We start from the raw sequence: 57671 nt of genomic DNA, 5'->3' as shown, positions 1-57671 counted from the left end.
AAGGTGAATTTCCATGTTAATAAACCGGTCTGTTTATCATAATTTGCACCATCATATTTGGCATCATCAAGTGTAACCGCTTTATTTAAAATGACCGGTAGTTGATCGTTTACGACAATATTAATTGGTAATGTTTTAGTATTTTTGACATTAATAGTATAAGCATATTTTTCTGAAACATCATTATCAATTAATAATCGAGTCGAGGTTTCTTTAATATTACGATTTCTCGAAATTAGGATACTCTTATCACGACCTAATGAAAAATCTAATGTCCCTAATATTTTTTCGGTTGAAATGTTGCTTTCGCCAATAAAGTTGCCACTGAAAAATATGTGGGCTTTTCCTGATAATAAATTGAGTTTGTCCCAGTCATTTATTTGTGCTTGTAAGTATACACTACTATCTAATTTAGGCATTGAGACATATTGATAATTTGCTTTTACTTCTTTGGTTTGTAAAGTGAGTATGTTATTTTTACTAGCATGTTTGATGGTATAAGGTAATTTTACCGCAAAACGGGTATTGATGCCTAATGTGTTAACATTGCCAATTTTATCTGGATTATTCAGCTGCGATTTTGATTCATACTCTTCCCAAGAATCTTTTTCAGATTTAGAAAAAAATAAACCATTTCGTTCACTATAGACGTCAATATGCCAAGGAGTTAAAGCTGGCGGATTGATGTCTTTACTTGGATTAGATGTCGCTAATATGAAATCAACATTTTGCCAATCTAAACCACTATTTTGGTGGATCTCTGCTTTATATGTTAATTCTAATGGTGAACTGATATCTGCCACTCTGACGTCATAAATAGGTTCCCAGCCAGCATTGGTGGTGACATATGAGAGCGTAATAGGTAATGTCATATCCTTTTCAGAAATGACTTTTACTATAACCGCATTATGTAATTTTTCATTATTGGTTTGCTTTTCTTCTAATTGTGTTTGGTATTGGCTAATTTGTGCATCTAGCTGATCGACTTCTTTTTGTAATCGATTTTGTTCATTTAATGTCGTAGTTAAATTAGTTTTCACAAAATCTAATACATTTTTCATTGCTGTTAAGTTATCAGATCCATTTTTAGCTAAAGTATCTAAACGATTTCCGTGTAAAAGTGAAATTTGTTCATTAACAGCTTTCAATTGGATTTCTACCGTATCACGCTTTTCTTGTAATTGATTCTGTTTTTCAATGATCGATTGAATGTCGTCATCTTTACTGAGATTTTCTAAGTAGTTTTCATTTAATGATATCGATAATACTTGAACATTACTATTTTCACCAAAACCTACGTTGATAGAATTAGGATTAATATCATTAGCAATACCTGTTAATACTATTTCACTTTCACCTTTAGTTAATGAAACAGTTGATTGTCCTTGTAATTCAGCCCCCTGAATAAACAAAGTCACTTTATTTAAAGTAACACTGTTATTTGCCCAAGCACTTCCTGACATCAGAGCGATTACCAATGCAATTTTTTTTATTTTCACTTTATTATTTCCTTATATTGTTTAGTTTTTAATTATTCAACCATTAATTTTGGCGTTATTTAAAATAACAAGATTATCTTTCTTTTCAAGATAATAAATACTCTCCATTTTAAATTTAATCTCTATTAAATTTAAATTAATTAAGTAAAATTATTTTTGTTTAATATATTGAACATTTATTAAAAATAATGTAAATTTAGTTCAAGATAAAAAACACAAAGTAAGGAGACGGTATGAATGGTTTTAATTATTTGAAAATAGCCATAAAACGCAAAAATTTATCGTTACAGACAGTTGCTGATGCTTGCCAAATGACCAAAGGTTATCTAAGTCAACTAATTAATGATAAAATTAAAAATCCAAGCGCACAAAAGTTACAATCGCTCCACCATTATTTGCAAATTAGTCCGAACACTGAAAACAAAAAAGTGGGGGTAATTTTTGGTAAGTTTTATCCTCTGCATACAGGCCATATTTATCTAATTCAACGTGCAATAAGCCAGGTTGATGAACTGTATGTTATTCTGTGCTCGGATACCATGCGTGATATGGAATTATTTAAAGATAGCGCCATGTCTCGCCAACCCACCATCAACGATAGAATTCGTTGGTTATTACAAACCTTTAAGTATCAAAAAAATATCCATATCGAGCTTTTAGAAGAGGATGGTATTCCTGCTTACCCAAATGGTTGGCAAGAATGGAGTGATCGGGTTAAGAAATTATTCAATGAAAAGGGAATTAACCCAAGCTGTGTTTATTCCAGCGAACCACAAGATGTGGCGATGTATAAAGATTTATTTGATTTAGATACAGTATTGATTGACCCTACTCGGCAATTTATGCAAGTTAGCGGCACGCAAATTCGCCAAGCCCCCTTAAAAAACTGGCAATATATCCCAACTGAAGTGAGACCATTCTTTGTCAGAACTATCGCTATTCTTGGTGGTGAATCTAGTGGTAAATCAACTTTAGTTAATAAGTTAGCCAATACGTTTAATACGACAAGTGCTTGGGAATATGGCCGTGATTATGTATTTTCACAACTTGGCGGTGATGAACGGGCATTGCAATACGCCGACTACGATAAAATTGCTTTAGGCCATGCACAATATATTGATTTTGCTATCAAACATGCCAATAAAGTGTCATTTATTGATACTGACTTTATTACCACGCAAGCATTTTGCAAAAAATATGAAGGTAAAGAACACCCATTTTTACAAGCCATGATCAATAACTATCGATTTGATTTAGTTATTTTATTAGGTAATAACACCCCATGGGTAGCTGATGGGTTGCGTAGTTTAGGAAGTCCAAAACAGCGAAAAGACTTTCAGCAACTACTTATCTCCTTATTAGAAAAAAATAATATCAGTTATGTTCAAATCGACTCACCTGATTATGAAGAACGTTATCTACGCAGTATTGAATTAGTCAATCAACTTATTAATGATGAAGAGTATTAATTATGAATAATTTAAGAGATGTTGTTATCACTATTGGTCGAAATAAATTTTATCCACTGTTATGTATTATCTGTGTCACTATAGCATTTTTGTATACTGACCCATTTAATAATTTTGACTTACGTTATGCAGTATCATACGTAGGAGCATTTTGTGGATTGTTATGTGTAATCTTATTAGCTAAACGAAAAAATTTAGGTAATGTGCTCGGTATGCTAGCGGTAATCGCTGAATGTTGCGCTAATTTTCTTGGTGGCAATATTGGAGCTGGTTTACCAACTTTTTACTATTTTGGTTCCCATATTTATGGCTTGTTTACTTGGCAAAAAAATCTAGATAATAATAAGAGTGTTAAAGTTCGCTCTTTAAATGAAAATGCATTTTTATATGCCTTAATATTCCTAATTGCAGCAGCATTTTTTAATATCTATTTAACTAACGAAATGGGTGTGACGAATACTTCCTATCAACTCATTACTAACTGCTTTATATTTGGTTTAGGTATCGTTGCACAACTATTACTAATGATGAGATATGCATTCAACTGGTATTTATGGGTATTACTTAATGTGCTAGTTATCGGTTTAAATCTCTATACTGACAATATTGTGATCGCAACTCAATATTTAATTTATCTCTTTAATGCAATATATGGAATTTGCGAATGGAAGCTTTCAGAAGAAAAATCTAAATTGAATTAAAAATCTAAATAATCATAATAATCAAAGAAAATCTAATTTTTCTTTGATTATTATATGTATCTAGCAATACTTAAAAAGTTTTGACGATTTTTTAATTATATTTATTACCAATAGCTTTAATTAACATTGCTAACTTGCCAACGATTTTTTAAAAACAAAAAATTAATTTATAAATTTTATATCTACATAATATAATATATTAAACAGATACATTTTTAAAAATTCAGATATAAATTCTAACTTGAATATCAAGAAAATTAATAAGTAGTATATTATGAAAAATAGTACAGCAATGAAGCTACTCGACTCTGCCGAGAAGCTTTTTGCAAAAGCCAGTTATAGTGAAGTTTCAATTAGAGACATCACCAAAGATGCCGGTGTAAAATTAGCATTAGTACATTACCACTTTGGTTCTAAAGAAGAACTATTTAAAGCTGTTATTGATCGAAGAATTGGCATATTAAGTTCAGATCGAATACATTTACTTAATTATTACAAGAATATTAATGGCGATCAGCCATTACCGCTTGAAAAAATTGTTGAATCTTTTATAGCGCCTTATCTTTATAATACACTTTATGGCGGTGAAGGTTGGCATTACTATGCCATCAATGTTGCTCGCTTACTTTCATCTGGCTCTGCTTTAGGGCTTTCTATATTACGTGATCAATTTGATCCATTTGCTGAGTTTTTCATTACCGAACTTAAACGTTCTTATCCAACGTCGACTGAACAACAAATTCATTGGGGCTTTGACTTCTTAGTGGGAGTTATGTGCAATACTTTTGCCGAAGTTGATAGAATAAAATTTTTATCCAAAGAAATATGTTCTGTTAGTAATCCAGAAATAGCCTGTAAATATCTTTATAATTATGCTATTGAAGGTTTACATGCCGTTTTAACCAAACCTGAGTATGATTATCAGTCTGCATTCAACATTATTTCTAAATTCCGATTAGCATAATTGTATTTAACTAAAATCCAATTAATCGGTATTTTTAATCTTTCACCTCATTAAATAATTGAACGTTCATTTAAAATAGTGATCTAGATCAAACTATACAACAAAAAATTTGAATGATCGTTCAATCAATATTATATTGCCCATAATTTTCAATTGATTATTAGAAATACAAAAGGAGCAATAAATGAAAATTATAGATTTAAGTGTTGATATAGAAGATCGTACTCCCAATGATCCGCCATCTATGCCAACCGAAATCGACTATTGGGATCATGTAAAAGGATCGGAACATATTAAAACATTTTTCCCAACCGCAACCAATGATGATTTACCCAAAGGGTTAGGCTGGGCTATAGAATATATAAAACTAACTACACATAGTGGAACCCACCTTGATGCTCCTTGGCATTATCACCCAACCATGAATAATGGACAACGAGCAAGAACCATTGATGAAATGCCATTAGAGTGGTGTATCTCAGATGGTGTCATGTTGAATTTTTCACATTTTCCTGATGGTTATGTCGTAACCGCTCAAGACATAAAAGATGAATTAGATCGTATTGATTATAAATTAAAACCTTTAGATATTGTTCTCGTGCAATCTGGTGCACAAAAATACTTTGGTTCCAAAGAATATTTAGTTAAAGGCTGCGGAATGGGAAAAGAAGCCACTTTATACTTACTTAATCAAGGTATTAAAGTTGTCGGTACTGATGCCTGGAGTTGGGATAGCCCTCTGCCATTGGTCGCTGAAAAATTTAAAGAGACACATGATAAATCACTTATTTGGGAAGGACATTTTGCCGGAATTGAAAAAGAGTACTATCACCTTGAAAAACTTACTAATTTAGATAAATTACCTCCATTTGGCTTTAAAGTTTCATGTTTGCCGATAAAAATTAAAGGAGCAAGCGCTGGATGGACTCGAACTATAGCAATAATGTCTTAAATTACAGGAAATAAAACAATATGAAAACCAAGTTACTAAATAAATGGCATGTACTTGTAGGTGGTTTTTTTGGTTACATGTTCGACGCTATGGATATTACATTATTAGCTGTTTCATTACCCGCTATAATGAAGGACATGGATATGTCGATGTCAGAAGGTGGATTACTCGGTACTGCAACCTTATTAGGCGTAGGATTAAGTAGTGTTATTGTCGGTTGGTTTTCTGACAATTACGGTCGACGAAAATCACTCATTTGGAGTTTAATCCTTTTTGGGATACTAACAGCATTAATATCATTAAGTCCAAATTGGATAGTTTTATTGCTATTACGTTTTACTGCTGGTTTAGCCTTAGGTGGAGTTTGGGGTATCATTGCTGCCTATATTGCTGAATCATGGCCGACAAAACAACGAGGAAGAGCTGCCGCATTTGTATTAAGTTCATTCCCGGTTGGAGCTGGTATAGCCGCATTTCTTTCATCAGTCATTATTCCAGAATTCGGTTGGAGAGCACTATTTTTAGCCGGTGCAGGTTCAATATTTGCCGCTATTTATATTTATCTTTTTGTACCTGAATCTGAAGTATGGAAAAACCAAAAAGACGATAGAATCGCTAAAGGTGATATTAGTAATATTTCGATTAAAGAAATCTTCTCACCGGAACTATTATCACGAACAATTTTGGCAACACTTGTTTCGAGTTTTGCTTTTGTTGCTTACTGGGGCTCTACCACTTGGATCCCAACATTTTTAGTTCAAGTTCGTGGGCTTGATATAAAAACGATGTCATTATTTTTCTTAATACTAAATGTGGGTATGTTTATCGGTTATAACTTATTTGGTTGGTTATCCGATATTATAGGTCGTAAAAAAGCAATTATCTTATCGTTTATTGGTACTACTATTACTTTACCTATATACGTCATGGTAGAAGATCCTATGATGATATTATTAATGGGACCTTTTTATGCCTTCTTTATTTCATTTGTAGGATTATTTGGTTCCTATTTTGGCGAGTTATTTCCAACTCGAGTCAGAACATTAGGCGCAGGCTTCTGTTTTAATGCAGGGCGTGGAATATCAGCATTTTCACCATTCGTTCTTGGTTTTATTGCTGCAAAATATGGACTTACCGTTGGTATCGGTATCTGTGCAGTATTTTTCTTATTCTCTGCCATTACCATGTTCTTCTTACCAAATACTAAAATTAATTAAAAGGATTTAAATTATGAATGACAAAGTTATTATAACTGTTGCAACTACAGGTGCATTTCCCACTAAGGAACATAATCAAGCAATACCTATGACACCAAAAGAAATTGCTGATGATGTCTACAAATGTTGGAAAGCTGGTGCGGCAGTTGCTCATCTTCATATGCGAGATGAAAATGGTCAAGGCACAATGAGTGCTGAAAAATTTGAAGAGACAGTTTCATTAATTCGCCAAACTGGTTGCGATATTATTATTAATTGCACAACTTCTGGAGATCTTAATGCTACTGATGAGACAAGAATGATCCATTTATCCAAAGTAAAACCTGAAATGGCATCGTACGATTGTGGAACGATGAATTGGATGAACTCAACTGTTTTCTATAACACGCCACCATTTTTAGAAAAGCTTGGGCATTATATGCAAGAGCAGAATGTCAAACCAGAAATTGAAGTATTTGATGCAAGCTTTATTTATAATGCACTGTATTATCTAAAAAAAGGGGTATTGAAAGCACCATTACATTTCCAACTTTGCATGGGAGCGCCTGGAGGTATAGCGGCAACAATTGAAAATCTTGTCTTTTTGAAAAACTTATTACCAAGTGACTGTACATGGTCAGCATTTGGTATCGGTGCTAACCATTTACCTATTCTTTTAGCTACTATCGCAATGGGTGGTAATATTCGTATAGGTATGGAAGATAATATCTATTATGCGAAAGGAGAACTAGCTAAATCGAATAGTCAATTTGTCGAAAGAGCAGTTCGCATAATTAAAGAGGCTGGAAAACAACCCGCTACGCCAAACGAAGCGAGAAAAATACTTAGCCTAAATTAAGGATAAATGATAAGTGATAGAAGCCACCAATATATTTGGTGGCTATTTATTCAATATCTCCATCAATAAGAGGAACAAATTTTACTTCACCCATATTTTTAGTAATAAAATTATCACCATTGCGTTCGATTAGCTGTAATGTTTGTTTATTTTTACCCACAGGTATTACTAATCGTCCTTTATCGGCCAATTGTGTTAGAAGATTTTGTGGTACTTCAGCTGGTGCTGCGGTGACAATTATACCATCAAAGGGCCCGCGTTCTGGCCAACCTTGCCAACCATTACCATGACGAGTTGAAATATTATGAATATCGAGTTGCTTTAACCGTCGCTTAGTATTCCATTGTAAACTTTTTATTCTTTCCACTGAGCAAACATGGTCAACTAACTTAGCTAACACAGCAGTTTGGTATCCTGAGCCGGTACCAATTTCAAGCACTTTGGCACTCGGTGTTAACCTTAATAATTCAGTCATTTTTGCAACGATATAAGGTTGAGAGATAGTTTGACCGCTACCTATTGGTAAAGAACGGTTATCATAAGCTTGATGAGAAAGCGCTTCATCAACAAAATTTTCACGCGGTATCGAAGCTATAGCATCTAAAACACGATCATCTTTTATTCCTTGCTGGCGCAATAACTTAATCAAAGTCTGCATTTTTGAACTTTGCATTACTCTTTTCCAATTATCAATTCGCGTAAAACACTTGTAGCATAACAACCAGAAGGCAAATAGAAACTGATCTCAATATCATTTCCGCTAATCCATTGCCAATCAAGCTGTTCGGGGCGCAATAATATTGAACGCCTTATTGTTGCCATTCGTTCTTTTTTAAATAATTCTTCAAAACAAGACCAACGTTTTAAACAATTTGTTTCAAATTCTAAAGCAACTGATGTGGTGCCCAATGGTGAATCGCCAACCATTGGCGCAGTAATATTAATTTCGCCATTTTGCAAACGTTGTTGTAACAGTGGTAATTCTTCTGTGCTAGACACAAACCAACTATTACTTTTAGATAACTGTAATATATCACCATCAAGCACGGTTTGCTGAATATTTTGTTCAATTCTTTGGCTTACTATTTGATTAAAAATAGCACTGCGCGCGGCAGAAAGATAAAAACTTCTCTTTTTACGGTCTTTAACTGAAATTTCACCACTTGCCCATTTTATCGCTTGAGTGATGTTATTTTGTTCTCGTCCAAATCGTTGTTCACCAAAATAATTAGGAACACCATATTGTTTGATTAAGTTTAATTTTGGTTCGATCGCTTGTTTATTACTCAAGTTTCTTAAAATAATTTTAAAGCGATTACCTTTTAAAGCCCCTATTTTCAATTTTTTATTATGGCGATTAATTTGCAAAATTCTACAACCAGTTAAATCAAACTGTGAAAAATCGGGGGTTTCTTTACCTGGCATATGTAGACTAAACCATTGCTGAGTGACTGCTTGGCGATCTTTAAGGCCTGCATAACTTACATTTTTAGCGGAAATACCAACATATTTAGCTAACTGTTCAGCGACATAAACCGTGTTGCAATCTTTTTTTTCTAAATAAACTAAAATATGCTCACCTTCACCGGTAAGATCAAAACCGAGCTCTTCAATAACTAAGAAATCTTCATATTGCTGTTTATATAAACCATGAACTGTAGGTTTACCATAAAAATAATTAAGTTCTGCTAACACTTATATTGCCTATCGTTAATTTTGTATTTACTTTTTTGCTAATAATACTACCGCTTCACAAGCTATCCCTTCTTTACGACCAGTGAAGCCCAGTTGTTCTGTGGTGGTTGCTTTAACGCTAATTTGGTCAAAATGCACTTTTAAATCTTCGGCAATATTAACTCGCATCTGATCTACATGAGGCCTCATTTTGGGTTCTTGCGCAATAATGGTCGTATCTAAATTTACTAATTGATAATCTTTAGATTGAATAATTTGGTAAACTTCTTGTAATAGTAAACGACTGTTTATACCTCGGTATTTTGGATCGCTATCAGGAAATAGTTTACCAATATCGCCTAAAGCCAATGCGCCGATTAAAGCATCGGTAATGGCGTGTAATACCACATCACCATCAGAATGCGCAATAAGTCCATATTGATAAGGAATAGTTACGCCACCTAAGATAATTGGTCCTTCACCACCAAATTTGTGTACATCAAATCCATGACCTATTCGCATAATCTACCTATATTAAATTTGATTAGTTAAATAATATGTAGCCAAGTTTAAATCTTCTGGGCAAGTAATTTTTATGTTATCTCGACGGCACTCAACTAATAATGGATGCCCTCCACAATACTCAATCGCCGAAGCTTCATCAGTAATTGCTATATGATTATTTAATGCTCTATTTAAACATGCTTTAAGTTCACCAGCTTTAAATAACTGTGGTGTTGCCGCACCCCATAAATAAGTGCGATCGATAGAGTGATTAATAATATCTGGATTATTAGTATCAGCTTGCTTAATAGTATCACTAAGGGGCATTGCTAATATTCCGCCTTTATCTTCTTGTAAAACTCTGTTAATCAATTTAGTGATGTCTTGGTGAGTAACACAAGGTCTTGCGGCATCATGGACTAATGCCCACTTATTTTCAGAAACTAAATTTAAACCCGCTAAAACAGAATCGGCACGCGTTTTACCACCGTAAGTTACCTTAACTTTTGATGCGACATCAAGTGTGCTAAAAAGCTTATCTTCTTTGTTTATAACCACTACTACCTCACTGATTTTTGAGTGAGTTAATAATTTTTGTAAAGTGTGTTCCAAAATGGTCATTGCACCAATCTTTAAATATTGTTTAGGTAACTGACTTTCCATGCGGCAACCTATTCCTGCGGCAGGAACGATTGCGACAATATCACTTTTATTTGTCACGTAATGCCTTATTTTTGTGTTTTGGAATCAATAATTATTCGATAAAAATACTCATTAGGTTTAACCATACCCAAATGACTTCGAGCCCGTTCTTCTATTGCTTCATAACCTTTTTGCAAATCGTCAACTTCGGCAATCATCTGTTGATTGCGAGCCTTGAGTTTATCATTTTCTTGATGCAGACTTTTAAGCATTTGCAGATTATCTTGGTAATCATAAATATTGTTTTTACCATACCATAATGAGTACTGCAAATACCCTAGCACCAGAAGCAATATAAAGGGGATCTTCCACCTAATCATGAGTTTAATTGTTCTCTTAATTTAAATACATTTAACTGGTTTAGGTAAGCCCGCAAGTTTTGTTGCTTGTTTAGCAGGACCATCAGGAAATAATTTATATAAATACCGACTATTACCTTTTTCTGGGCCAAATTTTTTCTCCATTGCTTTAACCAACGCACGAATTGCAGGCGAAGTTTTATATTCTAAATAAAAATCACGAACAAATAAAATCACTTCCCAATGAGCATCAGTTAATTCAATCGACTCTTTGCTAGCTAATTCTGGCACTAAATTAACAGACCAATCCTGCCAATTTTTTAGATAGCCTTTTTCATCGGTTTCTATTTGATTTAACATTTTGCAAAACTTTGTTTGATATTTGCTGCGTATTATACTCGATTAATAAGATTGCAACACTAGTTTTGGCGAGTAAACAATCTAGTTTTGCTGAATTTCATCTAAATTTGGTGAAAATTAAAGCAGTCGATAAAAAATATTAAATTAACTATTTACAATTAAGTCCGACTCCTTTAATATGCACAGCCATTGCGGAAGTGTGGCTGAGCGGTTGAAAGCACCGGTCTTGAAAACCGGCGAGGGGCGACCCTCCCAGAGTTCGAATCTCTGCGCTTCCGCCATTTATTTTTATGGCAGAATCCACTGCAATATTATAGAATCCACTAAAATCTTGGTAATCATGAGGTTATGTGGATTTTTTTATTTCCATTTTTTCATTAATCTTATGCTTATCCAGAGTAATTCATTTCAATCCACACTTAGAACTTGTACCAAAACGTCCACCTAAAAATACTCGAACTATTTTGTATTTTTTATTAAATGCGCCTATCTCGTTCTACATAATTCAACACATTAAAAAAATGTTGCGGGATTATTCATGGCAAGGCTAATTGAACGTTATGCCGAATTAGTTAAAAAATTTCCTGCTTCAGAGAGTCATCATGCGTATTTGGAGGGAATGCTTGAACATGAACTAGAAATCATGGCATATGCATTAAAGTTTCGCCAATCTTATTTACTCCCGATTGGTGTTTCATCTGAAGAACGAAGTGCCTCAGAGGATATTTGGACAGTGGGTATTGCTTATGCTGCTTTAATTCATGATATTGGCAAGCTCGCGGTTGATATTCATGTTGAATACCAAGATGGTTTAATATGGCATCCTTGGCATGGTCCTTTAAAAGCTGCATATCGTTTCAAATATCGCAAAAATCGTGAATATCGTTTACACAGCGCTAGCACGGGACTTTTATATCGGCAAATAATTGACTCAAAATTGCTAGATTGGTTATCAAATTGTGCTGAATTATGGTCACTATTTACCTATTTCGTCACGGGACAAATGGAGCTTTCAGGCGTTGTTGGCAAACTCGTCACTAAAGCGGATCAAGCATCTGTATCACATTTGTTAGGTGGTAATTTTGATGCAGCTAAAAGCGCACCTAAACATTCACTGCAACGAAAACTGCTTTAAAGCTTCAATCAACAAACCACTGTCATTTGCTAAATAGCAGACACCTTGATAACTGCTTTGTTTTTTAGCGATATGGTGCGCCACTTTTGCTAAAGTTCAAGTTGAAGCAATACCAATACTGGCGGGTATCCCTGTATCATGCTTCACCACCGCCCTGATGTGTTGACAATGCGTCGTTACATCCGAAAAACCGTCTAACGCAATAAACGCTTCATCAATAGAATAAAGTTCTACATCTGAAGTATGTGCTCGCACAGTATCAAAAACACGCTTACTCATATCACCATACAATTCATAATTAGAGCTTAACAACGTTACTTGCTTACGAATAGCGGGGAGAATTTTAAAAGCCGGCATTCCCATCGGAACGAGTGGTTGTTTGACTAAATGCTCAGTTAAATCCAGTTTGCCTCTAAATAATCATCAGCAGGCGAAGGAAAACCCGCTCTAACTGGCGTATCGACCAACGGCAAATGATTAATGACAGCAGTATCAACAAGACCAAGCACAATACAACGAGATTCGTGCAAGAAAAAGTCTCCTAACAAACTGATTTAAAGAAAATCACCACTGTTTTTCTAATTATCGTGGTAAAAAAATAATATGCATAAATATACAGTATATAGTGCGAGCATCAATAGATTTTAGTGTAAAAAAATAGAAATAACATACAAAACGGGCTTCATGTTGGATAAGAGCTAAATAAATCTATGATGATTCAAGTGATTAAAAGTGAATACTTAATCTTTATCATAACGAGAAGGACAGATAGTTTGCAGGGGAATATCTAAAACTTTTGCTATACAAGATTCTAAATCTGTAAAATTTTTAATATTAATATGATTATCTCGTATCAATTGGTCAAGTCTGATCCCTTTTTGACTGAGTTCTGAGACTACTTTTCGTGGTGTCCAGTCGTTGCTTCACATGATACCCCCCCATCAATGAGCCTCACAATACAACAGACAACTTAAACAGCGGAACTAAGCTTAGCCAAAGAAAATAGACTCTCAAGTAAACCAATGGGTTGACATAACGGGAATTGAAACAGTGCTTTTATTGTTAAACAACACTCAATAGCTTGATCAGAATAAGTAGCAGATCTCCCCTACTTTTTAAATTCATCTAAACAATTATCAATAGTATTTCGATAAGTATCAAGCATTTTAGCCGGCGATGAAAAAAGTAAAATCTATTTTTGAAGCAATAATCATCAATTCTCAGTTTACATTGTTGGGCGGAAAAGGCAAAGTTGTCGCCAAGTTCAAGCAGAAAATTTGTAAGATGTTCGATCAATACTTTTTCAAGATCGGACTCTGAAGATTGATCTTTTATATTGACAAAAATTTACTATAAAACAGATAACTGATATAGTAAAAATAATAAATCAATGTATTCGTTCTTTGTAACAAAAGTTATTTATAGCTTTCTTATCTTAAAAATTAAATAAATATGGAGCATATCAAATATTATTTGTTGATTAAACTTAAATCCATTAACAATTAATGATTTAGAAAATTAATTCTATTTTATATATAGATTTGTTTTGTTAAATATTTTTCTGATAATGATGGAGCGGAGAATGGTAAATAAACTACAATCATATCATTGCTGTTTCCATGATGATTATTTCAAAAACATCATAACTAAATATTTTCAATTTAATTATATAAATATAGTAATTAATGCTGCAAATAGAAATTACAAGGTTGATCTATTTTACAATGAAATTGATAAAATATACCAAATTGGTGTCATAGGTTATGGCGGTATATTTCCAGCACCACAGAGTTGTTTTGTTCTTGAAGTAATAATTTTTAATCTAAAAATTATCCATGATATAGACATAAAAAAAATAATAATCCCTCCACTTTTTTCTTGCGAACTTTCTGTAGAAAACCTAAATAAGTATCTGAAAACAGAAATGACTACTCAAATAATTGTAATGCAAGAGTTTAGAGAGTTGGGTTATCGCTTATTTAAAGGTAGTGTGAGAACAGGTATTAGATGCGCAGAAAAAAATCAAATAACAGTTCATTGTTATAATAAAAATAATCGTAGTGAATTAATGTTTTTTTATGATTTATATATAAAAACCATGAAAAAAGTTAATGCTAATTATTGTATCAGTTTGCTTTTAATCGAAGATTTGCTTAATGATGAAAGAAATGCAGAACTATTTTTAGCTTACTATAATGGCAAAATTGTATCAGGTAGTATTATATTAAAATCAAAAAATAATATCTTTTATTGGATAAACGCTAGTGATAGTGTTTCATTGAAATTTAAACCAAATCATAAAGTACTCTCCATATTATTACTAAGTATTCAGATATTGATTATATCAACTTGGGGGTTTCACATAGTGATACATTAAGACAATTTAAAAAAACATGGGGAGCTAAGGATTTTAAATATTATGTGTTTGAAAAATCATTTTAAATATTATCGTTGGTTAAAAAATTAATTATTAGTTCAATTAACTAAGGAGTAACTATGAAATCAGTATTTTTTATACCAACAAATAAAAGTATTAAAGATAGTGTTAGTAGTTATATTAAGGAGATTTTATACGCAAATGATGTCTTGCAAGTTAATATTCCTTTAATTGTAGTTGAAACCAATGAATTTTCATCTATAGAAAATAATGAAATTATTAAATCATTAAAAAATCAATATCCAAAATTGAATATTCTACATCTATCTGTTGATGTACAGAAAAAATACTTTAAGTCACTTTTTAAAGGTATGGATGATGATTTCTATAAGATTTTTACTTATACAGGTACCGATTATGCTACTGCTATGAATAAATTAGGTTTATTTGCGTGTTCAATGGAGGCTAACGCCTATCATAGAAGAGATTCTGATACTTGTTTGTTATTTGATAGAAGGAGTGAAGCTAGGGAAGTCTATCCAATTGAGTATGAGTTAAAGTATTTAGGTAAACCAATAATGGAAATAGTTAATGACTTGGATATCAAAAATCTTAAACAAGATATAAACAATAAAAGACGAGTACTTGTGGTTGGTGGGAATTACTTAGGTGAGTGGAATCTTGATGTCAAAGATTTTGCAAAAGTGTCGTATGACTATGTTTATAAAATATATGAACTACTTGGTTTTAAATCTGAGCATATTATTGATATTTGCGATGATATATTCAAATTAGAGCAACCCGTTCCTCAAAATGATGTTATTTCCTTAGTTACTTCTGTTGACGATGGGTGTAATCCTGACTGTGGTAATGTTAGTGTCTATCGGCTATTTGAGTTTCTACCAAACTTACCTGGTAAAAATACATTAGCAGCGGATTATTTCGCTTTTGATACCTCGACTGCATTAGGCTACCCATCTGTACATCATACTAGACCCGTGTTTCATGAATATCATGATGAAAGATTTGAGTATGATAAAAAACTAAAATATTGGTATGGGATGTTAAAATTTGCAGATTATTTTTCATTATATGGAAGTATCTATAATGATAAGCTTATTGATAACTTTTGTGATTATGATGATTGCTTCGTTTCTCAACAAATGTGTGAGTCTCTTTCTGAAAAAATAGCATCATTTGCTTCTAATGATACTAAAAGAGAAGAGCATATAATCAGAATTATTGATGAAGTATTATTAAAGTTCGATGAAAATTATTCAAAGATAGGACAAGAATTAAGGAAAGTCACTGCAAAATGTATTGCCGAATGTAATGAAGAATATTTCTTACACGTTAAACTCTTAAAAAACTGGAGTAAAATCATAGTACAGGCCAAGAACATTAGTTTAATGGATTTTATTGTTGATCATTAAGTAAAATTAATATGCTGAGGTGCTGTTATGAACAATACAAATAATAGAGAATTTGAAATTGCAATAATAGGAATGGGGGTATGTCGGTTTACCTCTTTTCCTTGAATTTTCTAAAATTTATAAAACAATAGGTTTTGATATTGATAGCAAAAAAATCGAGAGATTAAAAAAACATATAATACTTCAAATATGACCTACAGTAGCGATGATTTACTTAATTCTAATTTTTATATAATTGTTGTTCCGACTCCTATTGATACTAAAAATAAACCTGATTTAAGTTGTTTATTTTCAGCAACGGAAACCATTGCGCGAAAATTAAAGAAAGGGGAATACCCTTTTGATCACCAGCCATAATTAAACCTGGTAGCTGATTCATTGCTCTTGGTGTAAACAACCGCATACTATCTGGTCGTCTACGCCAGACGTCTCCTATACGTTCATCTCTTTCTAATATAAGAACAGTGATATTTTTTTAGTCAGAAATAATGATGCTAAACACAGTCCAGCTTGTCCAGCACCAATGATTACACAGTCGTAAGTCATGAATTTTATCTTCTAATTGATATATGTTGGGTGAGCATATATCTATTCAAAGGTTATTTAATTGAATAAACTAGCTATATTAGATCTCTCATTCTTTTTTTTAAATGAAAATAATTGTCAAAGAATAAATAACTATATGAAATATAGAGAGTTAAATAAATTAATGATTTTTTTATAAAATGAAGTCAGCTTATTTGTTCAAGACAATATTACTCACCCATTTATACAATGCTGTTAACTTTTCACAATCTAATAACCAAACAAGAGATGGAGTAACATAATGGAAAATAATAAGGAAGTGGTTATGTCTGTGAATTTTTTACTCGGTTATGGGGGTAATTATATTACGGGTCAAACTCTAGTTATTGATGGTGGAATGTCTGCTTAATGAAATAGCATATTGTGATGCTGTTCATAGGAGCAATGATTAAAATGAAAGATGTAAATGGAGTGTACGATGGAAAACAACACCGATGGCCGACAATTCAATGGTTTAACACGATATAAAAAATTGATTATTTTATCTGTTATTTTCCTAGTTTCAGGGATAGGATACTTCATTTTTTGGTACATGTTTTCTCGGTTTACACAATCTACAGATAATGCGTATGTTATGGGAAATCAAATTCCAATTCATACTCAAATAAGCGGAGGAATCTCCTCCATTTACGTTGATGATAATGACTTTGTGAGAAAAAAAGATGTTATCGCTCAATTAGAATCAATTGATGCTGAAAATAATTTTAGTTATGCAAAAAATGAATTAGCCAAGGTAATAAGAGAAACTCAACAGATCAAACTAACAACTGAAAAATTGTTAGCAAGTATTCAATTAAAACAAGCGACATTAGATAAATTAGAAAAAGATTTAGCTCGGAGAGAAGGCCTTTGGTCTCGTAATGCTATTTCACAAGAAGAAATAGAGCATGCTAGGCAAGATGTATTAATTGCGTCAAATGACTTAAATATTTCCAAGCAAGAGTTAGAAATTAATAATGCCCTATTAATGCAGAATTCATTATTAGAACAGCCACGTATTCAGCAAGCTATTTCGAAACTAAAGGAAGCTTGGCTTAACTTAAAACGAGTAACAATTGTTTCCCCTGTCACTGGTTATGTTTCGAGGCGCCAAGTCCAAGTTGGAACACAGGTTAATAGGGGAGAACGATTATTAGTTATTGTTCCTTTGGATCAAGTTTGGGTAGAAGCTAACTTTAAAGAAGTTCAACTAAAACACATTCGATTAGGACAAAAAGTTAAGTTAACTAGTGATTATTATGGAGATGATATTAAATTCGACGGGGTGATTACAGGAATTGCTATGGGAACAGGAAGTGCATTTTCGTTATTACCAGCACAAAATGCAACAGGAAACTGGATTAAAGTAGTTCAGCGTTTACCTGTTCGTATTGAATTGAATAAAGAGCAAATTAAGGAATATCCATTACGGGTAGGGTTATCTATGTATGTAACAGTGGATACCAGTGATGTAAGTGGAAAATTACTTACTGATATTTCACCTCAAGAAATTAAATATCAAACAGATGTACTTGCTTACGACTTAGATGAATTCGAGCAACTAGTACGAGAAATTATGCAAAATAACTTAATTTTAGAGAGTAATATTCAGTGAATCATAAAATGTCACCATTATATCTATCAGGTGCAAAATTAATTGGGCTTATTGTTGCATTGGCAACAGTGGCCTTCTTACAAATTTTAGATTTAACAATTGCCAATGTAGCTCTCTCTACTATTGCTGGAAACCTAGGAACATCAAGTAGCCAAGCAACATGGGTAATTACATCATTTGCCGTATCCAATGCCATTTCAATTCCTTTATCTGGATGGCTAGCTAAGTACTTTGGGGAAGTTAAGTTATTTTTGTTTTCAATTTTGTTGTTTGTTTTAGCCTCTTGGTTATGTGGTGTCTCCAACAGCCTTGAAATGTTAATTATTTCACGAGTACTACAAGGTGCGGTTTCTGGGCCAATTATTCCTCTTTCTCAAAGCTTATTATTAGCTAACTCACCAGATTCCAAAAAAAATATGTCTTTAGCAATATGGTCGATGACTATTATTATTGCTCCCGTCTGTGGACCTATTTTGGGTGGATGGATAAGTGATAATTTATTTTGGGGCTGGATTTTTTTACTAAATGTGCCAATTGGTCTAATAGCTTGGATAAGTACTAAAATATTATTAAAAGGACGAGAAACAGAAATAAGTAAATCTCGAATAGATACTATCGGGCTTGCTTTATTAATATTTGGAGTTGGTAGTTTACAACTTATTTTAGATAGAGGGAAAGAACTGGATTGGTTTAGTTCATCTGAAATTATTATTTTATCTGTGATAGCGTTAGTAACACTTTCTTTTTTTGTTCTTTGGGAAATGACATCGAATCATCCTATTGTTGATCTATCTTTATTTAGATCAAGAAATTTTACAGTAGGGACGATTTGCATAAGTTTGGCATTTTTGCTACATATAGGGACATTAGTTATGCAACCACAGCTATTACAACGAGTTTTTGGTTATACTGCAACGTGGGCAGGATTAGCATTGTCTCCCATCGGTTTAGTTCCTATCGTTCTTGCTCCAATAGTCGGTCGTTTTGTTCCTTATTTAGATATGAGGAAGCTTGTGACTTTTGGTTTCATTGTTTTTGCTTTGTGCTTTTTTTGGAGAGCTTACTCGTTTGAGCCTAATATGGATTTTTCGAGTTCTGCATGGCCCCAATTCTTTCAAGGATTTGCGATAGCATGCTTTGTTATGCCTCTGAATATAATAATTTTAACTGATATACCTTCTCACAAGTTAGCGGCAGCAGGAAGTTTATTTAATTTTTTTAGAACATTATCTACTTCCATTGGTACTTCTTTAACAAATTCATTATGGGAACATCGTGAAGCAATTCATCACAACCAACTAACTGATCTAATGAATCAAAATATACAAACGCTAGAATACACATATCAGCAGTTTCAGTTGCAAGGTTTTTCTGAAACTCAAGCTTCGGCAAAACTAGCACAAAATATTACTAATCAGGGGCTGGTAATCGCAACAAACGAAATTTTTTGGCTATATGGAATTATTTTTCTACTATTAATCATAGTTGTTTGGTTTGCAAAATCAACCATTACATCAAAGAATGAAATAGAAAAATAGTTGGTTAGATAAGTACTTAAGTCATAACAAGATTATAATATTTCGAAAAATAAAAATGAACTTCAAAAACTTTATTGATCGGATTACCTACATGTAATGTACATGTTTTTTTCTTTGTTTATACCTATGCAAAAGATATCTTCATATGAAAGTGTAATACCAGTTGAGCTAAACGCTTTATATAAACTCTCTTGGGCTGAAAATACTAAAGTAATGTAATGTGTTATGTCCATTATCATGTCACTGGGAGTCGGGCATTTTAGGATCGTTTGACTTAAATCAATTGCTTTTTGAGTGGACATTATTTTTTCTATATCAACTCCTATACTTTGAACCTCATTTGAGTGTTTTATTGTAACCGCAGTTACAAAATTATTAGAGTGAGATATTGAACCAGCTATGTTTTTAGGCCATAAAACGGCTCCGTTGGAACTTTTTAGTCTCCAGTAATATTCTCCATCACGCAATAAGTTTTCTAATGCCGTAGCAGAACACACTCTACCAGCTAAAAACTCTATTTTTCTTCTTACTGGAAAGTATTAAATATCTTTTTTTAATTTTAATGGTAAATCATCAAAATTATTAATATTAAAATTATCTACTGAAAAATGGCAAAAAAATTGCGAGATATTTTGAGATCCTATAATAAAGTTTTTGGTGATAGGTTTAAAATAGCCAAAAATACGTTTGTATTGTTCTTGATTAACTTTATACATGATATGTGTTATCCTTTAGTTAGTTTAAGTTAATCGAATTACGTATATATGTATAGTCTTTACATATTGTTTATATTACTGTTTTTAATGACAAAGATGTTTATTTAGCAAGGATAAAATATCATGTTAGACAATGATTTGTTAGTTAAAGTGCACCGACAAAATTTATCTACATTGCTTTTTATAAACAATATCACGACGGATTGGCATCGTCACCCTTCTCTTCAATTGACAATATCATTGCACAATATGTCTTTTGAGCTAGAAACACCAGATGAAAAAAAAGATGTGTTTGGTTTTATTATTCAATCAAATGTTCCCCATAAACTGAGCGCACCAGATGTCTGTTGTATTAATTTACTTATTGGCCCAGAAGATCCCTATTATCACTTATTATCGCATTTTACTGAAAATAATCCTGTTTATTTTCTTACTAACAAAGAAGCATTAAAAATTGCCAGTTATTTTATAAAATCTGTTACTATTAGCCAACCATTTGAGCTTTATCACGTCTATAAGTTATTATGTGAGTCAGATCCTAATTGTTCATGTGATCAAGATAACCGCATTAATAAAGCAGTCTCTATTATTTCATCATTACCCATAAAGCAAATTTCATCGAGGGAAATCGCCGAAAAAATACACCTTTCTGAAAGTCGCTTTCTTCATCTTTTTCGTTCTGAGTTGGGTATTAATTTCAGGAGTTATCTATTGTGGAAAAGATTACAGGATGTAATTGATATACTCGACTCCCCTACAACACTGACAAAATTAGCCAATGATATGGGATTTTCTGATTCGGCTCATTTTAGCAGAACATGTTTATCTAGTTTGGGGCTGAGACCATCACAACTGAAACGAGCTTTAATAATTGATAATAATGATATTATGTGTGGAAAACATTACTGTTTGTACAGCGTATTTCAGGCATTACATACCTAAAATACGCTGTATTATCGTTTATATACTACTAACTGAATATAAAATTCTTCGTTTCAAAAATATTGACCAAAGATTGCATTTGATTAATCGCAATACCATTGAGTTGTATCAATCGTTCGCAACCACTTATACCTTGATGAATTAAGACTGAGTTAATACTTTCCAGATTAGATAAAACGACTAATTGCTCTAATGTAGCAACATCACGTATGTTTCCTTTTTGATCAGGATTGGCTTGTCGCCATTGTGCTGCTGTCATACCAAACAAAGCCATATTCAGTAAATCTGCTTCACTGGCATACACTTTCCCTGTCTGTGCATTTGTTAATTGTATCGGAATCAACTGTTCTTTAATGGCATCTGTATGTATGCGGTAATTGACCTTTGCCAAAGTACGTTGGAAATTCCATTCCAGTGACATTGCTTTGGCTTCTTCATCTTTAAATATTTGAAATTATTTAATTAGATAAAGCTTGAATTCAGGGCTGAGCCATAAGCCGAACTCAAAAGCAATATCTTTATGGGCATAAGTGCCACCGTAACGACCTGCCTTGGCTTGTAGGCCAATAGCTCCGATGACATCACTCCATTTCACAGCAAAGAGGTAGAAACTGTTCCGACCTGCTTCATTTTTAATTCCCTCGAATTCGAGGGAATTAAAACAGGAGTATTAATTTTTTCCCATACACCTAAAAATAGTACTGTGTCTTTATTTTTCAGCCATTGCTCAATTAAAGCACTACCACTCTCAAAGTTTTTCACCATATCAGTCAGTGAAATGTAATCTTACTCATGATTGTTTATAATCGTAACAGGTGTTCCTTGCACCACAATATTATGGCTTTTCTTGGTGTTTCCAATTGGCATATCAAAAACTCCTAATGGGTTTGATTGGTTCAACTTTATCAATGTATTTAACAAACTCAACAAAGAAAAGCTAAAATAGTTACCCAATAAATAATTTGAGACACTCAAAATTTAGGTTTAACTTTGAAAATAATATTATTTTACTCAAAATAAGTTCTATATTTGAACGTCCAACGGGATTTTATGGGAATTTTTTTAACGTATAAATATTATTAATAATCAATATTATATATTTAGTGACGGGTGGCTTTTATTTTTTCTGCGCTTCCACCATTTATTTTTATGGCAGAATCCACTGCAACGTAATAGAATCCACTAAAATCATGATAGTCATGCGGTTGCGTGGATTTTTTTATTTCCACTTTTTCATTAATCTTATACTCACTCAGAGCAATCCATTTCAATCCACGCTTTGAATGTATGCCAAAACGTCCACCGAAAAATACTCTAACTGTCTTGTATTTTTTTATTAAATTGGGTTATCTCCCTCTGCATAATTCAACGTATTATAAAAATTTGGAGTTTGCTGATGTTCCCCTAAATTTTATATTTTAGGGGAACAATCTTTGATGCATGATTGTTTATTATATAAAAACAATTTTGTATTATTCTAATGCCTTAATTGCATTGATAATTGCATTTACACCTGTTTCGACCTTACTACGCGGACAACCAATATTTAAACGTAAAAATTGATTGCCCTCAGGTCCATAGGTATAACCGGGCATAATAGCAACACCTTGTTCATGGATAAGGTTTTCTTGCAATTTTATATCATCGATGTTGAGCTTTCTTAAATCGATCCAAGCCAGATAAGTTGAATCAGGTATTGCATAATCTAGTTGTGGAAAAACATGATTCAATTGTTTGGCGACAAAATCTAAATTGTTATAAAGATAGTTTTTTAATTCATGTAGCCAGATATGCCCTTGTTTATAAGCTGCAATGGTAGCAACAAGTGAAAGCACGGCAGGAGAGGAAACTCCATCACAGGCCTTGATTTGATTTAGATAATTCTCTCTGGTTTTTTCGCATTGTATTAAACCATAAGCACCAGTTAAAGCCGGAATATTAAAGCTTTTCGACGCTGATGATAAGACAGCCCAACTATTTTTTCCATATTGACACCATGGATTATGAGAGCCTTTCCATACCATATCCATATGGATTTCATCACTAATAACATTGACGTGGTATTTTTCACATAATGCCGCGATGATCGCTAATTCTTCTTTTGACCAAACTTTACCTGTTGGATTATGAGGATTGCATAACAATAAAATTTTAACCTCTTTTTTCGCCAGTAATGTTTCAAGGTAGTTCATATCACAATACCAGCTATTATCTCTTTTGATTAAAGGGCAGGCTTCTATTTTACGTTTGTTACCAATAATTGTTTTATAAAATGCGTCGTAGGCAGGAGTATGAACGACAATACTGTCATTTTGTTGACTCCATAAGTTGATTAATTTAGCAACCATATAAATTACGGACGGGCCATATACAATCATATTGGTATCAATTGTTGCATTAAATTGTGATGAGTACCAATATTTGATTGCCTCAAGGTATTCTTCATTTTGCCAACGGCTATAACCCAGTACTCCATGGCTAATACGTCGATGTAATGCCTCTTCAATACATGGAGCAATTTTAAAATCCATATCAGAGATAGTAAAAGGAACTAAGTTAGCGATACCGAAACGGTCTTGCACATAGTCCCATTGTGTGCACCATGTACCTTTACGATCTATCGGGGTGTTAAAATCAAATAAGTTTGACAGAGCCATTATCGTATTCCTGTGTGATCTAAATAATAGTAGTGATACATTGACATTATCACTACCTAATTTCACTATTTATTGAGTCAAATATTGTTGCAATTCATCTTTAACTAACTGAACTTGTGGACCTATCACGACTTGCAAGTTATGTTCATTAAGACGAACAACTCCAATGGCTTTATTGGCTTTCAACTTCTGATCATCAACAATGTTAATATCTTTAACTGATAAACGCAGCCGAGTAATACAGTTATCTAAAGAAACGATGTTATCTGCACCGCCTAATGCTTCTAATATTTGAGCTGTATTATAGCCTGATTTGCTTGTGGTTGTTTGAGCATTGGTATTATTGTCGTTTTTACTTTCTACCTCTCGACCCGGTGTTTTGATATTGAAGTGTAAAATGAAGAATTTAAACACAAAGAAGTAAATCACAAACCAAACAGCTGCAATAACAGGAACCCAGTACCATTTTGTACTTGTACCATGTAAAATACCGAATACGACAAAATCGATAATGTTACCATCAGTATTACCAATTGTTACATCAAGTAACGACATTACCATAAAGCCGATTCCGGTTAATAAAGCATGAATCACGTATAAAACTGGGGCAATAAACAGAAACAAAAATTCTAATGGTTCAGTGATACCACCTACAGTACAGGCTACAACACCAGAAATGAGGAGCCCTTTAATTTTGCTTCTATTCTCAGGTTTAGCACAAACATACATTGCTAATGCGGCGCCAGGTAGCCCGCCTAGGAATGATGGCATTTTTCCTTGGGATAAAAATCGCGTCGCACTTTCAGAAAACCCAGTTGTTGTTGGGCATGATAATTGAGCTTGGAAAATGGTTAATGCGCCACTTACTGTCTCATTACAGACCTCCATAGTGCCACCAGCATCAGTAAAACGAATCAACGCAACAAGGATATGATGCAAACCAAAAGGTAATAATAAACGTTCGCCTGTACCAAAAATAAATGGACCAAATGCACCAGCACTATTAACAACATAACCCAAACCACTAATAGCTTTTGCAAAAAAAGGCCAAACGATAGGAACAAATAAACCTACTACGCCTAAAGTTAACATGGTAATAATTGGCACAAAACGATTACCACCAAAAAAAGCTAATGCATCGGGTAGACGAATTTTTCTAAAACGTTCATGTAAAAAATATACTATAATTCCTACAAAAATAGCACCTAAAATGCCCGTATTAATGGATTGAATACCAAGTACAGATTGAATGTCGTTGGCTCTTAATATATTAGGATCGTTTTGCGGTAAAATACCTACTATAGTAAGGTAGAAGTTAATACTTAAGCTTAATACGGTATAACCAACAAAACCTGAAAATGCAGCAACGCCCTTATCTTCTCTAGCGAGCCCTAAAGGAATGGCAATAGCAAACATTGCAGGAAGAAAGCTAAATGAGAATGATCCTATTTTGCTCATCCAAGTAAAAATAGCAATACATACGTGATTATCTAAAAAAGGTAATAGTTCTCGAACATCTTGGCTAGCAAGTGAACTGCCTATGCCTAGCATAATTCCAGAGAAAGAAAGTAAAGCGACTGGTAACATAAATGTTTTACCAAGGCTTTGAAAAAATTCCCAAAAAGTGACTTTGGTTGCTTTATTCGTCATAATTTTACCTAAAAGTTGAATGATTCCACTTAAATTAACATTTTCTTTACATTTAGGTAAAACGTTTTATCAAATATAAATGAGATGTATGTCACAAAATTAGAAAATATATTTAACTATAGGAAATTTAACTTAAAATGACTAAAATAATTATCAGATCTGAACTTAAGTGAATTTAATACGATGCGGAAACCCACAATTAATGATGTAGCCAAACATGCGAATGTTTCTGTTACTACTGTTTCACTCGCATTAAGTGGCAAAGGGCGAATATCTGATGTGACTGTTCAAAAAATTAATCAAGTCATAGATCAACTCGGTTATGTTCGTAATAAAAATGCAGCAAGGTTACGCAGTGGTCAATCGGCAATTATCGGTGTTATTGTTCGTGATATTAGAGACGCTTTTTATGCGAGTATTATTACCGGTATCAATGAAGTTTTCTCAAAGCAAGATTATATTCTTTTTTTGTTGCAATCAGATATGACAAAAGAAGGATTATTGAAAAGCGTCAATTCACTCATCGAACAAGATGTATCGGGTATTATTTTGGGGTATAGCGGAATACTAACCTACGATATTAAAACAATAACTGATAAGCACAAAATTCCCTTAGTCATTGTTGCTCAATCAAGTAGCTTAAGTAATATCTCGCAAATTTGCTCTGATAATCGATTAGGCGCAGAATTGGCAACAGAATACTTTATTGGCAAGGGATATCGTCAGATAGCTTATTTAGGAGGAAGAACAAATTCATTAACGCGAGCAGAACGTTTAGCCGGATTTGGTCATATTCTTGCAAAACATGGATTAAAATTTAGATCTGAATGGATAATACCTAATGAACGACCAGAATTATTGGATGATGTTAGCTTTTTGCTAAAACAGCATCCCAACGTTACCGCTTTTTTGTGTCATGATACGTCTGCAACCCTATCTTTAATTTTGAGTGCGTCTAAATTTGGTCGAACAATTGGTAAAGGGGGATTAGTGAGCTATTTGGAACCACAAGTGGAAATAATGAGTTTCGCTACTCAAGCCGAAATACAGATGGCAAAAAATTTAATCAGTTACGTCGACAATAAACCGATTGAAATTGGTCGTCAAGCCGCCTATACGTTACTGCGAAAGCAATTCACTATTGAGCAAATTATTATCTCACCTGAATTAGTTATTGATTAGTGGTTATTTTTCATTCATCGCATTTTTCATTGATATCTATTTTCTGTTTATTAACCTTTGCCTGAAAGTATAACCTCTTAATATAAGATTAGTTCGCTTTGGTTTGCTAATGAAGAAGCCGCAAAAAAGTATAGAAGAAGCAAAATCGTACAAGCTTAAAGGTTTAAATATATCAGATATTTTCAGATAGAGGGCTTATTATGTCAGATCATTATCAAATAATAACCGGAATAGTATCCGAACTAGAGATATTTGATACCGAGCAGCAGTTCCTAAAAACCCGCAAATTAGCCGGTTTACCTGCACTGGGATTATTCTTTTTAGGCGATGTGGTTGCCGCCGCAAGTCAATTAAATACCACTGATAGTAACGAAGAAGCGGCTGAATTTTTAAATAGTGTCCAATATTTCCGTTGTAAAATGGGGTCAAATATTATTGAAGGTATATTCTGTCGAGTCTTTTTTAATAATGGTGATCAGGTGGAAGTGGTGGTAGAACCTCGAAGTGATGGCAGTTATTTTGCTTATGCACTACGTCGATTAATTGATCATCGACTGTGGTTACATCCTTGGGCAACTAAAGGAACAAAAGCGGTAAATAAAAGTGCTTTAAAATTTGCAGTCCTATTAGCATCATTTTTTCTTATTGGGATAACTATTTCTGACTTAATTAGTATACCGATCTCGAAATATAGTTCTTTTTTTCGAGATTCTTTTATAGTAACAATAATTTTATATTTTTCCTTTATATTGTTTGTCTATTTTTTACATAAACGTTTCTCTGGCAAAGACTCTCACATTGCGGATAAAAACTTTGCCGCATTGGGCTATGCCGATCCTAAGCAAGTGGATATGGAGGCTGAGTTTTATAAATTTTATGCCTATCGAGACGAAAATTTACCAAATTTTTATGTTGATATCAACAGCGCCCAATATAAACAACAGCCCCCTGAAGGGGCTAAATGGGTCACTTTTTACCGCGAAGCGCCACCAATACCCGAGTATATTAAGGTGATTCGTACAGAAGATTATGATGAGTGAAAGTTAACAACTTGAGTTTGAGAAATATAGTTGAATCATAAGATTAACTATGTAATTTGCGTTTATAAGTCACTATCAAATTAACTTTTAACGGCGAACCTTAATTTGATAGCTAACTTTAAAATTCTGAATTTTAGGTGCAATTTGGGTAATTATACCCTATTCCTTAAATCGGCATTCAGCTAAAATTCGAAAGGTTTTAACTAAGCATAAGTGTCTTGCACAATTGAAACAATCGTAAATATTACCAAAATACGATAAGAATAATTGGGCTTGTTTTAATGATTTAAATTTACGCATTTTTTCTCGCTAAGTCGAGTTGGTTGGTGTTAGTTTTCAACGGGCACTGTCAAACTAACTCATCTTTTGTATAATCATAAAGATGAAAACAAGTAACACTATTTAAGCCATCGTTATTCAGTCACTATTATTAGTCATTGTGTTTGGCGCTATTATCGTTTTACGTTAAGCTGTCGTAATATTGAACTTGTCATGATACCAAAAGGCATCTCTGTGATTTATGCAGCCATTCATTATTGGTGCCTTAAATTTGGAAAACTTCATGCTAAACGAATTAAACATAGCAAATATTATGGCGATCATGTTTATATCAATAAAGTTCTTTGTAAAATTAACATTAAACGCGTTTACTTGTGGAGAGCCGTTGATCAAGGTAGTCAAACGATCGATGTGTTAGTTCAAGAAAAAAGCGAGAGTAAAGCAACCACAAAATTTATAACAAGGTAAACAGAATCGCCCCCATTTCAAAAGTAGTTACAGATGAACTTACAAAGTTAGATTAAATCTGTAAAAATATTACTTTCAACTCCCCCCTCCTGTTACGTATCATTATGTCAATAATAGAGCAGAAGCTGACACCTAGCGACAAGACTTAGAGAAAATTTTAAATTATTAAAGGAGGTACCGGAATTTCTATCTTGCTTTGCTAATATTTACGATTATTTTCACTGTACAAGATGCTTATGCTCAACTAAGACATTTAGAATTTTAGTCGAAGGTAGATTTAACGAATGGAATACTATTACCAAAGTTGTGCCTAAAATTCAAAACTAAAGGTTAATAGCTAAATTACAATTCATTGTTAAAAGCTAATTTGACGGTACCATTAATCGAAATAGATAAAAAAATCTTTGCAAATTATTTTATCAGGTTTAGCATAGTGAATATTGAAAAAAATAACAAATTGTGAAATTGCTAAGGAATTTGTATTGAATTAACTAAATTAAGCTATTCATCGAAACAGGGTATTTTTAAACAGTAGCAGATTTTAGACCATAGAATAAAAAAATAATTTTACGTAAAAAATTATTTATTTTGCTTTAATAAATATTAAATTTAATAAGGAAAAGTTATGTCAAACAGCTATCAAAATGAAGTTCCTCCTGCTCGTGTCAATATTCAATTAGACCTCCACACTGGTGGAGCTAAAAAGAAAATTGAATTACCGTTAAAAATTTTATCGATTGGTGATTATGGTCGTGGTAAAGATAAACGTTCATTATCCGAAAAAGAAAAAGTATCAATCAATAAGAATAATTTTGACGCCGTCTTAAAAGATTTTCGACCTGAAGCAACAATTAGTGTTCCTAACACCCTTGCTGATGATGGTAGTGATATCAGTATTAATCTAGCATTTGAATCAATGAATGATTTTTCCCCCGAACAAATTGCTAAGAGAATTCCACACCTTCGATCTTTACTCGCTATGCGTAATTTATTAAGAGATTTAAAGTCAAATTTGTTGGATAACGCTACATTTCGGTATGAATTAGAAAAAATTGTGAAAGATGAACAATTATCTGATGAACTTCGTACTGAATTAGAATCAATTGTATCTCAAAGCACTAACTAAATAGATATTTTTAATAAATCAGTTTAGCAAATTTCAGATTAGGATTCTTGTTTTGGATGGAAATATAAGGGAAAAGTTATGAATATGCAAAAGGAACAAAAAAATACGAGTAAATTAGAGTTAGACGATAATAGTAGTGTTTACCAATCTTTATTTAACAAAATCAATTTAAACCCGATTGAAAAAGCAGGAGAAATAGATAAATATGAAGACAATGACGTCTTGTTTGAGTCTTCACAAGATGAACGGGTTACAATGGCTGTTAACATTTTGCTTAAATTGATCAAAAATTCCTCTCAAAAAATCGAAAAACTAGATAAACATTTATTGGATTATCATATTAGCCAAATAGATCAGAAATTAAGCCGCCAACTTGATGCTGTTATGCACAATGAAACATTTCAAGAAATTGAAGCAACATGGCGTGGGTTAAAGTTTCTCGTCAACCGGACTGATTTTCGTCGCAATGTAAAAATTGAATTATTAGATGTATCAAAAGAAGAGCTTCGTCAAGATTTTGAGGATGCGCCAGAAATTATCCAAACAGGTTTTTATCGACATACTTATATTCAAGAATATGACACTCCCGGTGGAGAACCAATCGGTGTAACAATTTCAAATTATGAATTTGATCGTGGTCCACAAGATATTGCTTTATTACGCAATATCTCAAAAGTTGCTGCAGCAGCACATATGCCATTCGTGGGTTCAGTCGGCCCTAAATTCTTTGGTAAAGAGACCATGGAAGAAGTGGCGGCGATAAAAGATATTGCTAACTATTTTGATCGTGCAGAGTATACCAAATGGAATAGTTACCGTGATACAGACGACTCTCGTTATGTGGGGCTTACATTACCAAGAGTATTAGCGCGTTTACCTTATGGTCCTGATACTGTGCCAGTTCGTAGCTTTAACTATGTTGAGGACGTTAAAGGTCTAGAGCATAACCGTTATTTATGGGCTAATGCTTCATATGCTTTTGCTGCTAACATGGTGCAAAGCTTTATTCGCAACGGCTGGTGTGTTCAGATTCGAGGACCACAAGCAGGTGGGCTAGTTGAAGATCTACCAATACACCTTTACGATTTAGGAACGGGTAACCAAGTTAAGATTCCAACAGAAGTACTTATTCCTGAAACACGAGAATTTGAATTCGCAAATTTAGGCTTTATTCCCCTCTCTTTTTATAAAAATAGAGACTATGCATGCTTCTTTTCAGCTAATTCAACACAAAAACCAGCGCTTTATGATACAAAAGAAGCTACGGCTAATAGTCGTATTAATGCGCGCTTACCTTACATTTTCTTATTATCACGTATTGCACACTATTTAAAGGTGATTCAACGCGAAAATATTGGTGCAACGAAAGATCGCAGAGTATTAGAGCTTGAATTAAACAAATGGATTAGTAACCTTGTTACAGAAATGACCGATCCTAGTGATGAAGTTCAAGCCTCACATCCATTACGAGAAGCCAAAGTGATAGTTGAAGATATTGAGGATAATCCGGGGTTCTTCCGCGTTAAAACTTTTTTAATCCCTCATTTCCAGATTGAAGGAATGGATATTAATTTGTCGATGGTATCACAAATGCCAAAAGCCAAAGCGTAATATCATTTATATAAAAACTGGGAGTGTTAGGACACATGAAAATTTTTCGTCCTCTATGGAATGAGGGCGTCTTTTTGACGCCTCAACAATTTCAACAACAAATATTGTGGAACCAATTTTCCTCACAAAAATTAGCCACTATGTCGGTGGCTAATCCGTGGGGCATTGAAAAACTGATTATTGATACACAAGCTCTGACGGTAGATCGTCTTAAAATCGAATCAATCAGCATTCGTTTTCCTGATGGTGTGTTCATCAATACCGATGTTGCTGATAAGTTACCGGAAATCAGAGCACTTAATACCGATATACCGGTTGAGCTTGAAGAAGTTACTGTTTTTGTGGGCATTCCGTTATTGCAGGCTAATGGCGGAAACTGCTTACAAGATAATCAACTTCTTGAGAGACCGTTGCGTTATCGACAAGAATGGATTGAAGTAACCGACCTGTTTGGTCAAAATACTGAAACCATTGCCGTTGAACGTTATGCTTTAACATTTTTATTCGACTTTGAAGACCATAGCGATTATTTAACCTGTCCGATTGCAAAATTAAAACGAAATCTTAATGGCCAATTTGTCCTTGATTTTGACTATATTCCACCACTAGTGAATCTATTTACTCAAAGTGGAGCATTATTGAAAGAGTTAGAGCTACTCTGTGTTCAAATACAAGCAAAACGTCAGCGCTTGATGGGTATGCGTCATGAACGCAATCAACAAATGGCCGAATTTGCGATCGCTGATGTTTCTTTATTTTGGCTTTTAAATGCATTAAACACTTTTGAACCGCAGCTTAAGTTCTTGCGAGATAATCCGACTATCCATCCAGAAAATCTTTATCAAACGTTAACCGCATTAACAGGGGCTTTACTCACATTTTCATTGGCGAATGATGTTGATGGTATTCCCACTTATCAGCATACTACACTCAATGACGTGTTCCCTCCTCTTTTTGGATTAGTACGCAATTTATTAGAAGAAAGTTTACCTTCTCGCGTAATTAAAATTGATTTGGTTCATGACAAAGATACATTATGGACAGGAAGATTAAACGATTCTCGACTAGTTGAAGATGCTGATTTTTATCTCTCTGTTCGTTCAAGTATGCCGGGACATCAATTACAGTCACAATTTCCAATTTTATGTAAAGCTGGAGCACCTGATGATGTAAGGCAGATTATACATTCAGCTTTATCAGGAATCCCATTAAAAGCGCTGAGTCATGTGCCCGCGGCTATACCGATGCGTTTAGAGAATCAATATTTTGCATTAGATCTTTCACATGATGCAGCAAAAAATATGTTGCTAACGCGATGTTGTGAATTTTATGTGCCGAGGGCAATGCCTGATATTTCATTGGAATTGTTCGCTGTTTTGCGATCATAGGATAAACATTATGAGTATAGAACCCCAAAAACTGGTTATTGATGAGTTGTTAAGAGATTCAATCTTAGTGGTAGTACAACTAAAAGCTAAAGCAGATATTCCTTCTGGACATAAATTATACGAGCTTTGTAAGCAGCAGGTAATAACGGTTCGTGACAATTTATATAACGCCCAATATAGCCATGATGTAATTGACGATATTAGTTACGCTTTATGTGCATTATTAGATGAAACTGTCTTGCTTTGCCATCGAGATAACCCTAAAAATCAAGACTACGATGAATGGTTAGGTGCACCATTACAAGTTATTTTTTTTAATACTCATAATGCCGGTGATGATTTATTTGAAAAAATTCGAACACGATTGAAAGCGGATATAAAAGAGTTGTTAGTGTTGAGTTGTTTTGACCGAGTATTGGGATTAGGATTTCAAGGTCGTTATCTTGATAAACCTCAAATGGAACGAGAGCACCTCATTTTAGCATTGCGTGAAGCTGTACGCGAATATGAACCTGAACAATCACACCCGATAATTGAGCAGACACAAACTTTCCGGTATTGGGGGCGAAAAACTCTCTTATTATCTTGCACTGCATTATCGGTTTTTGCTGTTGTTGCACTCTATTTCATATTAAATGATCAACTTGATACATTGATTCAACAAATTGTCGGTTAAAAAGGTGTTTTATGAGCGATTACCCTAAGCGTATCCAAATTATCTACGCGGTTATATTAAGCTTATTGCTACTATTTGTTTTCTTACCGATAACTATTGGTTGGAAGATTATTGGCGCCATTCTAATTGTAGCAATTGCCAGCGGATTATTATGGCGAATGCAGCACTACCGACGAATACTTGCTTCATCAACAGCAAACATTCAGTTTTTGACACAAAAACTTGATTTATTGCCAGCAAGACAACGTTATCGTTTACCGATTTTATTGGTAACGGGGAGTGCTGCAAAAGATTTTTTTCCTCACGATTTATCATTGGCTGAATCGAATGTGTTAGTCTCATCTGAAGCGGTTTGGATCTATGTCGATGAGTACTCTCATCTTCCCATAGTCTATGATTCATTAATCGCGAAATGGCCGGACATGTTAGGGCGAGTAGGCATATTTCTTGCCCTTGCTCCCGAATTAGAAGATAAACAAGGATTATTGATCGCTAAATTGCAAGCATTTCGTCAATCTTGGGTTGACACTTGTCGCATAGCAAAATACCAAGTGCCTGTCTATTTATCAACCCATATTGGTTTTAACGATTTAATTTACGATGAACAAAATCCATTGCCGATTTACTGGTTTCAACTAGTCAATAAACAACTATACTTACTTGATCGTTACTTATCACCTATTAATAACTGGGTAAATGACATCAAAATTGCTTCAGATGAACGAGAACGGCGTTTGAGATTACGACCTTTTTTGAACGAAACGCAATCTTGGATTGAACGTATTGTGTTAGCGACGTTAGTCGATTCAAAACAACCTATCGCTAAATGTGTACCAACTGCTATGGCGATTTATCCCATTAATCAATCAGTAACCAACGATAATGTGATGCAGAAATTATGGGAAAGCTTGACCACATTGTCTCTTCCAAATACACATAAAATACAAGAAGTCGTCAGCCCGCCTGATGCATTAGTAAAATTTATGCCTATAGCATACCCATTCTCGCCAATTTGCACGATGATCTGTGGTTTAATCATGATTACATCTGTTTTTATGATCGGTTGTTTGGGCGCGTCGTTTTGGAATAATCTTAAACTTGCTGAGCAGATACAAAATGATATTCACCTTTACCAGCTCATTTCTATGGAATCTTATGAGGAAAAACGGCAAGCGCTTGAACAATTAAAAGAGGATAGAGCCATATTAAATCAATATTTAGCACAAGGTGAGCCGGTTCGTTTAGGAATGGGACTTTATCGAGGGCAACAATTGGTTAAACCATTAGATATTGCAATGAGTGATTATGTGGCAAAACCACCAGAGCCTGTAAAAATCATTGTCAAAGAAACCGAAGTAGTGATCAAAGATCCACCTCCCGTTATACGATTAGATAGTTTATCACTTTTTGAAAGTGGGCAGTCAAACCTAAAATCAGACTCAAGTAAAGTATTAGTTAACGCTTTAATGGAAATGAAAAAACAGATCAATGCTAATCAAGGCACTGGATGGCTTATTTTAATTACAGGTCATACTGATTCGACTGGTGATGAAAGCAAAAATATACAATTATCATTAGAGCGGGCGGTTGCAGTAAGAAACTGGATCATAAAAACAAGTGATATTCCTGAAACCTGTTTTGCGATACAAGGATATGGTGCTAAAAAGCCTTTAGTAAATAATGATACATTAGAAAATCGAGCAAAAAATCGACGAGTTGAAATTAGTTTAATTCCTCAAATGTCAAATTGTATTTTGGCAAATGAAGAATGAAAATGTGAAAAAAAAACCAACAAAAGGAGAAATACTATGGCAGTTCCAGCATATATGTTTTTAAAAGATGACGGTGGTGCAGATATTAAAGGTTCTGTAACCGTAGTCGGTCGTGAAGGTAGTGTTGAAGTTGTTGAGTTTGACCATAAAGTCTACATACCGACAGATGGCAATACAGGTAAATTAACAGGGACTCGTGTTCATAAAGCACTTGAATTTGTTAAAGAAGTAGATGCTTCATCGCCTTATCTCTATAAAGCAGTGACCACTGGTCAAAATTTAAAATCTGTTGAAATTAAATGGTACAAAATTAATGATGCAGGGCAAGAAGTTGAATATTTCAATACGTTAATGGATGGCGTGAAAGTAGTATCGATTAAACCTGAAATGCATAACATTAAAGATCCAACCAAAGAACAATATAACCATTTAGAACGTATTGAACTGCGTTATGAAAAAATAACGTGGACTTACAAAGATGGCAATATTATTCACTCAGACAGTTGGGTTGAAAACCGTGGCTAATGTCGCATCGGTTGATCCTGTTGAAAAACAGGTTCAACCATTATTGGTTTAACAATGAAATAATAAAAGGAATAGTCATGATTGCGGATCCCTCTGTGTTATTAAGAAGACTAAATCCCTATTGTGCCAAAGCACTTGAGTCAGCGGCTGGATTATGCCAAACACGCGCACATACGGAAATCACACTTGAGCATTGGTTATTAAAATTATTAGAACAAGGATCTGGCGATATTACGGTTATCACAAGGCACTATCAGCTGAATATGGATAACGTTTGGCAAGGATTACTCAGCTATTTGGATTCATTACCGCATACAATTAATAAAAAACCCAGTTTATCATCATCGTTGATTGCGATATTACAGTCAGCATGGTTAAAAGCCTCATTAGAAGATAATGAAGACATGATTCGCTCCGTGCATATTTTACAGGCACTACAAGAGATGCCTCATTGCTTAAAAGCGCAACAAGCATGGCCATTGTTAAGTCTATCGGTTATCTCATTACAAAAAATGCGTTCAATGTTAGATCAGATGTCTGATGAAAATCCAAGTAATCAATATAGTTATTCAACAGATGAGATCACCGTATCACTAGAGCAAGTAGATAAAGCGCCCCAAACGGATACTCCCGACAAGGATATACAGCCCAAAACGTCGCAATCTTCTACCTCAAATACTCATTCTAAGCAGAATCATCACCAAGCAGCACTGAATCGCTTCACTGAAGATGTCACTGAAAAAGCCAAAACTGGAAAAATTGATCCAGTATTTGGTCGTGATGATGAGATTCGTCAGATGGTGGATATTTTATCCCGTCGTCGTAAAAATAACCCCATTTTGGTAGGGGAACCAGGCGTCGGGAAAACCGCGCTAGTTGAAGGATTAGCATTGCGTATCGCTGAAGGTAATGTACCAACCAACCTTAAGGGTGTCAGTATACTTACACTCGATCTCGGTTTGCTTCAAGCTGGAGCCGGCGTTAAAGGTGAATTTGAACAAAGGCTGAAAAATGTTATTGACGCGGTTCAGCAATCTCAAGTACCGATATTATTGTTTATCGATGAAGCTCATACAATCATTGGTGCAGGAAATTCTGCCGGTGGTGCAGATGCCGCCAATTTGTTAAAACCAGCTCTAGCAAGGGGAGAATTGCGAACTATTGCTGCCACAACATGGTCGGAATATAAACAATATTTTGAGAAAGATGCCGCACTTGAACGACGTTTTCAAATGGTTAAAGTCGATGAACCCGATGATGAAAAAGCAAGCCTTATGTTACGCGGATTAAAATCACGATATGCGCAGCATCATGGTGTTCATATTCTTGATGAAGCAGTCAAAACTGCGGTGTCATTATCTCGACGTTATATTAGTGGTCGTCAATTACCCGACAAAGCCGTTGATCTATTAGATACCGCATCTGCCCGTGTTAGAATGGGGTTAGATACGATTCCTGAATCAATTACAAAAATTGAAGCTAAGATTGATGCACTCATTATCGAAAAAGAAGCCATTGAGGTTGATGTTTCCCTTGGCGAATCTGACGCAACAACGCGTCTAACCGATATTGATAGCCAATTAAGCCAATTACAGCAAAAATTAACTTTCGCAAAAACTCAATTCGAAAAAGAAAAGAAACAGGTTGAAACATTAATTGAGTTACGAAAAAAACTAACCCCTAAGGCTGATAAAAAAATCCGCAAGCAACTGGCCGAAGCTCAGCAAACATTAACTGAACTGCAAGGTACTGCACCATTATTGTCGTTAGATGTGGATAGTCGCACGGTATCTTCTGTCATTGCAGATTGGACGGGTGTTCCATTAGAAAGTCTATTAAAAGATGAACAAAGCCATTTATTGACACTTGAGGACGATCTTCGTTTACGTGTAGTAGGACAAGATAATGCGTTGTTTGAAATCGCCAAACGGATTCGAGCAGCTAAAACAGGACTCACTTCAGAAGAAGCCCCGATGGGGGTATTTTTACTCGTTGGGCCTTCCGGTGTAGGTAAAACTGAAACAGCTTTGGCACTGGCTGACACATTATTCGGTGGTCAACAATCGCTGATTACTATCAATATGTCTGAGTACCAAGAAGCACACACTGTCTCTCAACTCAAAGGATCACCTCCTGGCTATGTCGGATATGGTCAAGGTGGCGTTTTGACAGAAGCTGTCAGAAAACGGCCTTATAGCGTAGTTTTATTAGATGAAGTTGAAAAAGCACATCGCGACGTGCTTAACTTATTTTATCAAGTTTTTGACCGTGGATTTATGCGAGATGGAGAAGGTCGGGAAATTGATTTTCGCAACACATTAATTCTTATGACGTCGAATCTGGGTAGCGATGAACTTATGGCACTTTTTGAACAAATGCCTGATGCAGATCTAGCTACACAGCATGAATTATTACGTCCAATTATTCGAGAACACTTTCAACCAGCACTGCTTGCACGTTTTCAAACTGTTATTTTCACACCGCTAGCAAACGATTCATTACGACATATTGTGAAAATGAAATTAGACAATGTGGCTTCACGGTTACAAAAACATTATAAAATCGATTTTAATGTGGGCGAACAACTCTACGATCAATTGGTTGCTGCATGTTTATTACCAGATACTGGAGCAAGAAATATTGATAGTATTTTAAATCAACAAATTTTACCGGTGGTATCAAACCTTCTCTTGCAAAGAGATAGTCATCATCCTGATACAACACAAACATTAATTCTCGACTTTGATAAAAGCGAGGGCATTGTACTTGAGTGGGCCAAACAGCCAAATCAGAAAGCTAAATCGAAAAAAGCGCAGACAACTAAATCGATAAAAGTAGCTCCTGTGAAAACTATCAAAAATAGTAATAAACCAAAAAGCAAGATGAAATAGAAAGGAGATAAATGTGGTACAGGTATTTAATCAACTTACCAATCTGTTAAGTGAAAAATTGGTTAACGGATTATCGTCAGTGAGTCATAATCGTTATACGTTAACGGTTGATGGCCTGTTATCGCCTATCTCGATCTTAAACGTTGAGGGCGAAGAGCAGCTTAACCAACCTTGGCATTATGTCATCACATTTACTAGTAGTGATAAAGCATTGTCAATTGATGCCGTGTTAAATCAGCCCGCTTCGTTTACCTTTAATCCAGTTAGCCCCAATGCCTTAACCACAGCGCTGAGCTCCCTTAGTGCTATGACGTCACAAAGTCAATCACGGATCTGTTATGGTATAATTACGGCATTTAATCAATTATCTTTTAATAAAGATGAGGCACATTATTCGGTTGTTTTATCCTCGCGCCTTGCCCTACTCTCATTGAATCGAAACAGTACCATCTTTCAAAACCAAAGTGTGGTTAATGTGGTTGAAGAAGTGCTTCGTAATCATGGTTTTACTGGTGTTGATTATCGGCTTATGCTTAAAGAGAGCTACCCTGCTCGTGAATTTATTACTCAATGGCAAGAGAGTGACCTTGAGTTTATTCAGCGACTACTGAGTGATGTGGGTATTTGGTTTCGCTTTGAAAGTCATGCTGAGCATCACTGTGATGTGTTGGTGCTCAGTGATTATGAACAAGGCCATCACAATGCTGGGAGCATTGATTATAAACTGCCAACAGGTACACTCGATGCGGGTACCGAAAGTGTGTGGGATATGTCACTGCACAGTCAAACCGTTGAATCGTCAATTAAAGTACAAGACTATAACTACCGTGATGCACAAATGAATTTACAAGGCGAAGTCAGTACACAGAAGGAAGCAACCACCACCTATGGCACCGATTACCGATATGGCGAGCACTATAAACGCCAAAGTAGTAGTAATAGTGATGAGAGTAGTACTTCAGAAAATGCCAGTACTACAAGTATAAATAATGATAACAATTCAGCAAATCGAAAGAGCGACAGCGTTATTGAAACTGGCCAATGGTATGCGCGTATTCGCCATGAACATGTCATTAGTCAGCAGATAATCATCAAAGGAAAAAGTAATTCTTATTCTTTATCACCCGGACAACATATTCGTATTGATGATAATCCATTGCCTGAGATGCAAGAAGGCTTTGTCATTTTGAGCGTGAGTGGTCAAGGTAACCGCTCTGATGCAGATGTTCTCTGTTGTGGAGCAAGATATCGACCAACAAGGACTAGTATATGTCTAATGATTATCAAGTATTAAAAGGTACGGTGAGTCAATTAGTTGTAACTAATGACGAAAAAGAGATGCGTTCAGACCATATCGGTTTAATAAACCTTATTGGTATTATTATACTAGGTTTTTTTGAAGTAATCGTCTCAACAGCATCTATTCTCGGTTCATTAACCAGTGGTAGCGTAAAAATAGCTGGGCAAGGTTTTTGTTGTTATATCGGTAGCAAATGGGTGGAAGGTAAACTGGTTGGTGTCGGTTTTAAAGACGGTGATTATATTGAAGTGATTGTCAAACCACAAAAAAATAATAGCTATAAAGCCTATGCCGTACGACTACCGCAGCAACAAGCTCTCTTTTTTCCCCGCTCTGTTGGTGCCACAACTTTACATTTATTGAAATATTGCGCTGTTTTTTCTGCTGGCATTTGTGTCTTTTCTTTAGTTGTCCTTTTCTTTGTGTCATTTATTTCTGGCAATCTTTTAAACGACGCAGTTGATAATATTGTAATTTCTTTTTCTTTTTCTATTCTGATTCTTTTTATATTCTTTTTTATGTTCGGTGGTCATTACTCTTTTCTAAGTAATAAAATATACGCCATTTGGGGTTATCCTAAACCGTGGCTATTTAATAGTGTCAAAGAAAATCTTCAGTTTAAAAAAATGAACCGTAATGGCGATCCAATATTATTTGATGACCCACAAACGCCAGATTTTAAAAAGCTAACGAAATATAATCCTTATGCCGATTATTATTGTCGGACGCCAATTTTACCAGATTGGGTAACTGTGTTAGATGAAAGAGGTAAACAGCCTAAAGATGATGTTATTACACGAAATGAGACAACACGAAATGAGACATAGTCCAATAGTTGAATAATAGTACAGACCATTTCATTCACGTTTGAAGTACAAAGGTTATTGATAATAGATAAGTTAAGTAACATGGAGTAGTAAAAATGGGAAAAAATGTGGTTAGATTAGGTGACCCAACAACACATGGTGGAGCGGTAATTTCGGTTTCATCAACAATGACTGTTGAAGGCAAACCTGTTGCGTTGATTGGCGATCTAGTGAGTTGCCCTAAAAAAGGGCATGGTGTTAACAAAATTATTGAAGGATCTCAAACTTGCTTCTCTGATGGTAAAGTTGTGGTAATTGACCAGTGTTTATGTGAATGTGGTTGTAAAGTACTTTCAACCATTCACAGTATGGAGATGGAGTAATATCATGTCTTGGCCTAAACCTAAAGTGATTGACACGTTAAAACCACCTGTAAAGTTACATCTAGGGCGATGGTTCTTATTTTTTATAGTATTGATATTTACTACCGGCATAATACTTGCTTTGATGTGGCCAAATAATGATTACAGCAAACAATGGACATTTTGGGCTGGTACAATATTTATACCATCAATGATTGGTGGTATTGCAATTGGTATTCGTTTTTATCTCTATGGCCTAGCACAAGAAGAATATGAAATATGGCAACATGAGCAGAAACATATTACACAAAATTGGCAAGCATGGGCAATGAAATCATTAGTGGTTATTGATAGTTATTATCATTTACCTAATCAAATAAGCCTACAACAACTAATAAAAGGTAGTGCTGATTTAGAGAATCAAATCAATAAATCATTAGCATTTAATGATATAGTAAAATTCTATCTACACATTGAAGATCTGTTTTTTTCTATCCGACATCAATTATCTATCATCCCTGTGACTGAGCGCATCAATATCACTCTGTATTCATCAAGTGACGCTTACAATTATGTCAATGATGATATTCATCGCGCCTATAGTGCAGCAAAAATAGAACAACCTTATACAATCACTCATCAGTTTATGCCTTCTGCTAATCTCGACAAATTGACAGAATGGATTGACTCGACTCAAACTGACTTACAGCTAGTGATTATTAATAACACTATTTCATCAGGTACTGCTTTCCTATGTGCTTTTTTATTGATGGATAAACAACATTATCTTGATTTGGCAATTGATATTGCACGAAGTGAAATATTACGGCCAATGGTAACTGACGATCTATCTATCGGTATTAATCAGATGGTTGAGATACAACCTGCAATAAATCAAATAAATCAACTATGGATTAACAACTTGGATTTCAAACAAGAAGTCAATATTACCAAACATTTAGCTGAATTGAACATCTCTCCAGAACAGATATATAAATTAGAAAGCCTCGCAGGTGAGCAAACTGAACTTTCTTATTGGCTTTCATTGGCGCTAGGATGCGAGATGATAACTAAAACAAAACAAAATAATTTAATTGCTGCAAAAAGCCAAAATCAATGGCTATTTTCAGTGGTGACAGCAGTAAGCGAGGAATCATAAATGAAAAATAAATGGAAAAAAATTGGATTAATTTTCATTATATCATTGGCCGCATCATTATTCGCTGTTGTTCTCTTTTTGTGGGGAACTTGGTTAGGTTACCCAACAACAGGACAAAAAATTACCGTTTGGTTACAAGTGATGCTATTGTTATTCGGCATATTATTGACACCGACCATTATTACCAACAGTCGTAAAATATGGGCTAAAGATAAAGCCGAGCGTGAATCTTTAAACCCTATTGAACCTAAAAAATCAGAAAAACCACTGCCATTTCCTGAATTTTTAGAGATAAAAAAGCAGTGTCGCAATCGTTCAGGATTGCTTTGGCGATATAAAATTCGCAAATGTTTAGTACTGGGTTCTTCTTCTGAAGTTCAACAATTATTACCTAATTTGCCTACTGAACTCTGGCAATTATGCGATAACACCTTAATGGTTTATGGTGGTGATATTCAAGATGAAGTGAATACTCCATGGTTGCAAGCGTTAAAAACACAGTTTTCACGTTGTATTCCTTTTTTACAAAAACCACTTGATGCGTTAATTTTAGTCCTACCTAAGCATTATCTTGACAATACACGACATCAACAATTAGCGCTTGAAAAGGATATATTACAACTGCAAACTCGTAATAAAGTATTAAATTGGTCTGCGCCAGTTTATTTAGTTGCGGGGCAAAGTTGTGAATGGTCACAAGCTGGACGCGTGGAGCAAAGCGTTGGTCTGCTTTTTCCATCATTAAAGAAAGATAAGATGGAATCTGTTGTGGTATCGCTGAATCAATTGGCTAAAGAGTGTTGCCAACGTGGCGTACAGCAGATTAAAAAAAATACCCATTACTCTTTTTTACTTAAACTGAGTCAGGATTTAGTTAAATGTGATATCAATAACATTACACGTTATTTAACGTCGCTCATTTCATACCCTTATTCCCCACATGTTCGCGGACTTTTTTTTACACCTTATCAGTTATCTCAGATAGAAGATCAACCGCTTTTTGAACATTATTTGTCAATGACCCCAACATTGGAGTCAATTAGCGATGATGCTCAATTACAATTAGGGCAACGAATGGGCATTCAATGGGGAACCTTATCTTGTTATGTTTTACTTATGTCCATGGCAGTGACTGGCGTGGCATTACTCACGTCATATTACCGTAATGCCTCACTAATTGATGATAGCTTTGAACTTGTTAAAAAAGCCGATGAATCTGTTACACAAGATTATGTCATTCAACTACAAACACAATATGAGTTGCAACAACGATTAGAACAACTACTTTATCGTCAGAAAAAAGGTGCACCTTTATCTTATCGATTTGGTTTGAATCATAATGATGCTTTGTTAAATAAATTATGGTTTAGCTATCAGGTGAATAATTCGCGTAATATTGCTACACCATTTTATAAACATATGACCGACTACCTAACCTTGCTCACAGGGTTACCACCTAATGATCCGAATCGCAAAAAATTAGTCGATTCGGCCTATGATGTGTTAAAAGCTTATTTAATGATGAACCATCCTGACAAAAGTGATGGAGTGTATTTGAGTCAATTTGCCGCAAAAATATGGCGAGCACCTGAAGGCATCAGTGATGGTGATTGGCAGCGATTAATGCCAGAATTAGTTCGATTTTGGGGACAAACACTCAATTCACACCCTGATTGGGCACAACAAAACGATCCTCGTTTAGTCAAAGATGTTAGGCAAATTTTAATTAACCGAATTGGTGTTAAAAATGCCGTTAACACGCTTTATCAAGAGATAATTCAACGAGCAAGTCAACATTATGCAAATCAAAATCTGAATCAAATACTAGAAGGATTAGATAGTCGATTACTATTTTCCAGTAATGTTGACATACCCGGTGTTTATACGAGAAAAGCGTGGGAAGAGACAATAAAAGATGAAATTGATGATGTTGCTAAATCACGACAAGAGCAAATCGATTGGGTGTTAAGTGATAGTGATAGTGATAGTGAAAGCAAATTAACAGAATCCATTTCACCCCAAACACTAAAACAACAACTTACAGAACGATATTTTAGTGAATATGGTATGGCTTGGTTACATTTTTTAAATACTATTCAGTGGAATCAAACCAATAATGTTTCAGATGTGATCGAACAGCTAACTCTACTGGCGGATACTCGGCAATCTCCTTTAATTGCATTAATGAATGTAGTCAAATACCAATCAGAAGTATCTTATAGCGGAGGCAGCTTGTCAGATAATTTACTACGTTCTGCCCAAGAGTTAATGAGCAACAAATCACCAACGGGGTTACCAAAAAATAACGATACCTCTAAGCCATTAGCGGCTACATTTTTACCTATAACCAGTTTGCTTCAAAATGACAATACGAATGGGCTCTCTTTGCAAACATACCTATTACGAGTTACGCAGGCTCGACTAAAATTGCAAAATGTCGTAAATAGTGCCGATCCTCAATTAAGAATGCAAGAATTGGCAAAAAGTGTTTTTAAAGGTACTTCTGTCGATTTAACTGAAACGCGAGATTATGGCAATTTAATCGCGGCAAATCTTGGCGAAGAATGGTCTGGTTTTGGCTACAGCTTATTTAAGCAGCCGTTAGAACAATCATGGCAAGTAGTATTAGCTCCAGCCTCAATGAGTTTCAATAATATTTGGCAAGATTATGTTGTAAGTCAATGGGAAAAATCTTTTGCCGGCCGTTACCCGTTTAAAGATAGTGAAAATGAAGCATCATTAGCTGAATTGGCTCGCTTTTTGCGTGCTGATACTGGAGTTATTGATCGTTTTATTGCAAATGAATTAAACGGTGTATTAGAAAAAAAAGGTGGAAGCTGGGTTATTAATACCGCAAATGCACAAGGACTTAATTTTTCGCCAAAGTTTATTGAGACACTTACACTCTTTAATGAAATTTCGACTGAATTATTACCATCGGGTGATCTCTCTTTTTCATTTGATTTAATGCCTCGAAGTGGCAGCAATATTACTCGAACCGAATTAGCGATTAATAAACAGAAATTGGAGTATTTCAATCAAATCCCTGTATGGCAGAGTTTTAATTGGCCTAGTAATGGATATACAACTTATTCACACCTTAGTTGGAGCAGTGACACATCCGGACTACGGCTTTATGGTTATTATAGTGGTGATTGGGCATGGATACGTCTACTAGAATCAGCATCAGTAAAGCCTTTAGATTCAAGTCGCTATGAACTGATCTGGAATGCGCCGGATGAACATAAATTACGGTTCATTTTACGAACACAGTTAGGAGGTGGTCCGTTGACGTTACTGAAATTACGTAATTTTTCATTACCACGAACCGTTTTTGAATAATAATGAAACAAAATAATGGGTTATTGTTATGTTTAGTCAATTATTGAATCGTTTTTTGGAACAGCAAGATTCTAATGAATCAATGATTCTTCAATTAAATCAACATTGGATAGATTGGTTGCAACCAATTAGTCTGGACAAACCGGCTGGTGAAGATTTAACGTATTATGATTCTTTTCAAGAAATCAAAGAAGAAATTACCAAACTGTCAGGTGTTAATTACACGTTGATCTCAACAGAAAGTGAAACAATATTAAAACAAAACAGTAAAGATATTCGTGTTGCCACTTATTATTGTTTGGCTTGTTTACATCTCGATGGTAGCGAAGGATTTGCTGATGGTCTTGAGCTGCTCGCCGGATTATTAGATAAATTTGGTTCATCAATTTATCCTTCACGTTACAATGTTCGTAAAAATGCCATAGAGTGGCTTGCCAGTAGCAGATTTATTGATGAACTCAATAAATTACAACCGATTCCAGAGACGTGTTTAACGCGCATTATTGTCGCATTAAACTTGATTGATACCTGTTGCAAAGAATTGTTTGTTAGTGAGGATCCTAATCATCCGATTAACTCTCCCGATTTGACTGCATTGGTTAATTTTTTTTCTAATGGACTAAAACAACCTATCAATGTAAATAAGTCTGAAGAAAATACTGCATTGTCAACACCGCCTCCATTATCTGTAGCAAAAAGTGTTGAGGGTGAGGTAAAAATTAGCTCTCAACGAGACTTACTCGAACAAGCAAGAAAAATGGCCTCTTTTTTACGCGAAAAACCTGAAGGCTACTTAGCCGCAGGGCGCTTTTTACGAGTTGTTCGTTGGGATACTATTATTGAGTTACCACCAGCTGATCATCGCGGTAAAACACGATTACCGGCACCAAGAACTGAGCTTAAACAACAAATCAGTCGTTTAATTACTCAACAACAATGGCCCCAGCTCTTTGAACGAGTCGAAGGCGCATTTACGGAAAATGCTAACCACTTATGGTTAGATTTACAACGAGCGACGATAATGGCACTAAAAAAAATGGGTGAACCTTATCAATCATGGGCTGATATCTATTTGACCGATTTCGTTTTGATGCTTGAACGGTTAAATGGTATTGAACATCTTTGTTTTGAAAATGGGATGCCGTTTGCTGATGATGAAACATTGAGTTGGATCGCTAACAATGCACGTATCCATCATTTAGATGACGGTGACAGTATGGCCCCAATCGCCGTATCAGGCGAAAATGATTGGAATGAGATTGAAAAACAAGCGTTAAAACTTGCTCAGACCGAAAATTTAGAGAAAGCGTTTCAATGGCTGCAAAATTTACCGTCGCTACGTTCTCCTAAACAACGATACTTTTTACAATACACGCAAGCAAGAGTTGCTGAACAAATTGGTGAGTTTGATATTTCATTGAAACTTTTAAATGGTTTAAATGAACAACAGCAATGTATTACATTATTACAATGGGAACCGGAATTGTTATTTGATGTAAAACGATGTTTATTGCGATTAGTCAAACAAAAAAATCAAGTTAAAGATGGTAAAAAACCTAATGTCTCTAGCCAAATTGAACAACTACAACATGAATTAATGCAACTTGATCCAGCAAGAGCATTGAGTTTGATGTAGTGTCATTGATTGTATTTGCAGAGGAATAACAACATGATAATAAAAGAGATAAACAATGGATGATTTAATTCTACGCTATTACGAATCAGAGATGCGCTATTTGCGAGAAGCTGGAAAAGAGTTTGCGAAGATTCATCCTGATCGGGCAAGTCAATTGAATTTAGATCGTGTCGGTGACCGCGATCCTTATGTCGAACGCTTATTTGAAGGCTTTGCTTTTTTGACAGGACGACTACGTCAAAAAATTGATGATGATTTACCTGAACTTACTGAAAGTTTAGTTAGCCTGCTTTGGCCACATTATTTACGTTTAATTCCATCATTATCGATTGTAGAGCTTACGCCTGATTATGCAACGCTGACACGGCAAGAATTCATTCCTAAAGGATTGAAAGTGCAAAGTGAACCACTTGGTCAGGTAGGCACTAAGTGTCCTTATCGAACAACCCAAGACGTAATTTTGCAGCCCATCAAAATTAGTCAAGCTAAATTGGGGTTCCATCACGACGGACGAAGCCTCATCACCTTACGCTTAAGTTTTAGTGAGTTAGCTGATTTTGAACAGCTTGATTTGTCTAAGTTGCGCCTCTATTTAAATGCAGATGGGCCTATTGCTTCAACACTGCATTATGCCTTAACCCAACAGGTTGCTTCAATGCATTTACGTTACTCAAGCAATCCTGAAAATCGGATAAAAATGCAAGGGAAAATAACATCGGTTGGTTTTTCTGATGATGATCGCTTATGGTTAAAACCAGATAACGCTTTTGCTGGGTATCAGCTTTTATTAGAATATTTTGCTTTTCGTGAAAAATTTATGTTTGTTGATCTGCATGGATTAAATATTAATGAAGTACCTGCGCGTTGTTCCTATATCGATGTTGAGCTAGTTTTAAATGAAAATTGGCCAAGTGATATGCCGTTTGATCACGATAATATTCGTTTGCATTGTGTTCCGGTTATCAATCTATTTGATATGGAAGCTGATCCGATTACTGTCAACCAATTAGAGAGTGAATATTTACTGCGTCCATTATTGCGCCAAGATGGGCATATAGAGGTTTATTCTGTTGAGCATGTTGAAGCCATTACTCGTAATGGGCGTTATCGTTATGTACCCTTCACTAGCTTTAAGCATCGAGGAGGTATGTTAAGACATGATGCTCCAGAAAGGTACTATCATACCCGAGTTCGTAAAGGTGCTTCAGGATTACATGAAACTTGGTTAATTCTAGGCGGTAAAATTTGGGATAAAGATGAAATGCTTGAAACTGAAACATTATCATTACAAATAACTGGAACAAATGGTATGTTGCCTCGTAAAGCATTACGAAATGCACGTATTAATGAGCTTTTTCAAGCGCAAAAAAATATAGCCTATGTTCGAAATTTGTGTTCGCCAACATTACCTTGCTATCCGCCAACAGAAGATCGCTTTTTCTGGCGAGTGTTGTCACACTTAGCTCCTAACTATCTCTCATTAATGAATGCGGAAGTATTACGTGGAACTTTGGCATTATATGATTGGACAGATAACGAACTTAATCGCAGGCGATTAGACGGTATTGTTGATGTATCTCATCGAATGATTAAGCGTATCGAAAAAGGGATGTTACAACGAGGTATAGAAATAGAAGTTACACTTAATAGTTATCAATTTGCTGGTGAAGGCGATGTGATGCTTTTTGGGGAGTTGTTGCATCAATTTTTTGCACTGTATGCCGATGTTAACTTGTTTACCAAATTGGTTATTATTCTTTTACCGACAGGAAGAAAAATTGTATGGAACCAGAGCAAAATATCGAAAACAGCCTTTTAATGCAAACACTTGAAAATGTGTTGCCAAAAATGAATTTTTATCGTTTTTGTCAGCTACTTGAACAGATGTACGCAAATGAGCCGGTACTTGGTAGGTATGAAACACCAGCTGCAGATCCCTTACGTTTTGCGCCATCTATTGATATGTCATTTCCTGCTAGTGAACTAAAATTTATTGAAAGAGCACCTTATGTAAATCGACCACCTACTGTAAGAACTCGGTTTTTAGGATTATATGGGGTTGACTCCGCTCTACCTCTTGGTTTACTTGATAATATCATCCGTCGTGAAGAAAATTATCAAGCGATGACTGATTTTTTAGATATGTTTAATCATAGAATCATCACACAGTTTTATCGAATTTGGTTAAAATATCATTATCCGGCAAGTTTTTTAAGTGGCGGTAAAGATCCATTATCAAAATGTTTGCTAGGATTGACGGGGTTGGGCATCAAAGGGACAGCAGAACAAATTGGTACCCCATCATCCCGTTTTTTGGCATTATTAGGTTTGATCACCCAAAAAACACGCACCGCGGAAGGGATTATTGGATTAGTACGTGTTTTGGTAAATGATGCAAAAGTTGTTGTCAATGAATTTTATCCTATTTGGCAATCAATTGATAACCCAGCTAAATTAAGCAGTAAGGAACAAATCGCTCTAAATGGAAGTGCCGTGTTAGGCTCTCGTTTTAGAGAGTGTAATCAAACCATTCGTATTGCCATAACTCCACAACATAAAGAGCAAATTGCTGATTTATTACCTGGCGGGCAATTACATCATGATCTTTTGGCTTTGTTACGAGCTTATTTGGGGTACCAAGTTGATGCCAAAATGACACTCTATATTCAACGTCATTTTTTACCGCGTAGCAGGCTAACATCGAAAAATAGCCGATTAGGCCAAACAGCATCATTTACTAAGATCTCTGAAAATGGTGGAATTACTCAAGATGAAGTTGCTGTAAATATTGGACATTACTCAGGAATTGATTATGTTGCATAATAAAAAAGGAATAAGTATGAGATTAATTAATACATTTATGGCTTGTGTATTAACCATTGGATTAACCGGGTGTGGAATTGTACAAAGCACATATGAAGGCGCGGCAGACTTAACTAATTCTGTTTTCTCATGGAGTATTAGGACAATACATCTAGATATTACTGCAAGAGCCGAATTAAATATGGATGACGAAAAACTTTCTTCGCCAGTCGTCATTCGCATTTATCAATTAAAAGATGCCGAAACGTTTAATTCAGTATTTTATGAAGATCTGGTTAATAAAGATAGCGATGCATTAAAGGAATCATTACTCGAAAGTAAAGAACTGATTTTAAAACCAAACACGTCAGTTTCTGTTGATATTCCCTTTAATAAAAAAGCTGACGTAGTCGGTATTGCCGCACTTTATAGAGATCCAAATTTGAAAGAAAATAGTTGGCGACTTGTGTTAACACGTAGTGATTTACATATCAATAAACCACGCGAGATTATCGCAAGCCAATATACAATTAAACTACTGGATGAAAGTAAATGAGTGCTTCATTATACGATATTCTTTATGGTTATTTTGAATCAGGCATCCCTATTGATGATGTTGCCGAAAATGAACAAACCGTTATTAGTGTTATGGATAATATTGAACGTATCTTAAATAGTCGGGCTGGTGCAATTAAACATATGCCTGACTATGGTTTGCCTGATATGTCAACAATCTTCCAAGCCTTGCCTTCATCAGCTTATATTTTAATGAGAGCGATAGAACATACACTATTAACTTATGAACCAAGGATTTCCTCGATTGATATCAATATCGAAGAGAAAAACAATGACGCCATGGTATTGGCTTATGAACTTATTTGTCATTTAAAAGAAGGTGGACTAGTAAAGTATGGGACTTACTTTATGCCTGATGGCAAAGCCCTTTTAAAATATACTCGTAAAGGAATAAATACTAACTAATATTGGAGGCATTTTTAAGCGTTTTTAGGATAATGTCGAGTTAACTCATCTTAAGTAGTTACTCTTGGCGTTTATCTTCAAAATTATTATCCATTTCAGTATCAATTACCGTAATATAATCTGGTTTAGCTAATAAATTTGGATTATTTTTTTTTACAAAACATTTCTGGATCATAATAAAAAAAACCAAAGCCATCTCCTCCTTTATAAGGTCTTATAAAACGATCAACATTATCATTCCATTCTAATGAATATTTACCTTGGGCAATTAATTTCCGCACCTGCTTTTTACTTATATCAACTAAATCAATATTAGCAACATCTTGCCAACCCAATACGGAAAAAATTCGTTCTGCCAATTTAACATGGGTATTTATCATTTTATAATATAAAATTAAAATTGTTGGTATATAAAGTGCACCAATTCCAATATAAGCTGGAATTAGATTATCCAAAGTAAAATCACTTGATAGATAGACTAAACCTGCTGTAAACAATAAATAAAATAAAATTACTGGGATATGATAACGTTTTAAAGCGTGTTTACGTCCAGCAAAACAAGGGGGAATAAGCGAAATAATTTGCTCACTTGGTTTAAGCATAGCATACACTTCATAATGGTCAGTATGCTTTTCGGCTACAACCTCAACCAAATCACCTTCATTAAATTTTAAATAACCCAGCCAACCTTTTAACTTAATTGTGTTATTTAGTTTAGCTGTAAAATATTGTGCTTCAAAATAATTACTTACATGTATACTATCATCCTTATGCCCTAAGGCCGCTAAACCAGCACTATTATTCCCAGTTAATGTTGCAAGCGCCGCTCTGCTTCGTATTTTAGCATTCAGTTTTTTCCTCTCTTCTTTACTCAAATAAGCATCATCACCCACCGGTGCAGAACAGAATATTCCTTTAAACTCTGTAAGTGTACCCGTTATTTTTACTAAATTTTTAGGGGGTAAAATGGGATCAGTAATACTCACCCCTGTTTTTTTTAATAACTCTTCTTTATTATTATAAATAATATCGGTTCCATCATATTTTGCGTAGGGCATAATTGGCCTTTTTAATTTTTATTATTACTGTTTTTTTGCTTTCGCATTCGATAATCGGTATTCATTTAAGATCAGTTACCATAATCAATATATTTTCTGGTTTTTTCATCGCGAACCCACCACTCTAATCGGCTCTCGAAAATGTCTTTTTGTACGGAAAATGAATAGTCACCCTTTTGCGTTTATCTTCAAAATTATTATCCATTTCGGTATCAATCAGCGTAATATAATCTGGTTTAGCTACTAAATTCTGATTATTTTTTTTTACAAAACATTTTTGGATCATAATAGAAAAAACTCCAGCCATCTCCTCCTTTATAAGGTCTTATAAAACGATCAACATTATTATTCCATTCTAATGAATATTTACCTTGGGCAATTAATTTCCGCACCTGTTTTTTACTTATATCAACTAAATCAATATTAGCAACATCTTGCCAACCCAATACCGAAAAAATTCGTTCTGCCAATTTAACATATGTATTTATCTCTTTTTTATTTAAAATTAAAATTGTTGGTATATAAAATGCACCAATTCCAATATAAGCAGGAATTAGATTATCCAAAGTAAAATCACTTGATAGATAGACTAAACCTGCTGTAAACAATAAATAAAATAAAATTACTGGGATATGATAACGTTTTAAAGCGTGTTTACGTCCAGCAAAACAATGGGGAATAAGCGAAATAATTTGCTCACTCGGTTTAAGCATAGCATACACTTCATAATGGTCAGTATGCTTTTCAGCCACAACTTCAACCAAATCACCGTCATTAAATTTAAAATAACCCAGCCAACCTTTTAACTTAATTGTATTATTTAATTTAGCTGTAAAATATTGTGCTGGAAAATAATTACTTACATGTATACTATCATCATGCCCTAATGCCGCTAAACCAGCACTATTATTTCCAGTTAATGTTGCAAGCGCCGCTCCACTTCGTATTTTAGCACTCCGTTTTTTCCTCTCTTCTTTACTCATATAAGCATCATCACCCACCGGCGCATAACAGAATATTCCTTTAAACTCTGTAAGTGTACCCGTTATTTTTACTAAATTTTTAGGGGGTAAAATGGGATCAGTAATACTCACCCCTGTTTTTTTTAATAACTCTTCTTTATTATTATAAATAATATCGGTTCCATCATATTTTGCGTAGGGCATAATTGGCCTTTTTAATTTTTATTATTACTGTTTTTTTGCTTTCGCATTCGATAATCGGTATTCATTTAAGATCAGTTACCATAATCAACGTATTTTCTGGTTTTTTCATCGACAACGCACCACTCTAATCGGCTCTCGAAAATGTCTTTTTGTACGGAAAATTGATAGTTACTCTTGGCGTTTATCTTCAAAATTATCATCCATTTCGGTATCAATCAGCGTAATATAATCTGATTTAGCTAATAAATTCCGATTATTTTTTTTTACAAAACATTTCTGGATCATAATAGAAAAAATACCAACCATCTCCTCCTTTATAAGGTCTTATAAAACGATCAACATTATCATTCCATTCTAATGAATATTTACCTTGGGCAATTAATTTCCGCACCTGCTTTTTACTTATATCAATTAAATCAATGTTAGTAACATCTTGCCAACCCAATACGGAAAAAATTCGTTCTGCCAATTTAATATTGGTAGTTATCATTTTATAATATAAAATGAAAATTGTTGGTATATAAAATGCACCAATTCCAATATAAGCTGGTATTAGATTATCCAACGTAAAATCACTTGATAGATACACTAAACCTGCTGTAAATAATAAATAAAATAAAATTATTGGGATATGATAACGTTTTAAAGCGTGTTTACGCCCAGCAAAACAAAGGGGAATAAGCGAAATAATTTGCTCACTCGGTTTAAGCATAGCATACACTTCATAGTGATCAGTATGCTTTTCGGCTATAACTTCAACCAAATCACCGTCATTAAATTTAAAATAACCCAGCCAACCTTTTAACTTAATTGTATTATTTAGTTTAGCTGTAAAATATTGTGCTGGAAAATAATTACTTACATGTATACTATCATCCTTATGCCCTAATGCCGCTAAACCGGCACTGTTATTCCCAGTTAATGTTGCAAGCGCCGCTCTACTTCGTATTTTAGCATTCAGTTTTTTCCTCTCTTCTTTGCTCATATAAGCATCATCACCCAAAGGTGCATAACAAAATATTCCTTTAAACTCTGTAAGCGTACCCGTTATTTTTACTAAATTTTTAGGCGGTAAGATGGGATCAGTAATACTGACCCCCGTTTTCTTTAATAACTCTTCTTTATTATTATAAATAATATCGGTTCCATCATATTTTGCGTAGGGCATAATAGGCCTCTTATCTAATTTGATTAAATCAAAAAATATAATTGAAAAAGGTTTGCCATTCGCCAGAAGTGTATACTGGTCTATTTTTTTCAATCTCTGTTTATTGTCTCTCTTAAGGATAAGTGAAAATGGTTGCCAATTCACTAGGAGTAAATACTTGTTGATGATTTTCTTCCAACTCTCTTTTTTGTCGCTCTTGTTGAGCTTCTTCCCACTCTTTTTCGTATTTCATTAAAATCGCTTTAAATGCTTCGACTTCTTGTTGCTGAGATTCATAACGAGAAGATCTTTTTTCATGTAAACCACCTTGAAATTCACCAAAACGGCAACGCTCTAACCACTCTTCTATCTCATCAGGTTTATTCAATTCATATATCGCTTGGCAGATAAATAGTCCTAAATTTATCCATGGATTTAGTGCGAATATAAATAATAGCATTACACCTCTACCAGCAATGAATACTAGTCCTCCTAAAATAGCTTTTTTAGCAACAGCTTGAGTTATTAATTTAAGACAGGTATCAGTAATTTGCAGTAAACTTCTCTTCCCTAATTGCAAGAATATATCAACGGTACTAACAATAGCTGAAATAAATCCCATCCAATAAAAGGCTTTTTCTGCTTTTGTTTTATTTGATGTATCCTCATTCCAACTTATCGCAATTTGGGTGACACCTGAAATAAAGCCAAAAATATTACCAAAAAAGCCAAAATTCTTAAGTGTTTTATCATTTAGCTGATTATTTTGACCATGAACAACAGCAAATTTAAAACTTAACGAGATTATTCCGGTTGCCGCCATTATAAGTTTATAATTCGCTTCAAATTGTTGTGCTTGGGTTTTATAACGATCATCTGAAATTATTTCATATAAAGTTTTTAGCTGATAGAACGCCATAAAACCAATTAAGCCCTTGCCGGCGGTGGTGGTACTTAATATACCGTTCATTTTTTGATTGATGTTTTGATAAGCAATAGTCAACTTTGTGCCTGCTGTATTAAAATTATTAGCTACTGATTTTTTAAGGCGATTTGACCAATCATAATAAGCTTGCATTTTTCTTTCTAAAGCCGATTTAGATAACTGAGGGGATGGATTAATAGCAATAAAAAAAGCTTCAGCAAAAGCAGATGAAATTTTACCGCCTTGGACTTGCAGATATTTTAGAAAAACCACAGATGTAGCAAGTATATTGGCTTTAATAGGCTGTATATACATAGCGGTAATTTGGGCATCGGTTGAATTGCCATCTAATAAAAAATTACGTTGACCTTCGAATATAGTTGCTAATCTTTTGCCTAATTCAAGTGAATTTGATGTTTCTTCTTCTTTGTTTAGAATGCTAAAATCGAAGTTAATCAGTGTATCTACCCAAGCTTCAAATATTTTCGATTCTTCCGATTCTTCAGCTTCTTCAGAAAAGCTTAAAACTGTTGACAATTTATCTAATAATTGCCCATAATCTTCCCGTTGCATTGGTGTTGTTTTATCTAAACCATGCATCAGATTGATATATTTTTGTTGCTGCTCTTTAGTTAATTTTCGTTTGGCAAATACAGCTGACCAGACTATATTATGGGCATCTAAGGTTTGATCAGTAATCAATTGGGTAAATAATTTAACAACTCTATCATTATCAACATGCGTTCCTAACGTCATTAAAATATCGTTGGCAAATGCAAGATAATCATCACTGTCTTGTGCAAAATCATCGGCAGCCAATGATAGCGGGTGTTTTTCCTTTTGTTTGAAGCAATCAATCCATTTAATTAAATCTTCAATTAGTCTTTCAACATAACTGCCACTTTCTTGTAAAAATTGATTATATTTTTTTCTGTAATTATCATAAGCAAATAAGCCAACATCGCTGTGTAATAACCTATTTTTATACTTACGCCAACGCTTTTCAGCCGATGCTTCAGTTCCGTTTTGTTTATGCCAATTTACTTCATAATCTTTAGCTTTTACTTCAAGCTCATTTCGAATTAAGTTACATTGATTGTTTAATTTTTCAATTTTACTTGTTTCTGATCTATTACTTAATGCAAATATATCTTTAAGAATACTTGCAAACCTATCCTCGCCTAACTCTTTTAATAAGTAATTTTGCTCCGTAAAATTTACCAATTCTTTAGCATTCCATTTACATGAATTTAAATGAATATCTAAATCAGATGTATAGGGGTTGTGATAGGAAAAATTTGAATCATATGCAGTAAAATTTTTTGCCTGATTGACAATTTTAATTACTCTTTCGCCTTTTGCTTTCTCTGCTGTAGACCATCCTGGTATTCTTCTTGTAGAAGACGGTAGACCAGAGGCGCTTGGAGGATCTATTGGCTTTCGATAATATTCGACATCTGAAAGATATTCTTTATTTTGTTGGCGAATATGTTTTTTAAAATTTTGCTGGTTATTGTTTAAATCATCATTTTTAATAAATTGTTCAAAAAATTCAATACTACTGCATGTTAAGTTTTCCCATTGTCTTTCTGTTATCACTTTTTTAAATGCTGCAAGTGCGCTATTTCCCCAATTACTTAATTCAGCAACAATTCCTATACTATCCATCAAAGCTACCATCATAGCCGGAGCTTTGGTATTATTACGTTGTTTTGATTGGATCTTACGATATATAAACGCTGAGTAACCTTCTGTTAACTGAGAGGATTCTTTAGAATAGTATGATAAATTAAGCCATGGGGTTAAAGTTGTTCTTCTTTTAAACAACGATTTATCATATTCGAATACCGAACTTTCAGTAATTGCAGCAATTGGACTTGTTGAAATCGGAGAATTATTATCCCGATAATTATATAAATAAGGAAATGTTTCAGGATTTTTACCATAAAATTGGTTAGATGTATCACTCGGTTGTAATAAATAATCAATATATTGACTTTCTATTGTACTGGCTATCGCTTCTTTAGTTATGGGGGTGATACCATTTGCGCTTTCTTGTTTTTGTATCCACTCTTTTGGTCTTATAACCTGCATACGAATATCACGTTTATCTTCTTCATTAAGATATTTTCTTAAAGTATCTAGACTCCATTTATGTTCACTATAAGCTAACCATGCTTTATCACATTTATCGGGTTTGGTCAGAACAATAAATGCAATATT

General features: G+C 34.4%; 50 protein-coding genes, 1 tRNA gene and 4 pseudogenes (2 of these 55 only partly in view). 34 read left to right on the top strand and 21 right to left on the bottom strand.

Annotated elements, in window-relative coordinates; translation table 11 throughout:
* On the bottom strand, nt 1-1499 hold the 5' portion of the coding sequence (locus tag DKK79_RS03900; RefSeq protein WP_110422920.1) for a DUF4139 domain-containing protein. 85 nt of this gene lie to the left of the window's left edge; only the first 1499 of its 1584 coding nucleotides appear in the window; it begins with the start codon at nt 1497-1499; its stop codon lies off the left edge, out of view.
* Between the two features lie 233 nt (nt 1500-1732).
* Between DKK79_RS03900 and nadR the strand changes: the two genes are divergently transcribed.
* From nadR to DKK79_RS03870, 6 genes are all read left to right on the top strand, one after another.
* Nucleotides 1733-2968 (top strand): multifunctional transcriptional regulator/nicotinamide-nucleotide adenylyltransferase/ribosylnicotinamide kinase NadR, encoded by a 1236-nt coding sequence (gene nadR / locus DKK79_RS03895; RefSeq protein WP_110422919.1) that lies wholly within the window; start codon nt 1733-1735, stop codon nt 2966-2968.
* A gap of 2 nt (nt 2969-2970) precedes the next feature.
* Nucleotides 2971-3669, top strand: coding sequence for a nicotinamide riboside transporter PnuC (pnuC, locus tag DKK79_RS03890; RefSeq protein WP_110422918.1), 699 nt, complete (start codon nt 2971-2973; stop codon nt 3667-3669).
* 274 nt (nt 3670-3943) lie between these two features.
* Nucleotides 3944-4633, top strand: coding sequence for a TetR/AcrR family transcriptional regulator (locus tag DKK79_RS03885; protein ID WP_110422917.1), 690 nt, complete (start codon nt 3944-3946; stop codon nt 4631-4633).
* Nucleotides 4634-4817: 184 nt separating this feature from the next.
* Entirely contained in the window at nt 4818-5585 is a 768-nt protein-coding gene (locus DKK79_RS03880; protein WP_110422916.1) for a cyclase family protein, read from the top strand.
* Nucleotides 5586-5605: 20 nt separating this feature from the next.
* Nucleotides 5606-6802 carry an MFS transporter gene (locus DKK79_RS03875; RefSeq protein WP_110422915.1) on the top strand — a complete coding sequence of 399 codons (1197 nt, stop codon included), beginning with the start codon at nt 5606-5608 and terminating at the stop codon, nt 6800-6802.
* A 13-nt stretch (nt 6803-6815) separates the two neighbouring features.
* A complete protein-coding gene (locus DKK79_RS03870) occupies nt 6816-7640 on the top strand; it encodes a 3-keto-5-aminohexanoate cleavage protein (RefSeq protein ID WP_034884505.1) in 825 nt (274 codons plus the stop codon).
* A 46-nt stretch (nt 7641-7686) separates the two neighbouring features.
* On the opposite strand, the gene DKK79_RS03865 is transcribed toward DKK79_RS03870, so the two are convergent.
* Genes DKK79_RS03865 through DKK79_RS03840 form a run of 6 tightly spaced genes read right to left on the bottom strand, consistent with a single transcriptional unit; the run spans nt 7687 to nt 11179 of the window.
* A complete protein-coding gene (locus DKK79_RS03865) occupies nt 7687-8313 on the bottom strand; it encodes a protein-L-isoaspartate(D-aspartate) O-methyltransferase (RefSeq protein ID WP_034884503.1) in 627 nt (208 codons plus the stop codon).
* Entirely contained in the window at nt 8313-9335 is a 1023-nt protein-coding gene (gene truD, locus DKK79_RS03860) for a tRNA pseudouridine(13) synthase TruD (protein ID WP_110422914.1), read from the bottom strand. Before truD ends, DKK79_RS03865 begins: the two co-directional genes overlap by 1 nt.
* A gap of 27 nt (nt 9336-9362) precedes the next feature.
* On the bottom strand, nt 9363-9836 hold the full coding sequence (gene ispF, locus DKK79_RS03855; protein WP_110422913.1) for a 2-C-methyl-D-erythritol 2,4-cyclodiphosphate synthase: 474 nt from the start codon (nt 9834-9836) through the stop codon (nt 9363-9365).
* Nucleotides 9837-9848: 12 nt separating this feature from the next.
* Nucleotides 9849-10538 carry a 2-C-methyl-D-erythritol 4-phosphate cytidylyltransferase gene (gene ispD / locus DKK79_RS03850; RefSeq protein WP_258363430.1) on the bottom strand — a complete coding sequence of 230 codons (690 nt, stop codon included), beginning with the start codon at nt 10536-10538 and terminating at the stop codon, nt 9849-9851.
* Nucleotides 10539-10546: 8 nt separating this feature from the next.
* Nucleotides 10547-10840, bottom strand: coding sequence for a cell division protein FtsB (gene ftsB, locus DKK79_RS03845; RefSeq protein WP_110422912.1), 294 nt, complete (start codon nt 10838-10840; stop codon nt 10547-10549).
* 21 nt (nt 10841-10861) lie between these two features.
* On the bottom strand, nt 10862-11179 hold the full coding sequence (locus DKK79_RS03840; protein ID WP_110422911.1) for a TusE/DsrC/DsvC family sulfur relay protein: 318 nt from the start codon (nt 11177-11179) through the stop codon (nt 10862-10864).
* Nucleotides 11180-11372: 193 nt separating this feature from the next.
* Here DKK79_RS03840 and DKK79_RS03835 point away from each other — a divergent pair.
* Together DKK79_RS03835 and DKK79_RS03830 are read left to right on the top strand one after the other, a co-directional pair.
* Nucleotides 11373-11460 (top strand) — tRNA-Ser (locus DKK79_RS03835).
* Between the two features lie 236 nt (nt 11461-11696).
* A pseudogene (locus tag DKK79_RS03830) lies at nt 11697-12311 on the top strand (TraI domain-containing protein); the annotation flags it as partial.
* Nucleotides 12312-12410: 99 nt separating this feature from the next.
* On the opposite strand, the gene DKK79_RS14450 reads toward DKK79_RS03830, so the two are convergent.
* The 5 genes and pseudogenes from DKK79_RS14450 to DKK79_RS14850 form a co-directional block, all read right to left on the bottom strand.
* Nucleotides 12411-12671 carry a Y-family DNA polymerase gene (locus DKK79_RS14450; RefSeq protein WP_181415223.1) on the bottom strand — a complete coding sequence of 87 codons (261 nt, stop codon included), beginning with the start codon at nt 12669-12671 and terminating at the stop codon, nt 12411-12413.
* A 38-nt stretch (nt 12672-12709) separates the two neighbouring features.
* The gene (locus DKK79_RS14675; RefSeq protein ID WP_258363429.1) at nt 12710-12844 is read right to left on the bottom strand and encodes a hypothetical protein; all 135 of its coding nucleotides are present in this window, start codon (nt 12842-12844) and stop codon (nt 12710-12712) included.
* Between the two features lie 210 nt (nt 12845-13054).
* A pseudogene (locus DKK79_RS14860) lies at nt 13055-13219 on the bottom strand (hypothetical protein); the annotation flags it as partial.
* 65 nt (nt 13220-13284) lie between these two features.
* A pseudogene (locus tag DKK79_RS14855) lies at nt 13285-13410 on the bottom strand (transposase); the annotation flags it as partial.
* A gap of 29 nt (nt 13411-13439) precedes the next feature.
* The gene (locus DKK79_RS14850) at nt 13440-13649 is read right to left on the bottom strand and encodes a PDDEXK nuclease domain-containing protein (protein WP_375537969.1); all 210 of its coding nucleotides are present in this window, start codon (nt 13647-13649) and stop codon (nt 13440-13442) included.
* Between the two features lie 247 nt (nt 13650-13896).
* Between DKK79_RS14850 and DKK79_RS03800 the strand changes: the two genes are divergently transcribed.
* From DKK79_RS03800 to DKK79_RS03775, 5 genes are all read left to right on the top strand, one after another.
* A complete protein-coding gene (locus tag DKK79_RS03800) occupies nt 13897-14691 on the top strand; it encodes a hypothetical protein (RefSeq protein WP_110422908.1) in 795 nt (264 codons plus the stop codon).
* Between the two features lie 119 nt (nt 14692-14810).
* Nucleotides 14811-16124 carry a DUF6271 family protein gene (locus DKK79_RS14445; protein WP_065603096.1) on the top strand — a complete coding sequence of 438 codons (1314 nt, stop codon included), beginning with the start codon at nt 14811-14813 and terminating at the stop codon, nt 16122-16124.
* 189 nt (nt 16125-16313) lie between these two features.
* The gene (locus tag DKK79_RS14845) at nt 16314-16481 is read left to right on the top strand and encodes a hypothetical protein (RefSeq protein WP_110422907.1); all 168 of its coding nucleotides are present in this window, start codon (nt 16314-16316) and stop codon (nt 16479-16481) included.
* Nucleotides 16482-17127: 646 nt separating this feature from the next.
* Nucleotides 17128-18303 (top strand): HlyD family secretion protein, encoded by a 1176-nt coding sequence (locus DKK79_RS03780; RefSeq protein ID WP_086336422.1) that lies wholly within the window; start codon nt 17128-17130, stop codon nt 18301-18303.
* Nucleotides 18304-18311: 8 nt separating this feature from the next.
* Nucleotides 18312-19841, top strand: coding sequence for a DHA2 family efflux MFS transporter permease subunit (locus DKK79_RS03775; RefSeq protein WP_110423299.1), 1530 nt, complete (start codon nt 18312-18314; stop codon nt 19839-19841).
* Nucleotides 19842-19924: 83 nt separating this feature from the next.
* Here DKK79_RS03775 and DKK79_RS03770 read toward each other — a convergent pair whose 3' ends face one another.
* Both DKK79_RS03770 and DKK79_RS14440 read right to left on the bottom strand, forming a co-directional pair.
* Nucleotides 19925-20359 carry a 4'-phosphopantetheinyl transferase family protein gene (locus DKK79_RS03770; RefSeq protein ID WP_258363436.1) on the bottom strand — a complete coding sequence of 145 codons (435 nt, stop codon included), beginning with the start codon at nt 20357-20359 and terminating at the stop codon, nt 19925-19927.
* A gap of 21 nt (nt 20360-20380) precedes the next feature.
* Complete coding sequence (locus DKK79_RS14440; RefSeq protein WP_181415222.1) at nt 20381-20557, bottom strand: hypothetical protein; 177 nt, start codon at nt 20555-20557, stop codon at nt 20381-20383.
* 123 nt (nt 20558-20680) lie between these two features.
* Here DKK79_RS14440 and DKK79_RS03765 point away from each other — a divergent pair, with 123 nt between their 5' ends.
* A complete protein-coding gene (locus tag DKK79_RS03765; RefSeq protein ID WP_110422905.1) occupies nt 20681-21499 on the top strand; it encodes a helix-turn-helix domain-containing protein in 819 nt (272 codons plus the stop codon).
* A 28-nt stretch (nt 21500-21527) separates the two neighbouring features.
* Here DKK79_RS03765 and DKK79_RS14840 read toward each other — a convergent pair.
* The 3 genes and pseudogenes from DKK79_RS14840 to malX form a co-directional block, all read right to left on the bottom strand.
* Nucleotides 21528-22279: pseudogene (locus tag DKK79_RS14840) on the bottom strand (KilA-N domain-containing protein).
* 692 nt (nt 22280-22971) lie between these two features.
* Complete coding sequence (locus tag DKK79_RS03755; protein WP_110422904.1) at nt 22972-24156, bottom strand: MalY/PatB family protein; 1185 nt, start codon at nt 24154-24156, stop codon at nt 22972-22974.
* Nucleotides 24157-24225: 69 nt separating this feature from the next.
* On the bottom strand, nt 24226-25806 hold the full coding sequence (gene malX, locus DKK79_RS03750) for a maltose/glucose-specific PTS transporter subunit IIBC (RefSeq protein ID WP_110422903.1): 1581 nt from the start codon (nt 25804-25806) through the stop codon (nt 24226-24228).
* A gap of 183 nt (nt 25807-25989) precedes the next feature.
* Here malX and malI point away from each other — a divergent pair, with 183 nt between their 5' ends.
* The 20 genes from malI (at nt 25990) to tssE (ending at nt 51152) form a co-directional block, all read left to right on the top strand.
* On the top strand, nt 25990-26988 hold the full coding sequence (gene malI / locus DKK79_RS03745; RefSeq protein WP_034883107.1) for a Mal regulon transcriptional regulator MalI: 999 nt from the start codon (nt 25990-25992) through the stop codon (nt 26986-26988).
* A gap of 200 nt (nt 26989-27188) precedes the next feature.
* Nucleotides 27189-28028: a putative type VI secretion system effector gene (locus DKK79_RS03740; protein ID WP_110422902.1), complete on the top strand. Its 840-nt coding sequence runs from the start codon at nt 27189-27191 to the stop codon at nt 28026-28028.
* Nucleotides 28029-28520: 492 nt separating this feature from the next.
* Nucleotides 28521-28775 carry a DDE-type integrase/transposase/recombinase gene (locus tag DKK79_RS14835; protein WP_110422901.1) on the top strand — a complete coding sequence of 85 codons (255 nt, stop codon included), beginning with the start codon at nt 28521-28523 and terminating at the stop codon, nt 28773-28775.
* A gap of 625 nt (nt 28776-29400) precedes the next feature.
* On the top strand, nt 29401-29901 hold the full coding sequence (gene tssB, locus DKK79_RS03725) for a type VI secretion system contractile sheath small subunit (RefSeq protein WP_110422900.1): 501 nt from the start codon (nt 29401-29403) through the stop codon (nt 29899-29901).
* Between the two features lie 78 nt (nt 29902-29979).
* Complete coding sequence (gene tssC, locus DKK79_RS03720) at nt 29980-31512, top strand: type VI secretion system contractile sheath large subunit (RefSeq protein WP_220018996.1); 1533 nt, start codon at nt 29980-29982, stop codon at nt 31510-31512.
* A gap of 35 nt (nt 31513-31547) precedes the next feature.
* Nucleotides 31548-32900 carry a type VI secretion system baseplate subunit TssK gene (gene tssK / locus DKK79_RS03715; protein WP_110422899.1) on the top strand — a complete coding sequence of 451 codons (1353 nt, stop codon included), beginning with the start codon at nt 31548-31550 and terminating at the stop codon, nt 32898-32900.
* Nucleotides 32901-32910: 10 nt separating this feature from the next.
* Nucleotides 32911-33576: a type VI secretion system protein TssL, short form gene (gene tssL, locus DKK79_RS03710; RefSeq protein WP_181415221.1), complete on the top strand. Its 666-nt coding sequence runs from the start codon at nt 32911-32913 to the stop codon at nt 33574-33576.
* A gap of 11 nt (nt 33577-33587) precedes the next feature.
* Nucleotides 33588-35348: an OmpA family protein gene (locus DKK79_RS03705; protein WP_110422897.1), complete on the top strand. Its 1761-nt coding sequence runs from the start codon at nt 33588-33590 to the stop codon at nt 35346-35348.
* A 36-nt stretch (nt 35349-35384) separates the two neighbouring features.
* Complete coding sequence (locus DKK79_RS03700) at nt 35385-35873, top strand: Hcp family type VI secretion system effector (protein ID WP_110422896.1); 489 nt, start codon at nt 35385-35387, stop codon at nt 35871-35873.
* Between the two features lie 77 nt (nt 35874-35950).
* Nucleotides 35951-38764, top strand: coding sequence for a type VI secretion system ATPase TssH (tssH, locus tag DKK79_RS03695; RefSeq protein ID WP_110422895.1), 2814 nt, complete (start codon nt 35951-35953; stop codon nt 38762-38764).
* Between the two features lie 13 nt (nt 38765-38777).
* Nucleotides 38778-40058, top strand: coding sequence for a type VI secretion system Vgr family protein (locus DKK79_RS03690; protein WP_181415220.1), 1281 nt, complete (start codon nt 38778-38780; stop codon nt 40056-40058).
* Entirely contained in the window at nt 40034-40891 is an 858-nt protein-coding gene (locus DKK79_RS03685) for a hypothetical protein (protein ID WP_110422893.1), read from the top strand. Before DKK79_RS03690 ends, DKK79_RS03685 begins: the two co-directional genes overlap by 25 nt.
* 95 nt (nt 40892-40986) lie before the next feature.
* Nucleotides 40987-41253, top strand: a complete 267-nt coding sequence (locus DKK79_RS03680) for a PAAR domain-containing protein (RefSeq protein WP_110422892.1) — start codon at nt 40987-40989, stop codon at nt 41251-41253.
* Between the two features lie 4 nt (nt 41254-41257).
* Complete coding sequence (locus tag DKK79_RS03675; protein WP_110422891.1) at nt 41258-42391, top strand: hypothetical protein; 1134 nt, start codon at nt 41258-41260, stop codon at nt 42389-42391.
* Nucleotides 42392-45733 (top strand): ImcF-related family protein, encoded by a 3342-nt coding sequence (locus DKK79_RS03670; RefSeq protein ID WP_110422890.1) that lies wholly within the window; start codon nt 42392-42394, stop codon nt 45731-45733.
* A 28-nt stretch (nt 45734-45761) separates the two neighbouring features.
* Entirely contained in the window at nt 45762-47369 is a 1608-nt protein-coding gene (gene tssA / locus DKK79_RS03665) for a type VI secretion system protein TssA (protein ID WP_110422889.1), read from the top strand.
* Between the two features lie 55 nt (nt 47370-47424).
* A complete protein-coding gene (tssF, locus tag DKK79_RS03660) occupies nt 47425-49188 on the top strand; it encodes a type VI secretion system baseplate subunit TssF (RefSeq protein WP_110422888.1) in 1764 nt (587 codons plus the stop codon).
* Complete coding sequence (tssG, locus tag DKK79_RS03655; RefSeq protein ID WP_110422887.1) at nt 49152-50192, top strand: type VI secretion system baseplate subunit TssG; 1041 nt, start codon at nt 49152-49154, stop codon at nt 50190-50192. The genes tssF and tssG overlap by 37 nt, the downstream gene beginning before the upstream one ends.
* Before the next feature lie 16 nt (nt 50193-50208).
* Nucleotides 50209-50727, top strand: coding sequence for a type VI secretion system lipoprotein TssJ (gene tssJ / locus DKK79_RS03650; RefSeq protein WP_181415219.1), 519 nt, complete (start codon nt 50209-50211; stop codon nt 50725-50727).
* Nucleotides 50724-51152, top strand: coding sequence for a type VI secretion system baseplate subunit TssE (gene tssE, locus DKK79_RS03645; RefSeq protein WP_110422885.1), 429 nt, complete (start codon nt 50724-50726; stop codon nt 51150-51152). Before tssJ ends, tssE begins: the two co-directional genes overlap by 4 nt.
* Before the next feature lie 143 nt (nt 51153-51295).
* Here the strand turns inward: tssE and DKK79_RS03640 are convergent, their stop codons facing one another.
* The 4 genes from DKK79_RS03640 to DKK79_RS03625 all read right to left on the bottom strand — a co-directional run.
* Entirely contained in the window at nt 51296-52210 is a 915-nt protein-coding gene (locus DKK79_RS03640; protein ID WP_110422884.1) for a putative type VI secretion system effector, read from the bottom strand.
* Between the two features lie 254 nt (nt 52211-52464).
* Nucleotides 52465-53376: a putative type VI secretion system effector gene (locus tag DKK79_RS03635; protein ID WP_110422883.1), complete on the bottom strand. Its 912-nt coding sequence runs from the start codon at nt 53374-53376 to the stop codon at nt 52465-52467.
* A gap of 253 nt (nt 53377-53629) precedes the next feature.
* Nucleotides 53630-54688 (bottom strand): putative type VI secretion system effector, encoded by a 1059-nt coding sequence (locus tag DKK79_RS03630; RefSeq protein ID WP_146211979.1) that lies wholly within the window; start codon nt 54686-54688, stop codon nt 53630-53632.
* Nucleotides 54657-57671, bottom strand: partial view of a T6SS effector BTH_I2691 family protein gene (locus tag DKK79_RS03625; protein WP_110422881.1) — the 3' portion only. The gene runs 387 nt beyond the window's last position; the window shows 3015 of its 3402 coding nt (coding positions 388-3402); its start codon lies off the right edge, out of view — the gene reads right to left on this strand; the stop codon is at nt 54657-54659. Before DKK79_RS03625 ends, DKK79_RS03630 begins: the two co-directional genes overlap by 32 nt.

It is taken from the genome of Gilliamella apicola (assembly GCF_003202915.1).
GTDB classification, from domain to species: domain Bacteria; phylum Pseudomonadota; class Gammaproteobacteria; order Enterobacterales; family Orbaceae; genus Gilliamella; species Gilliamella apicola_Q.
This window is presented reverse-complemented; position numbering and strand designations above follow the sequence as displayed.

What these genes read in the sequence shown, in the direction of transcription:
- nadR (WP_110422919.1), top strand. Translation starts at nt 1,733, where the DNA reads ATGAATGGTTTTAATTATTTGAAAATAGCCATAAAACGCAAAAATTTA.
- pnuC (WP_110422918.1), top strand. Translation starts at nt 2,971, where the DNA reads ATGAATAATTTAAGAGATGTTGTTATCACTATTGGTCGAAATAAATTT.
- DKK79_RS03885 (WP_110422917.1), top strand. Translation starts at nt 3,944, where the DNA reads ATGAAAAATAGTACAGCAATGAAGCTACTCGACTCTGCCGAGAAGCTT.
- DKK79_RS03880 (WP_110422916.1), top strand. Translation starts at nt 4,818, where the DNA reads ATGAAAATTATAGATTTAAGTGTTGATATAGAAGATCGTACTCCCAAT.
- DKK79_RS03875 (WP_110422915.1), top strand. Translation starts at nt 5,606, where the DNA reads ATGAAAACCAAGTTACTAAATAAATGGCATGTACTTGTAGGTGGTTTT.
- DKK79_RS03870 (WP_034884505.1), top strand. Translation starts at nt 6,816, where the DNA reads ATGAATGACAAAGTTATTATAACTGTTGCAACTACAGGTGCATTTCCC.
- DKK79_RS03865 (WP_034884503.1), bottom strand. Translation starts at nt 8,313, where the DNA reads ATGCAAAGTTCAAAAATGCAGACTTTGATTAAGTTATTGCGCCAGCAA.
- ispF (WP_110422913.1), bottom strand. Translation starts at nt 9,836, where the DNA reads ATGCGAATAGGTCATGGATTTGATGTACACAAATTTGGTGGTGAAGGA.
- ftsB (WP_110422912.1), bottom strand. Translation starts at nt 10,840, where the DNA reads ATGATTAGGTGGAAGATCCCCTTTATATTGCTTCTGGTGCTAGGGTAT.
- DKK79_RS03840 (WP_110422911.1), bottom strand. Translation starts at nt 11,179, where the DNA reads ATGTTAAATCAAATAGAAACCGATGAAAAAGGCTATCTAAAAAATTGG.
- DKK79_RS14450 (WP_181415223.1), bottom strand. Translation starts at nt 12,671, where the DNA reads ATGCCGGCTTTTAAAATTCTCCCCGCTATTCGTAAGCAAGTAACGTTG.
- DKK79_RS03800 (WP_110422908.1), top strand. Translation starts at nt 13,897, where the DNA reads ATGGTAAATAAACTACAATCATATCATTGCTGTTTCCATGATGATTAT.
- DKK79_RS14445 (WP_065603096.1), top strand. Translation starts at nt 14,811, where the DNA reads ATGAAATCAGTATTTTTTATACCAACAAATAAAAGTATTAAAGATAGT.
- DKK79_RS14845 (WP_110422907.1), top strand. Translation starts at nt 16,314, where the DNA reads ATGACCTACAGTAGCGATGATTTACTTAATTCTAATTTTTATATAATT.
- DKK79_RS03780 (WP_086336422.1), top strand. Translation starts at nt 17,128, where the DNA reads ATGGAAAACAACACCGATGGCCGACAATTCAATGGTTTAACACGATAT.
- DKK79_RS03775 (WP_110423299.1), top strand. Translation starts at nt 18,312, where the DNA reads ATGTCACCATTATATCTATCAGGTGCAAAATTAATTGGGCTTATTGTT.
- DKK79_RS14440 (WP_181415222.1), bottom strand. Translation starts at nt 20,557, where the DNA reads ATGTATAAAGTTAATCAAGAACAATACAAACGTATTTTTGGCTATTTT.
- DKK79_RS03765 (WP_110422905.1), top strand. Translation starts at nt 20,681, where the DNA reads ATGTTAGACAATGATTTGTTAGTTAAAGTGCACCGACAAAATTTATCT.
- DKK79_RS03755 (WP_110422904.1), bottom strand. Translation starts at nt 24,156, where the DNA reads ATGGCTCTGTCAAACTTATTTGATTTTAACACCCCGATAGATCGTAAA.
- malX (WP_110422903.1), bottom strand. Translation starts at nt 25,806, where the DNA reads ATGACGAATAAAGCAACCAAAGTCACTTTTTGGGAATTTTTTCAAAGC.
- malI (WP_034883107.1), top strand. Translation starts at nt 25,990, where the DNA reads ATGCGGAAACCCACAATTAATGATGTAGCCAAACATGCGAATGTTTCT.
- DKK79_RS03740 (WP_110422902.1), top strand. Translation starts at nt 27,189, where the DNA reads ATGTCAGATCATTATCAAATAATAACCGGAATAGTATCCGAACTAGAG.
- DKK79_RS14835 (WP_110422901.1), top strand. Translation starts at nt 28,521, where the DNA reads ATGATACCAAAAGGCATCTCTGTGATTTATGCAGCCATTCATTATTGG.
- tssB (WP_110422900.1), top strand. Translation starts at nt 29,401, where the DNA reads ATGTCAAACAGCTATCAAAATGAAGTTCCTCCTGCTCGTGTCAATATT.
- tssC (WP_220018996.1), top strand. Translation starts at nt 29,980, where the DNA reads ATGAATATGCAAAAGGAACAAAAAAATACGAGTAAATTAGAGTTAGAC.
- tssK (WP_110422899.1), top strand. Translation starts at nt 31,548, where the DNA reads ATGAAAATTTTTCGTCCTCTATGGAATGAGGGCGTCTTTTTGACGCCT.
- tssL (WP_181415221.1), top strand. Translation starts at nt 32,911, where the DNA reads ATGAGTATAGAACCCCAAAAACTGGTTATTGATGAGTTGTTAAGAGAT.
- DKK79_RS03705 (WP_110422897.1), top strand. Translation starts at nt 33,588, where the DNA reads ATGAGCGATTACCCTAAGCGTATCCAAATTATCTACGCGGTTATATTA.
- DKK79_RS03700 (WP_110422896.1), top strand. Translation starts at nt 35,385, where the DNA reads ATGGCAGTTCCAGCATATATGTTTTTAAAAGATGACGGTGGTGCAGAT.
- tssH (WP_110422895.1), top strand. Translation starts at nt 35,951, where the DNA reads ATGATTGCGGATCCCTCTGTGTTATTAAGAAGACTAAATCCCTATTGT.
- DKK79_RS03685 (WP_110422893.1), top strand. Translation starts at nt 40,034, where the DNA reads ATGTCTAATGATTATCAAGTATTAAAAGGTACGGTGAGTCAATTAGTT.
- DKK79_RS03680 (WP_110422892.1), top strand. Translation starts at nt 40,987, where the DNA reads ATGGGAAAAAATGTGGTTAGATTAGGTGACCCAACAACACATGGTGGA.
- DKK79_RS03675 (WP_110422891.1), top strand. Translation starts at nt 41,258, where the DNA reads ATGTCTTGGCCTAAACCTAAAGTGATTGACACGTTAAAACCACCTGTA.
- DKK79_RS03670 (WP_110422890.1), top strand. Translation starts at nt 42,392, where the DNA reads ATGAAAAATAAATGGAAAAAAATTGGATTAATTTTCATTATATCATTG.
- tssA (WP_110422889.1), top strand. Translation starts at nt 45,762, where the DNA reads ATGTTTAGTCAATTATTGAATCGTTTTTTGGAACAGCAAGATTCTAAT.
- tssF (WP_110422888.1), top strand. Translation starts at nt 47,425, where the DNA reads ATGGATGATTTAATTCTACGCTATTACGAATCAGAGATGCGCTATTTG.
- tssG (WP_110422887.1), top strand. Translation starts at nt 49,152, where the DNA reads ATGGAACCAGAGCAAAATATCGAAAACAGCCTTTTAATGCAAACACTT.
- tssJ (WP_181415219.1), top strand. Translation starts at nt 50,209, where the DNA reads ATGAGATTAATTAATACATTTATGGCTTGTGTATTAACCATTGGATTA.
- tssE (WP_110422885.1), top strand. Translation starts at nt 50,724, where the DNA reads ATGAGTGCTTCATTATACGATATTCTTTATGGTTATTTTGAATCAGGC.
- DKK79_RS03640 (WP_110422884.1), bottom strand. Translation starts at nt 52,210, where the DNA reads ATGCCCTACGCAAAATATGATGGAACCGATATTATTTATAATAATAAA.
- DKK79_RS03635 (WP_110422883.1), bottom strand. Translation starts at nt 53,376, where the DNA reads ATGCCCTACGCAAAATATGATGGAACCGATATTATTTATAATAATAAA.